Consider the following 57,671-nt stretch of genomic DNA (forward strand, 5'->3'; position numbering starts at 1 on the left):
TGTTTTTAAAAATGATTACAATCTAAAATCACTTCAAGAAGTTGAAAACTACATTAAAGAAAATAGTCATTTACCTGAAATTCCATCTGCAAAAGAGTTTGAGAAAAACGGAATTAACGTTTCTGAAATGAATATGAATTTATTGAAAAAGATAGAAGAATTAACCTTATACGCTATTGAACAGCAAAAAAAATCAGATATGCTAATGGAAGTTGTGAAGCAGCAAAGTAAAAGATTAGAAGCTCTTGAAAAAGAAAAAAAATAATCCCAAAATGAATAATCCCGGTTGTTAAACAATCGGGATTATTTATTTATATCTGAATGTAAATTCTACCAATTACCCTTCAATCCTTCTTTTAAAGCACTATTGTATTTCTCTACATCAAAACTATACAAATCTGGAGCTTTATGAGCGCCTCCTTTTCTGGATTCTTCCAGTTTGGTCAGAATATCATAACGGAGAATCTTTCTATAAAAATTACCGCGATTTAACTTCTTCCCCAAAATACCTTCATATAATTTTTGAAGTTCTGGCATAGTAAATTTTTCTGGCAGTAAATTATAACCAATAGGATGATTATTTAACTGTTCACGAAGTGTAGTAAGCGCTTTGTCAAAAATTTTTCGGTGGTCCATCATGAACTCAGGAAGATTTTCGATCGAATGCCATTGAACGGCACTCGAATATTCATCCAGTACAAGTTTTACCTGAGAATGCTCGGCTAATGCGTAATAACCAATCGAAATAAAACGCTGTTTGTTCCAAATAGTGTCATCATATTGCTCAAAAGCTTTTTCAGAACGATTTAGATTTCCAAAAGTATAAAACTGCTGCAGATAAATATTTTCAGTTCCAGTTCTGTCTTTTAAAATACGGACTGCGGCATCATCGACATTTTCGGTCTTTTTTACATAACCGCCCGGAAGTCCCCAAAGATCTTGATCTCGCATCTTAAGAATAAGAACCTGAAGTGAATTTTCATAAAAACTAAAAATAACACAGTCTATGGAAAGCGTCGGAATATATTTTTCCCACGATTCGGCTGACTGTTTTTCGAGTAATTCTTTAAAATCCATGAAAATAGAATGAAATCCAAATTTAATTCTTTTCATAGTTACAAGCCAAATGGTTTGATTTTTTTCTGGCATGAATCGCAAGAACATAGTTAGAGTGTTTCCGTTTTGTTGGTTTTTTATACTTGATTTTCAATATGCTATGTGAAAAATAACATGATTTATTTGCTGATATGAAAAATAGTATTTAATATTGCTTCATTATGAAGCAATGAGATATTTTAGAATACATAATTTCATTGTTTATCCAGACTTTAAACTATCTAATTTATGAAATCAACTTTGTCAAAAACACTGAAAGCGACACTTCTGACCACACTCGTGCTTTCAAACCTGTCTTTTAACACAAAGACGAATGGTGAAGATCCAATACTTACCATCAACGGATTTACTTTTACAGACTCAAATAAAAACGGAAAATTAGATCCGTGGGAAGATACACGGCTTTCCAACAATGAAAGAATTGAGGCAATTATCAAAGAAATGACAAATGCCGAAAAAGTAGAATTGCTAGTGGGAACTGGAATGCCTGGAATAGAAGTGCTGACAGGTCCTATTGGAGATTCGAAACAAGGATTAGTTCCGGGAGCAGCGGGAGGAACTGCCGCTTTTGAACGATTTGGAATTCCTGCAACAGTTGTGGCAGATGGTCCAGCGGGTTTACGAATTGCACCAACAAGAAAAAACGATTCTAAAACGTATTATGCAACCGCATTTCCAGTAGGAACAGCTTTGGCTTCTACATGGAATAAGGCCCTTTTGGAAGAGGTAGGAAAAGCAATGGGAAATGAAGTGAAAGAATATGGAGTAGATGTTTTATTGGCTCCTGCTTTAAACATTCACAGAAATCCATTAAACGGCAGAAATTTCGAATATTACTCTGAAGATCCTTTGATTTCTGGGAAGACAGCCGCTGCTATTGTAAACGGAATACAATCGCAGGGAGTTGGAACTTCGATTAAACATTTTGCCGTTAACAACGAAGAAACCAATCGTTTAACTATTAATGCACATGTTTCTGAAAGAGCGATTAGAGAATTATATCTGAAAGGTTTTGAAATTGCTGTTAAAGAATCACAGCCATGGACTGTAATGTCATCTTACAATAAACTAAACGGAATGTATACTTCTGCCAGTAAAGATTTGCTGACGGAAGTTTTAAGAAATGAATGGGGATATAAAGGAATTGTAATGACAGATTGGTTTGGCGGTTTTCCCGGTTTTGAATCGATACAAAAAGGATTAAGTTCTGATGTTGTACAGCAGATGAATGCCGGAAACGATCTTTTGATGCCTGGAATTCCAGTTCAGAAAAAAGCATTGCTGGAAGCTTTAAATTCAGGTAAATTATCTCAGGAAATCGTAAATACAAATGTGAGAAGAATTCTGGAATATATTTTTCGTACACCCACTTTTGCGAAGTACAAATACAGCGATAAACCTAATTTGGTTAAGAATGCCGCCATTACCAGAAAAGCAGCTGCCGAAGGAATGGTTTTGCTAAAAAATGAAAATAATGCACTACCTTTTGCAGACAAACAAAAAGAAATTGCCTTATTTGGAGTGACTTCTTATGCTTGGATTACAGGCGGAACAGGAAGCGGAAGTGTAAACAATAAACACACCGTTTCTCTTTTAGAAGGCTTGAATGCAGCGGGTTATAAATTAGACAAAGAACTAGTTAACTTATATACACCTCATGCCGAAAAAGAAGTTGTTGCCGAAAAAGAAAGAAGACAAGCAAGAGGTATTTTGGCTTTGCCAGAAAGACTTCCAGAGTTAAAAATGGGCGATGCCTTTATTGCTAAAAAAGCCGAAAGTTCTCAAATTGCATTTGTGACTTTAGGAAGAAATTCAGGAGAAGGCGGTGACCGTGTTGTAAATGACGATTTCAATATGGCCGATGAAGAAATCCAAATGCTGGATAAAATATCCAAAGCTTTTCACGCCAAAGGGAAAAAAGTAATTGTGATTTTAAATATCGGTGGTGTAATTGAAACGGCTTCATGGAAGGATAAAGTAGATGCCGTTTTATTAGCATGGCAGCCGGGTCAAGAAGGCGGACATTCGGTTGCTGATGTTGTTGCAGGGAAAATTAATCCATCTGGAAAACTGACGATGACTTTCCCAGTGAAATATACTGATACACCTTCGGCTAAAAACTTTCCGGGATTCCCTGCTGATAATCCAAAAGAAGTAACGTACGAAGAAGGCGTTTATGTTGGATACCGCTATTTCACTACTTTCAATATTAAACCTTCTTACGAATTTGGTTTCGGGAAATCCTATACAACTTTTGATTATTCAGGTGTAAAATTGAGTTCTTCAACTTTTAAAGATCAACTAACGGTTTCAGTTACCGTTAAAAATACAGGAAAAGCTGCTGGAAAAGAAGTAGTGCAGTTATATCTTTCGGCGCCTTCAAAATCAATTGACAAACCGAAAGAAGAATTAAAAGCTTTTGCAAAGACAAAAGAATTGAAACCAGGTGAGAGCCAGACATTAACTCTGACACTTTCTCCAAAAGATCTGGCTTCTTTCTTAGAAAATAAAAGTGCCTGGGTGGCCGAAGCAGGAGAATATAAAGTGCTTATTGGAGCTTCTTCCTTGGATATTAAGCAAACAGCCTCTTTTTCGGTTACCAGTGAAATTATAGCAGAAAGAGTGAAGAAAGCTTTCGAACTTGATTCGAAGTTTTCAGAACTTAGACCATAGGTTTTTGGTTAGACATGTATGGTTGAAAAGCCGTCTCGGATTTTGAGACGGTTTTTTTAGTTTTATTGTACATTTTAATTCAATCAAAAAATGAATATTTTACAGATACATTACAAATTAAGAAGATGATTTTAAATTTATTCTTGTTAAAACCTAATTTTGCAAAATAATCTTTATTGTTTTAACGAATTGTCCTTTAGTTTTTGATGTGAAAATGCGTAATATTGCTTTTTTGATTTTTATATCTTTTAATTAATGCCCATTTATAGCCAATATGATGATCATATTTTACTCAATCTTCTGAAACAAGATGATCAGTTGGCCTATACAGAAATTTTCGAAAGATACTCCAGACTTCTGGTTAATCATGCTTATAAAATACTTAGCAATAAAGACGAAGCAAACGATGTGGTTCAGGAAGTATTTCTTTCTATCTGGAACAAACGTTTTGAATTAGCAGTTACCGGATCTCTCTCTTCTTATTTATACAAAGCTGTAAAAAATAAAATCCTAAATCATATTGCCCACGAAAAAGTTGTTTCGCGTTATGCAGATTCTATTTCAAACTTCATTGAAAACGAGTATGTTTTTGCCGATTCTAAACTCAGAGAAAAAGAATTAGAAGCTATTATTGCCAAAGAAATAGCTGCATTACCCGAAAAAATGCGTGAAGTTTTTCTGTTGAGAAAAGTCGAAGAATTATCATATGATGAAATCGCACTTAAATTGAACATTACCGATAAAACAGCGAAACAACAAGTCTATAATTCTCTGAAAATTTTACGCGAAAAACTCAAATCTATAATGAGTGTTTTTGTTTGGTGAATTTTTATAAAGGTTTTTGTTAATTTTTGTAATAGAATATCATCATAACTCTCTCATTAATAAATAGAAGATAACATAGCTTCAGATTTATTAATGATATAATAATATTTTTTTTGATTTTTTTTCATCTTCATCTATGACAAAAGCCTTTTATAGCTGTCTTACTTAAAAACGGGACCAAATTAGGTATTGTAATTATGAAAGAAACTGAATTTTTAGAACTGCTTCAAAAATATCAAAACGGTACTTTATCTGATGAAGATCGTGATAAATTAGACGCTTGGTATCTTCACAAAGCTTCTAACACTAACTCACAGCTTAACGAGTATGAACTCGAAGATAGTTATCAATATTTAAAGTCCACACTGCCTTTACAGCAAGAAACAAAAGTAATTGGCCTTTGGTCTCGTGTTGCGGTTGCAGCCTCTATAGTTGTATTGCTTGGCGCAGGAATATTTTATGTTACGGCTCCAACAGAACAACCAGTTGAGGTTGTTGCAAAACCAAAAGAAATTGCTCCCGGAGGCAACAGAGGAATTCTAACACTTTCAAATGGAAAACAGATTGTGCTTTCAGATATTTCAGCAAAAGATACAATTGCCAAAGAAGGCCAAGAAAACGAAGTAACCATAAAAATGAGTGCCGATGGAGTTATTACCTATGTTGTAAATCCAAACGCGGTTGAGGAAAAAAATGGAGAAGATGCTTTCAATACACTTTCAACTCCAACTGGCGGACAATACAATATTGTTTTGGCAGATGGAACCAAAGTATTCTTAAATGCTGTTTCATCGATTAAATATCCAACCCAGTTTAATGGAGATCAAAGAATAGTCGAATTGGAAGGAGAAGCTTATTTTGAAGTGGCGAAAAATAAAAACCAGCCTTTTATAGTGAAATCTGCAGATCAGGCTATAAAAGTTCTGGGAACTCATTTTAATGTTCATGCTTATGATAATGAGCCGATTATAAAAACAACATTGTTAGAAGGAAGTGTGGCGGTTACGTATCAAAATCAAAAAACAATTTTGAAACCTGGTCAGCAGTCTAATGTAACAGCTAATTCGAATAAAATTACCGTTAGAGAAGTTGATACTGATGCAGCGATTGCTTGGAAAAACGGCCGTTTTAAATTTGATAATGCCGATTTAAAATCAGTAATGAAGCAGCTCGAACGCTGGTATGGAATTAAAGTAGAATACCGTGGTGATGTTTCTGATGTACGATTCAACGGAGGAACGTTTAGGAATAAAAATTTATCTGAAGTATTAAAAGTACTTGAGCTTAGTAATATCAAATTTAAAGTTGAAGGAAAAACAATTATTGTGTATCCCTGATTTTAGATTTACCCGAATACATTGACGCTATAAATTAAAAAACCAGAGGCAGTTGCGATGCTTCTGGTTGTTAGAAAAGTTAATAGCCAAATGTAAGTTGTCCACCTATTGTTTAACTATAACCAATGTAAATGTATGAAATTAAATTTACAACCAAAAAAACCTTACAAAAAACTCAAAAAAAAGATTCCCAGGCTTAATCTTACTTTCCAATTATTGGGATTAATGTTTTTTATGCTTTTCTGCAGTTATACAGTAAAAGCTCAAAATGTTACCATCAATTTTAAAAATGCACCACTAGAAACCGTTCTAAAAGAAGTTGCAAGACAAAGCGATTATGAAGTTTTTTATACACAGAAATTACTGAAAGATTCTAGTCCCGTAACGGTGAATGTGAAGAACTCATCTTTAAAAGAAACCCTGAATCAAATCTTTAAAAATCAAAATTTAAAATACACACTTACCAATCAAACTATAGTTGTAACGGCTGCAAAAAACGAAGATCTGGGAAACGGATTAATAGATATTCGAGGAAAGGTAGTAAATAATAAAAATGAACCTTTTCCAGGAGTAACGGTTACCATTGCAGGAACAAACAGAACTAGTATTACAGATTTTGATGGAGGATTTTCTTTTGATAAAATTTCACCAAATGCTGTTCTAGAATTATCAGGTTTAACTATTGAAAACAAATCTTTTGGTATTGGAGGAAGATCAGAGTTTACCCTTGTTGCGGAAGATAAAGTAGCTGCCATGAAAGAAGTGGTGGTAACAGGATATCAAACTATTGCAAGAAGTAATTTTACAGGTGCAATTGCTAAAGTAGATGAAAAGGTATTAAACGAAAATATTAATTCTAATTTATCGAGTGCAATAGAAGGTCGTGTTGCGGGTTTGATGTTTCAGAAAAATCCAAGCGGACTTGGGTCTGATACGCCTATTTTGAGAGGTATTGGAACTTTTTCTGATAATATTGGCTACAGTCCGCTTATTGTAATTGATGGCCTTCCAAGCGAATTAACTTTGGATGAAATTAATCCCTATGATATTGAAAGCGTTGACGTTCTTAAAGATGCTGCAGCGGCTTCTATCTATGGTTCGAGGGCTGCAAATGGGATTATCGTTTTAACTACCAAAAAAGGAAATGGTAAATTAAAAGTAACCATAAACTCAGATTTCTTTATTTCAGAAAAACCAAATTTGAGAGATATGAACTATGCCTCAACAAGCGAGCTTATCGATTTTGAGCAAGCAGTTTATAACAGAGAAAGAGCCAGATTTGCAGATACTGCAACAATGTTTAGCAATTATGGAGATATTGGAAGCAGCAGTACGAAATATTATAGTCCGCTTTACCAGTTAAACAGAAATTTGGAAGAAGGAAAAATAGATAATGCTACTTACAACACGACTCTTGCACAATGGAGAAAAAACGATTACAATAAAGATTATCGCGATAATGTTTGGCAGAATGAATTAAGACAGCGTTATAATGTTGCTTTTTCGGGTAGTACAAGCAAACAGAATACATATGTTTCGCTTAATTACGATGAATCAAAAGCTCGTATAAAATACAATAAAGGGCGTGCGTTTAACCTTTATGCAAAAAGCAGTTTTCAGGTAAACAACTGGCTGAATGCCACATTTGGAGTAAATGGAACTTATAGTAACGATGAAGCGACTGAATATGATCTTGGCAATTACGATATTCAAAAACGATACGAACGCATAACCGATGATAACGGAAATTTGGTGCAATCAACAGGTGTAGCAATTAAAGATGGCTTTACTTCTAGTAATGTTATAAATCCGGCAATGGTTGAAAAATTACAAGGTTTGACAGGTTTCAAATCTTTGAATTTTAATGTTTTAGATGCACTTCAAGATGGTATTACAGAGCAGAATTCATTAAGTTTAAGAACTTTTGCTAACATAAAAGCGAAATTGTACAAAGGTTTGAGTTTTAATACCCAATTTCAATATGAGGTAAGAAAAAACGACAGCGAACAGTATTACGACGTTAACTCTTATAGAATGCGTTATGCAATTAATGCATTGACAGGATATAACCCTACTACAAATGCCTATACCTATGTTGATGGTTTTTCAGCAGGTGGAAGGTACAAGCAAATGAGCAGCCAAGCGAGTAATTATTCTTTTAGAAATCAATTAGATTTTAATCAAGAATTTGCAGATGGTAAGCACTCTATAAATGCTTTGGCAGGTACAGAAATGCGTGAGACTTATGTTCCGAGAACAATAGAACAATTAAGATACGGTTACGATCCAGTAACGTTAACTTCTGCCGTACTTAATAACCTTGCATTAAGCCAGACTGGAGTTTCTAGTTATATTTTTGGCAGCAACCGTACACTCGCAGCTTTAGGAAGATCGCAAACGGAGATTTTACACCGTTATTTTTCTGTTTTTAGTACGGCGAGCTATACTTATTTATCAAAATATAATATCACAGGAAGTTACCGTGTTGATAAAGCTGATTTATTTGGTGTTGATCCAAAATATAAAAACCGCCCGTTATGGTCTGCAGGTTTAGGATGGAACATCAGTAACGAAGATTTCATGAAACCGCTAAAATGGGTGAGTATGCTTAAATTGAGATCTACTTATGGTATTAACGGAAACGTAGATCAAAGTACAACTCCTTACATAACTGCAACTAGAAAAAACGATAACTTGTATCAGTCTTTACAATATACAAATATCACCATGCAGCCAAATCCAATGCTGAGATGGGAAAAAACGCAAACTGCCAATTTTGGGGTAGATTATAGTTTGTTCCGTGCCAAATTAAATGGTTCCATAGACATTTATCGCAAATACAGTACTGATTTATTGGCAACCACAGATCTTGATCCTACTGTTGGTGCCTTGTCAAGAAGGATTAATGCAGGAGCGTTATTAAATAAAGGTATCGAATTTACTGTAGGTTCTGAGTGGTTTAATAATGGTGATTTACGAATTAATTCAAATTTTGTTTTTGCCTTTAACAAAACAACCGTAAAAAAAGTTACAAGAGCTGAATCTACGGCTTCTGTTTATGTTTCTTCTCCAGCTAGTTACTTTGTAGAAGGGGATTATTTTAATAGCATGTATGCGTACAAATATGGCGGAATGGTTAATGGTTATCCTTATGTTTTGGATGAAAATGGAAATCCCTCTATTACTTTTGATGCAAATGGAAATCCAATTTCAACAAGCATAAAAACAATTACAAATCCAGATGCCTTACAGAATATGGGCTCTTTAATGCCAACTTATACAGGTTCATTATCACAGCGTTTTTCTTATAAGCAATTTGATCTAAATTTCTTATTTGTATTCTCTGGAGGAAATGTAATGCGTAAAGAAACATTAGACATGAGTTCTGATAACGTAAACCTTTCTGGAATTACAGATCGTTACACCGATATTAATAGAAATGATAATACTCGTTTGTTTGTAGATTTAGACGAAAGTGTTAGAAACTATGCTGGAACTATGAGCAGCCAATGGCGATATTCTACTGCAAATGTTGTAGATGGCGATTATATTAAATTGAGAAATGTTTCTTTGGGTTATAACTTACCAAAGGCTTTCGCCAATAAAATTAAAATAGCATCGGCAAAGTTTACTTTCCAGATGAATAATATCTGGTATTGGAGCGCAGCAGGAAATCATATCGATCCAGAAGTATATTCTGCAAATAATGGTACACGTAATTTACCATTACCTAAGACTTATTTATTTGGGTTTAATCTTACTCTTTAAAAAAATGAAAAACATATATATAACACTTTTGTCGTTTGTAATGTTTGCCGTAACATCGTGCGAAGATTATACAGATGTAACACCAAAAGGAGCTCTAGTAATCGAAACTCCAGAACAATTCCTAGAATTGGTATCACTACCGGGAAGAGGTTATCCCATTACTAACTTTCAGTATTTATCAGATGATCAGTGGATGAAAGAATCAAATGTAATTGGAAGAACATCAAACATCGATATCATTAATTTTACTTTTGATGAAAATACAGATCGAGTTTCTTTAATGACTGGTTCAAGTTTTTACAATCAGGCTTATGCATATATCAACAGATGGAATACAATTATTTCTTTAGTTGATAATAGTAAAGGAGATGAAAATATAAAACGATTAGCAAAAGCAGAAGCTAAAATTTACAGAGCCTACGATCACTTTTTGTTAGTGAATACCTATGCCAAAGCGTACGATGCGCAGACTGCAGCAACAGATGGCGGAATCTGTATCATGGATAAATTTGACCTCGAAGCGCAGCCTTCAAAATCTACAGTAGCACAGGTTTACGATTTTATACAAAAAGATATTGAAGAAGCTTTGCCATATCTTCAGGAAAAACCAGCAGATGTTTACCATCCGTCACTAGCATTTGCTTATGCTTTTAAAGCCAAAGTACATTTGTTCAAACGTGAAATTGCAAGTGCGAAGGAAGCCGCAGAAAAATCATTAAGTTACAGAAATCAAATATTTGATATGGTAGCCTATAATACACAAGGCGGACCAGCATCAGTTTCTGTTCCCGCAGCAGATAATATCGAAGTATTAAGTTATATGTACATGAATGGTTACAATGAACTGAATTTTGGACAATTGTATATCATCAGTCCAGAATTGCGAAATTTATTCGGAACCAATGATGCACGTTTTAATTTATTCTTCAACTCTACCAGTACAACCAATTTAGATCAAGGATCGAATACAGCGTACTGGGGAATACAATACACCAAGTTTTTTTATCCAACAGTTGGTATGAAAACCACAGAAGTATATTTAATGCTGGCTGAATGTTATGCTAGAGAAAATAAACTTAATGAAGCTGTAGATGTTTTAAATACTTTGAGAGCAAAACGCATTTTGTCAGGAACTGTAAACTTAACGGTGCCAGCGACGAGAAAAGAAACCATGGAACTTGTGGTGAACGAGCGAAGAAAAGAACTGCTTTTTGGTTTTAATCGATTTTTTGATTTAAAAAGATTGAATACAGAAACAGAATATGCAAAAACAATTACAAGAGTATTTCCACTTGTAAACCAAACTGTTCCGCAGAAAACATACACATTACAACCCAATTCCAGATTATACATTATTCCGTTCCCCTTATCGGCACTTACCAAAAATCCAAAACTTACATTAAACACAGACGAAAAAGTTCCGTTTTAATTACAATGAAGAAACTAATTATTTTACTAATCATGCTGTCTGCCGGACAGCATGGTTTTTCTCAAAACTCCGAAAAAAAAGCCGACAGTACGAGCACACTGACAAAAGGCATGCAGGCGTATAACAAAGTAATTACTGATAAAGCCAAAAGCAAATTAGGGCTATTTACAGTTAGCCAGGTAGATGCGAAATATTACTTTCAGATTCCAGACAGCTTGTTTAATAGATATCTGCTTGTAGTAACACGTTATCTTTCAACACCCGAAGGATTTGGACGTTTTGGAGGTGAAAAAGCCAATGAGCAGACCGTTTATTTTGAAAAAGGGGTAAATAATACCGTTTATTTACGATCCTTGCAATACAAGCAAGATGTTCGTTCAGCTGATTCGATGCTTGCAAAAGCATTAGCAGGAAGTAATGAAAACCCAATTGTTGCTGCTTTTCCAATCAAAACAACACATCCAGATAATGGAAATGTGGTGATTGAAGTAACAGATGCTTTTAAAAAAGAAAATCCGGTTTTTTCTATTGGAAGTACCGAAAAAACAGAAAAGAAATTGACCTCTCTTGCTGACGATAAATCTTTTATTGAAAATGCAGATACATATCCAATTAATATCGAAATAAAAACCACGAAAACTTATACAAGTTCTATAGCAAGCAGCGGTACTATAACACTAAGATTAAATACTTCAATAGTTCTGCTTCCAAAAATACCAATGCGTAAACGTTTTTTTGATGAAAGGGTAGGATATTTTGCTAACAAATATGTTTTGTTTGATGATGATGAACAGCGTGCTCAAACCAAATATATTATTCAGCGGTATCGTTTGGAACCCAAAGATAAAGACATTAAAAAATACCTTAATGGCGAATTGGTTGAACCTAAAAAACAAATTGTTTATTATATCGATCCGGCAACACCAAAAAAATGGAGACCCTATTTAATTGCAGGAATAAACGATTGGCAGAAAGCTTTTGAAGCAGCCGGATTTAAAAACGCAATTGTAGGTAAAGAATGGCCGGAAGATGATAAAACCATGAGTTTAGAAGATGCTAGATATTCTGTTGTACGCTATTATGCTTCTGAAACTCCAAATGCCTACGGACCTCGTGTAAGTGACCCTCGAAGCGGAGAAATTATCGAAAGCCATGTAGGCTGGTATCATAATGTGATGAAATTAGTCCAGAGATGGTATATGATTCAGGCTGGTGCTTTAGATCCAAGAGCCAGAAAAATGCATTTAGATGATGAATTAATGGGACAATTAATCCGTTTTGTTTCCTCACACGAAATTGGACATACTATTGGTCTTCGTCATAATATGGGAGCGAGCAGTGCCACTCCAGTTGAAAAATTAAGAGATAAAAAATGGGTGGAAGCCAATGGGCACACAGTTTCAATAATGGATTATGCTCGTTTTAATTATGTTGCGCAGCCGGAAGATAATATTAGCCCGCAGGGAATTTATCCTAGAATTGGAATGTACGATAAATGGGCAGTGAAGTGGGGATATGGCTATTTTCCAAAAGCAAAAGATGAATTCGAAGAAGAAACTTTATTAACTAAAATGACAACCGACAGTCTAGCCATTAATCCTAAATTGTGGTTTGGAGGCGAAGGCAAAGATGAAGATCCGCGAAGTCAGACAGAAGATCTTGGAGACGATGCAGTACTTGCCAGTGATTACGGAATTAAAAACCTAAAACGAGTAGTTCCTAATCTAATAGAATGGACATATCAGCCTAACGATGCTTATGATAATTTAGCAGATATGCATAAAGCTGTTGTAAGACAGTATACCACGTATTTATATCACGTATTAAAATATGTTGGAAATAATTATGTTACAAAAAGAACAGTTGATGAAAAGGGAATAGTCTATCAGCCCATTCCAAAAGCAAAAGTAAAAGCAGCCATAGAGTATATTGGAAGACAATTGTTTGTGGCGCCGCTTTGGATGTATCCGCAGGAAATTAACCAGCTTATTGCTTTAAAGAGAGAAGATCAAATATTAGATCAGCAGAATCAAGTTCTCAATATGCTTTTAAGTTCAGGAATACTTTATAATATCAGTTTAAAATCAATGCAGTTTGAAGGCGCTTATACTGTTCCAGAATTTTTAAACGATTTGCAGCAGACAGTCTGGGTAAAATTTAGCGGCAACGAAAAACAAGACTTTTACAGAAGAAGTTTACAGCGCAGTTATATCGAAAAAATGAATTTATTATTACTGCCAAAAGAAACTGAACCAGGAAAAGCATTAAATACCGCACAGCGCAGTGATATAAGATTATATGGAAGGCAGCATATTTTAAAACTAAAAGCTGATATCACAAAGTTGATGAGTACCACAACAGGACTCAATAAAGAACATTATGAAAGCATCCTTATAGAAATAGAAAAAATCATTATCAAATTAGACAAACCTACAACATGAAAAAAATATTAATTATTGCATTCGTTTTCTTAAGTACTCTGACTTATGCGCAGTTAACATCAAAAGAAGAAGTTGCTCAGGATTTAGTAGCAAAACGAGAAAAAGAGAAAAAAGAAATCACACAAAGTTATTTGAATTTAAAAAACAGTCTTTTAGTTTCAGATAGTCTTGCTGTAGTTAAAAACGCAGAAGCATTGAAAAATTCACTAAAAAATTTCAAATTTAAAAAGCTCAACTTAGAGCAAATGAGTGAAGCAACAAAAACAAGAAAAGAAATTATAGAATTATCAAGTGCTGTCGCAGCGACCAAAAACATCAATAAACAACGTAAAATTTTCGAATCGCTTTCTGCCAAATATTGGAGCCAAGCAGCAAAATTCAAACCAGCAGATGCAGCCCTGCATTTACAGGTTTGTCCAATGACAGGCGCAACGTGGTTAAGTGATTCTAAAGAAATTAAAAATCCTTATTATCCAAAAAATATGCTGACTTGCGGAGAAGTAAAAGCAAGTTTATAAAATCAAAAATTGAATTAGTTCGTATGGATACGGTATTCTGAATAAGGAGCCGTATTTGTCGTTTAGACGCAAACATCAAAATAAATAATTGTGAAATAAAAAAAGCCTGTAAACAAAGAGTTTACAGGCTTTTTTGTGGAGTCGCCGGGAATCGAACCCGGGTCCAAACAAGCAGCTAAAGAGCTTTCTACACGCTTATTTCCTGATTGGATTTTCGTTGTTGAGCTAGGTCAGAAACAACCACCCAACACTTATCTTCTTAAATTTCGAAATCCACCCGAAGCTCATGAATATCTAGGTTTATTTTTACGGTTCCCCTTGACAGAACGCCACAAACCAAGGCTTTCTAGGAGAATCCAGCTTCCCTACCTTGTAGGGACGTGGCTAATCGTACTATAATTCAGATTATGCAGCTAAAGCGTAATTATTTTCGCCGTTTAAAAGTGTGAGATCTTATATTTACGAGCAAGGTCTCAATGCTCGGCGTGCTTACTGTTCAACTCGACTCGCTGTCAAAACCAGTCGACCCCAAAAATAAGTTTGCAAATTTAGACTTTTTGAAATTACTTTCTATTAAAATTTTTTAAAAAAAGTCATAAAGTCCAAAGTCGAGAGTCCAAAGTCAGCATTTGCAAATGTTTTTAAGGCTTTACGACCTTTAACTTTCGACTTTACGTCTATAATTTTACTCTTCGTCCTTGAAATTAAAAGGATAATCTCCAAAAATAGGAGCTAGTTTACGAACAGCATACGTGTTTCGCGTCATTTTATTAGACAGCGCTATTATCGTAACATTTTCCTTCATTAAAGTAATGTATGATGAGGTATTGCCATGCCACCAGCCATTGTGGAAATAATAATTTTGTCCGGTTTCCCAATTAATCATTCGAATTCCTAAACCATAATTCTTAGTTCCTTTACGCTCGTTGCTGTAACCTGTATAAACTTGTTTTAATAACTCAGGTTTTAAAAAATCTGGCGATTGTCTAGCCCTGTCAAATTTTAAAAGATCTCTTGCTGTCGAAAAAACGTTTTTATCTCCGTAAACATTATCCAGATAATCAAACCCAATTTCTACGCCATTACCTTTATAAGAAGGAACAATTTTCTTTCTGTCTTTATCATCATCAAAAACATAGGTGTGTGTCATTCCCAATGGTTTGAAAATCATTTCAGACATAGCTTCTTTATAACTTAGACCTGTAATTTTTTCAATAATAAGTGCCAGCATCGCATAATTGGTATTGCAATAGCTGAAACGAGTTCCGGTTTTAGATTCCAGACCAATATCTTTGGTAGCCAGAATTTCTAAAATATCTTTATTGGTTAATTGATTATGTCTGTCCCAAACCGATTTATCATGATCTGTAAAGTAAGCATAATTACGCATTCCAGTACGGTGACTTAAAAGCATTCTAATCGTGCAGTCTTCGTACGGAAACGTTTTTAAAATCGTATTTACTTTTTGATCTAGATCAATTTTACCAGCATTTACCAATTTCAAAACTGCCGTAGCCGTTAAAACCTTGCTTATAGAAGCAATCTGTACAGGTGTTTCAGGTGTTATTTTAGTACCTTCATTTTTATTCGCAAAGCCATTATAACGTTCAAAAATAATTTGTCCGTTTCGAGCAACTAAAAAACTTCCATTCATTGTATTGTTTGGCCAGTTTTTATTATAAAAGTGATTTATTCTGCCAGCTACCGAATTTTTATAGGCCTGTGAAATTTTCTTTTCAGGGCCTAATGGTTTCATTTTAGGTAAAGTATCTTCGACTGTTGGAGTATTGACTGTATCTGTTTTTTTGTCTTTGCCACATGAACTTAAAACTAGTATAGAAAAAAGTATTTGTGGTATATTTGTTTTTTTAAGGAAAATCATTTGCATCGTTCTTTAAAAACAAATATATCGAATTCAATTTTGTTGTTTTCTCAATTTTTAGGCTTTAAAATGTGTTTTTTAACATAGTTTTAACGAGTACTTTTTTTAGTGCTTTGTTTTTCAGCTAGTAACGGTTTCGAAACATTCTAAATTACATTTTTAAAACAAAATTTTAACTATATTTGTTATATTTGAAACAAATAACCTATAAAAAGTTATATTTATTAAACTAGCAAAAACCTATTTAAATGAAGTTTGGAATTATAAAAGAAAGAAAAAATCCGCCTGACAGAAGAGTTGTTTTTTCTCCTAATGAACTGACAAAATTAAAACAAACCTACCATGATGCTTCTGTAAAAGTAGAAAGTTCAGATATCAGAATATTTTCTGATGAAGAATATAAAAACATGGGAATAACCGTTTCTGAAGATGTTTCAGACTGTGATGTTTTATTTGGGGTCAAAGAAGTTCCTGTTGAGAATTTAATTCCAAATAAATCCTATTTCTTTTTTTCGCATACGATTAAAAAACAACCTCATAACCGAAAATTGCTTCAGGCAGTTTTAGAAAAAAATATCGATCTGTACGATCATGAAACCATTGTTGATGCGCACGATCATCGTTTGATTGGTTTCGGAAAATATGCAGGAATGGTTGGAGTTTACAACGGAATTCGTGCTTTCGGAATTAAATTCGAATTGTTTAAACTTCCAAAAGCAGAAACTCTTTCGGGAAAAGAAGCTTTGATCATGCATTTAAAACGCATAACAATGCCTGCTTTAAAATTTGTAGTTACTGGAACCGGAAAGGTTGGAAGCGGGGCAAAAGAGATTTTGGATGCCATAAAAGTAAAAGAAATCACAGTAGATAATTATCTGACGAAAAAATACGCACAAGCAGTTTATGTACAGCTTGATGTTTTAGAATACAACAAAAGAAAAGACGGACAGGTTCTGGATTTTAAGGATTTTGTAAATCATCCTGAAGAATATGAATCTGATTTTGAAAGATTCACAAAAGTATCTGACATCTATTTTGCAGGACATTTTTATGCGAACAACGCACCTATGATTTTAACTAAGGAAATGTTGAATGCAAAAGATTGTAAATTAAAAGTGGTAGCCGATATTTCTTGCGATGTAAACGGTCCAATTGCGTGTACAGTGAGATCTTCTACAATTGCTGAACCTTTGTATGGTTATTTCCCTTTAGAAGATAAAGAAGTTGATTTTTTCCATCCAGCGGCAGTTGCAGTAATGGCAGTAGATAATCTGCCGTGCGAAATCCCAAAAGATGCAAGTGAAGGTTTTGGTGAACAATTCATGGAACACGTAATTCCAGCTTTCTTCAACGGTGATAAAGACGGAATTCTAAAACGTGCCAAAATCACTGAAAACGGAAAACTTACCGAAAGATTTAGTTATCTACAGGATTACGTTGATAATGGAGAATTGTAAATGGTTAATTATAAATTGAAAAAAGAGCTTTCTAAATTTTAGAAAGCTCTTTTTATTTGAATTTGATGAAAATTAATAATTCATCATTAACAATTTACAATTAAACTAGACCATATCCTCAGGTTTCACCCAAGCATCAAAATCCTCAGGAGTAACATAGCCTAAACGGACAGCTTCTTCTTTAAGAGTAGTGCCATTTTTGTGAGCGGTTTGGGCGATTTCGGCAGCTTTGTAATATCCAATTTTAGTGTTTAAAGAGGTTACCAGCATTAGAGAATTGTCTACTAATTCTTTGATTCTTTTATGATTTGGTTCAATTCCTTGAGCACAATGCTCGTCAAATGAAACGCAGGCATCTCCTAATAATCTTGCCGATTGTAAAAAGTTAGCTGCCATAACTGGTTTAAAAACATTTAGTTCGTAATGTCCCTGCATTCCACCAACAGCAATTGCCATATCATTTCCAATAACTTGAGCACAAACCATTGTTAAAGCTTCGCATTGAGTCGGATTCACTTTTCCTGGCATAATTGAAGATCCTGGTTCATTTTCTGGAATGTGAATTTCACCAATTCCAGAGCGAGGACCTGAGGCTAACATTCTAATATCGTTGGCAATTTTATTTAAAGAAACGGCCAGCTGTTTTAATGCGCTGTGAGTTTCTACAATAGCATCGTGAGCGGCAAGTGCTTCAAATTTATTCTCAGCAGTTATAAAAGGATGATTTGTAAACTTTGCTATATATTCGGCTACTTTTACATCGTATCCTTTTGGAGTATTTAACCCAGTTCCTACTGCGGTTCCGCCTAAGGCGATTTCAGATAAATGCGCTAAAGTATTTTTCAAAGCTTTTAATCCGAATGCCAATTGTGCTGCATAACCCGAAATTTCTTGTCCGAGTGTCAAAGGTGTCGCATCCATTAAATGTGTACGTCCAATTTTTACAACATCTTTAAATTCAGCTGCTTTTTTAACTAGAGTAGCATGTAGTTTTTCAATTCCCGGAATTGTAGTTTCTACCACCATTTTGTAAGCAGCAATATGCATTCCGGTAGGGAAGGTGTCGTTTGAAGATTGTGATTTGTTAACGTCATCATTGGCTTTTATAAACTGTTCGCCTTCGCCAATTTTAAAACCTTTTAAAACTTGTGCGCGGTTGGCAATTACTTCATTAACATTCATATTGCTCTGTGTTCCAGAACCAGTCTGCCAAATTACTAACGGAAACTGATCGTTTAATTTCCCTTCTAAAATTTCATCACATACTGCCGCAATAGCGTCTCTTTTTTCGATTGGTAAAACACCTAAATCGTAGTTTGCATAAGCAGCGGCTTTTTTGAGATAAGCGAAACCTTCTATGATTTCTGCTGGCATCGAACCTGAATTGCCTATTTTAAAATTGTTTCTTGAACGTTCTGTCTGCGCACCCCAATATTTATCAGCAGGCACTTTTACTTCGCCCATGGTGTCTTTTTCTATTCTGTATTCCATTATATTGTTTGTAAAATGTTATTTGTAAGATGTGAAATTTTTGAATTTTTATTTGAAATTTGTTTTGAAAATGAATGCCTTAGCCCTGATGGGAGCGGCATCCTTTTTGTTCTGCCGCAGCGGAACAAAAAGATACAGCGGACAGCAGGTTTCAGCTCTTGAAAAATATACAGCTCTTTTGCATCCCTTTATTTATGCGGACTTGATGCGTGAAAAAAGCCTTATTTAAAATGAGTATAAATATACGCATAAATGTTATTTAACGAAAATTGATTTGGATTTTATTGGCGAGAAAAAAATATATACGCTACATTTGTCGTAACATTCAAAAATTCCGGAAAACATGTTTGAATTTTCACAGTACTTAGGCTTTTTACTTTTCTTAACCATACTAACTATAGGGTTTTGGTTAATGTTTTTCTTAGTTGGTTTCGTATCTTACTGGGTTACGGGTGCTAGCTGGGAAATGATCAAAGAAAAAAGAGCTAAAAAAAGACAAGAAGAACAATCTATTTAATTTTAGATTGATGTCATAAGAAAAGGACCCGTTTTTACGAGTCCTTTTTTTTGTGCCCAAAAAAACGAAATTCCAATATTGAAATTCCAAATTCCAATCCCGAAGTTTCGGGATAAATTTGAATACAAAAAATCCAAATTCCAACTTTTAAATTGGAATTTGGATTTTTTTATTTGGAATTTCCCAAAGGGTTGGAGTTTAAAAAATATTATCCAGGAAATTCTCCGCCGCCATCTCCGCCGCCTTCATTTCTAGGCTGTGCGTTTTTATCTCTTTCACCTTTTGGTTTGTTAAAACGATACGTGAATGATAAATTGAATTGACGTTTACGGAACTGCATTTCACTGTACGATTTTTGGCTTTCGCCAGTAACATCATTTTGAAGGTACGTATACGATCTCATGATTCTTGAGTTGAAAATATCGCTGATATTGAAAGCAATTGTTGCCTTGTCTTTCATAACATCTTTACTTAAAGCCGTATTCATTGAAAACTGGTCTAAGTTTTTTCCTTGAGCAGTTTTTTGTGATCCGTTGTAAGTTCCGTTTAACTGCCAGTCAATTTTGTATGGCAATGTAACTTTTGAATTGATTCTGGCAAACCAAGTGTTGGCTTGATTGTCAAGATTTTGAACTACAGTAGCTCCATTTGTATCTATATAAGTATTCTCTCCGGTCGTTTTTACATTATAAAGGTTGAAATTACTATTTAATCTCCACCATTTATACGGAGTATAGTTGAATGTAAACTCGAAACCATATTTTTGCTCTTTTCCTAAGTTAATAGGACGGCTTAAAATAACTGGAATTCCGTCTACAGTATCTCCATTTGGAGTTCTAACAAAGCTGAAAACATCTTTTGTGTTTTCGAAATAAGCAGAAGTGCTAAAAGTTACTTTTTCCCATCTTTTGATATATCCTACATCATATTTATCAGTTAATGAAGGGTCTAAATCTGGATTTCCTTGAAAAATATTAATGTTACTAGAATAGTTAAGTGCCGGATTCATGAAACGTCCTCTTGGTCTTGTTAAACGTTTGCTATAGCTGGCAGTAAAATTGCTCTGATCTGAAATTTCATAGCTCACAAAAGCACTTGGAAAAAGATTGTTGTATTTTTTGGTGTTAAATTCACTGTTGTCTAATAAGTTTACATGAATGTCTGTGTCTTCCCAGCGTAAACCAAATAAATAAGAGAATTTATTTACTTTCAAACCATATTGTGCGTAAAGCGCATTGATGTTTTCTTTGTATTGTAAAGTGTTTGATTTGTTTGGATCTTTTACATAATTTTCGTCTGTTACGTAATACTCGTTTTCTAAATCTCCAAAACTTCCTTTATAACCTGCTTCAAATTGGCTTCCCTTTCCTAGTGGTAAAACATAGTCAGTTTGAAATAAAACTTGTTTTTGTACTTGATCGTTTAGTGTTGTATTAAAACTTGGTGAAGCTGTAATGATACTGTTGCTGTCGTCTGTATTTCTTGAAATCGATAAATCGGCAGTAAGCTTATGACCTTTATCGTTGAAATTTTTGATTAAGTTCGAAGTAAATTCTACGTTTTCGCTTCCAGTATCAGCATTATTAAAACGAGAAGTTGCTCCTGTGAAAGCATGTGCAGCATCAAAATTATTGTAGTTGATTAAATCTTTATCTTCTCCTGTATTTTTTTGATAATTAATAGCGTTTGTCCAAAATGTAGTAGGAGTAATTGACCATTCAACTCCACCTCTTGCATTAAAACCATTTCTAATTCTTTTTGTATCACGGTCTTCATCTAAATACCCTTTAGGAGAACCGTCAGCATTATAATAAGATGTATTAGTCAAACCACCACCTTCGTTAGTTCTGTAGTTGTAACCTGCAGTAGTAAAGTAGTTTAATTTTTCGGTTTTGTAATTTACGTTAGCACTTAACCCATACGTTTCAGGAAGCCCTGTTGAAGCTATTAAAGTACCGTTGAAACCTTGATTTTTACCTTTTTTAAGAATTATATTGATGATTCCTGATCCACCTTCTGCATCATATCGTGCAGATGGATTTGTAATAACTTCTACTTTATCGATAGCATCAGCTGGAAGCTGACGTAAAGCTTCGGCAATATTAATCGCTTGTGAAGGTCTTCCATCAATTAAAATACGAATATTGTCGCTTCCTCTTAAACTTACGTTTCCTTCAGAATCAACAGAAACAGAAGGAACGTTGTCTAAAACGTCACTTACAGTTCCACCTTTTACCATCATGTCCTGACCAACATTGTAAACTTTTTTGTCAAGCTTAATTTCAACTGTTGATTTATCGGCACGAACGACAACTTCACTTAATTGTGCAGCATCTTCAGATAAGTTAACAACGCCAAGATTGGTGTCGTCTTGAATATTCTTTTGTTTGAATTCTGTTGATTTAAACGAAATGAATTCAACTTTTATATCGTAAGTTCCCGGTGCAACGGCAACTTCAAATTCACCTTTTGGATTGGTAATACCACCTGCAATAACTTTCGTGTCATTTGGTGCCATAATTGAAATTGTAGCATATTCAAGTGGTTGTTTGCTAACTTTTTCGAATACTTTTCCAGTAACCTTAACTTTGTTTCTTGCGGGTGGTCCTTGCTGTGCATAATTGCAAAAACTCGTGAGAATAAGCACAAGTAATACAGCGAAATTGATTTTTTTCATTTTTTTCTGGTTTCTCTTTTCTTCTTAGACGGCAAATTTACCTTTTGGTTTAAAGAGAAAGATCACAAAAAAATGTTAACAATCTATTTTAGAATCAGTCTAAAAAAGAAGCTACTTTGTCTAAATCTCTTCCAATAATGGCTTTTCCGTCTTTTACTACAATTGGTCTTTCAATTAAAATTGGATTATCAACCATAGCCTGAATGGTTTGTTCGTCAGTGAGATTTTTGTTTTTGTAGTTTTCAATCCAGATTTTTTCTTTGGTTCTCACTAATTGATTGGGATTTAAATCCAGTTTTTTTAAAAGTTCTTTCAGCTCGTCAAACGTTGGAGTGTCAGTTAAATAAGAGATTATTTCATACTCTTGTTTGTTCTCATCTAGAAATGCAAGACAGTTTCTGGATTTTCCGCAGCGTGGATTATGGTAAATTTGTATCATTTTGTTATATTTAAGGTGTGATAAAATAGATTTATCAAAAAAGCTGTTGTATTAATAGCAAAAATAGGATTTAGTATTTAAATCGGATTCTCATTTTAATAATTTTAAAAAGATATGTTTTTAGAGCAAGGAATTAAACCTGAAAATCATTTTTGGAAATATCTAATTGGTTCAGTTTTTATCATAACAGCTTCGTTTATAGGTCAGATTCCTTTTTCGGTTGCGGTTTTGTATAAAAGTTTTGTTGAAAAAACGGGTTTTCCAACAGATAACGATGCTGCATTAAAAGTATTTGAGCCTAATCTTACATTGTTTTTGGTGATGATTTCGTTTGCTTTTGCTTTTGCGGGAATTTATTTTGTTGTGAAATATGTACACCGTCAAACGCTTTTGTCAATAACCACAACAAGAAAAAAAATCGATTGGAACCGAATCTTTTTTTCGTTCTTTTTATGGTCTTTGTTTTCTGTAGTGAGCTTTTTTATAATGTATTCACAAGCTCCAAAAGAATATATATGGAATTTTAAATTAGTCCCTTTTCTGATTTTGGTGGTTATAGGAACTATTTTAATTCCCATTCAAACCAGTACCGAAGAATATGTGTTTAGAGGATATCTCATGCAGGGTTTTGCTAATTTGGCTAGAAACAGATGGTTTCCATTAATGATGACTTCGTTGATATTTGGTACTATGCATATTCTGAACCCCGAAGTTACCAAAATGGGATATGTAATTATGGTATACTATATTGGAACAGGATTGTTTTTAGGGGTAATTACACTTATGGATGAAGGAATGGAACTGGCTTTGGGTTTTCACGCCTCTAATAATCTGGTTGGAGCATTATTAGTAACCTCAGATTGGTCGGTTTTTCAAACACATTCTATATTTAAAGATATGTCTGAGCCATCGGCAGGTGCAGATGTTATTCTTCCGGTGATAATTGTATATCCTTTACTGCTTTTTATTTTTAGTAAAAAATACAATTGGTCCAATTGGAAAGAGAAGTTAACTGGAGAAATTAAAGAAACTGATATTGAAGCAAAAGAATTTTTAAATTCAAATTAATACTATTATGCCAAACTTAACTCATAAAAATGTTCATAATTACTTTAAACTAAATGGCTATCATCTCAACGCAACTGATTTATGCCGAATAGGATATAGTTATATTAAAGAAGGTGATGCTTTCGAACGTGCTATTGGAGAATTTTTTCTCGACTGGTTTGATAAAAAAGATTATGTCGAAATGACTACTTCTGGAACTACGGGACTTCCTAAATTAGTCAGACTTGAAAAGCAAGCTATGATTCAATCTGCGCTAGCGACAGGAGATTTTTTCGGATTAGAGCCTGGAAATCGTGCTTTACTTTGCCTGCCAACACAATTTATTGCAGGAAAAATGATGCTGGTACGAAGTCTGATTTTAGGATTAGAATTAGATGTAGTTTCGCCAAGTACAGAACCGCTGGCTTACAATAACAAACACTATGATTTTGCTGCTATGGTGCCACTGCAGGTTCAGAATTCTATAGAGAAACTCGGAAATATCAAAAAACTGATTATTGGCGGGGCTAAATTGGACAGTTCATTAGAAGAAAAATTACTGCCCTTAAAAAGGGAAATTTATGAGACGTATGGAATGACCGAAACCATAACTCATATTGCCGCCAAAAGAGTAGGAGAGAAAGCATTTTCGATTTTGCCAAATGTAAAAATAGAAAAAGATGAGCGTGGCTGTCTGGTTATTTATGTTGCGTCAATTTCTGATGAACCAATTGTTACCAATGATCTTGTTGATTTGGTAAATGAGAATCAATTTGTCTTTTTAGGAAGAATTGATAATATCATTAATAGCGGTGGAGTAAAACTGATTCCAGAACAAATCGAAGCTAAGCTGATTGATAAAATTCCAAATCGATTTTTTGTAACGGGTGTTCCTGATACTACTTTAGGAGAAAAACTTATTTTGGTTATTGAGGGAGAGAAATATGAGTTTTCTCCAGATTTTTTTGATGTTTTAGGAAAGTTCGAAAAACCAAAAGAAATTGTTTTTGTTCCGAAATTCAAAGAAAACGAAAACGGAAAATTGCTACGTAAATCTAGCTGGAAAGCTTAAAAATAATTGAAAATTAAAAATTAAAAATCCCAAATTCCAATAACTCAGATTGGAATTTGGGATTTTAAGTATTAGTTTTTTAAATATAAAAATATTTTATTTTTTACGTTCCATTAATGCCATATAAAATCCGTCAAAACCAGATTCTGAAGCTAGCATTTTACGGTCTTCTATAAAAGTAAATTGCTGTCCGATTTCTGTTTTTAAGAATTTCTCAACTTGCTCTTGATTTTCAGAAGGTAAAACCGAACAAGTAGCATATACTAGTTTTCCGCCTGGTTTTACAATTTTAGAATAGCTTTCTAAAACTTCACTCTGAACTTTACGGATATTGTCGATAAATTCAGGTTGTAATTTCCATTTAGAATCAGGATTTCTTTTTAAAACTCCTAATCCGCTGCAAGGTGCATCAATTAAAACACGATCAGCTTTTTCGTGTAATTTTTTGATCACTTTTGTACTGTCGATAATACGGTATTCAATATTAAAAGCGCCATTTCTTTTTGCTCTTAATTTTAACTGCTTTAGTTTGCTTTCGTACAAATCCATTGCAATTAATTGTCCTTTATTGTTCATTAAGGAAGCCATGTGCAATGTTTTTCCGCCTGCTCCTGCACAAGTATCAACAACACGCATTCCCGGCTGAACATCCAAGAAATTTGCTACTAACTGTGAATTGGCATCTTGCACTTCAAATAAACCTTGTTTAAAAGCATCTGTAAGGAAAACATTTGCTCTTTCTTTTAATACCAAAGCATCAGGTTGATCTTTTAAATATTCAGTTTCAATATTTAAATCCATCAACGTATTTCGTAGACTTTCTTTAGTTCCTTTAAGCGTATTAGTTCTTAAAATTACTTTTGCAGGCTGGTTTTGTGCTGCAATTTCTTTAGCCCAAACTTTTTCTCCAAGTTCTTTTACGCCCAATTCGTCCATCCAGTCTGGAATAGATTCTTTGATCGCTCTTGTTTTTGAAAGTTCATCAAAACGACCTTTTATTTTTCTTTCAGGAGTTCCTTCTAATTGTCTCCAATCTGGAATTGGATATCCTCTTAAAACAGCCCAAACGGCAAACATTCTCCATAGGTTATCTCTGTCATAAGGTTCTTTTACTTCGGCAATTTCTGCGTACAGACGTTTCCAGCGTACAATTTCATATATCGTTTCGGCAACAAACTTCCTGTCGGAACTTCCCCAACGTTTGTCTTTCTTTAAGGCTCTGGCTACCACTTTGTCGGCGTATTCTCCTTCATTGAAAATAGCATTCAAAGAATCAATGGTAGTATAAACTAAATTTCTGTGTAATCTCATTTCTAATATTTGAGCTGCAAAGGTACTATTAATTGATTGAAAGTTAAATTTTTAATTTGAGTTGTTGATTCAGCTTTCTTTTTTAAAAGAAAAACACTCTGATAAAAGTTTAAAAGAGTGTTTTTCTGAAATAGTTTTCTGCAAGTTTTTTATTTAAAAGTTAATAAAATGTTTTTTGCATCTGCATTTAGTTCTTCGTCACTTTCGTACTCAATGTACTTTTTAAGGATTTCAACTGTTTCCTCAAATTTATACATACTTAAACTTGTTAAAGAAGCAGCTTTGATGTCAAAATCATCTTCATAAAGCAAATTTTTTAAAGTAGATAATAATTCTAAAGAAGGATAATTAGCTGAAATCATAGCACACCAATATCTTACACTATAATAATCACTTTTTAATGTTTTGATTAAAATAGGAATTACATCTTCTTTTTGGAATTGTAAAATTACATCTTCAACTAATTGATAAACACCAAAACCATCTATATTTCCAAATGAATTTAAAAACAGGCTTATACATCTTTTGTCAGGTACTTTCAAAAAATGCCTTCTAACTTCATCGTAAGTTTGAATAAGTTTTTCTGATAAATCTTCGTCTGAAGGCATAGGTTGATGATTTTCTAAAAATTGTATTGCCAATTCTGTATTCATCTTCTATACTCTTTACTTATATCTTTTTCTGAAAAAAAATTATTTTGTTATTCTCGTTAATCCAATATTTTCTGGAGCGTGAAGCACCATTGGGAATTTTTCTATTTTTACAGAACTACTGTCTAAACCAAAGGCCCTTTCTTCAGATAAACTTAGTTTTTTAATGAAGAAATACGAGTTCATAATAATATTTTCATGCCATCTTAAATCGTTGTCATTTGATAAGAATTTCTCAGACAATACAAATTTAAAGTCACCAATAATATTGTTTTTGTTTAATGATTCGTAACGGCTGGTAATATCCACTTCGCCGCGTTTCACCATGTCGCGAATTACTTCTCTAAACATTAAATTAATTTTGGTTGGCTCTCTAAAACCTAAGTTAAAGTCGATTCTGTAAATATCGTCTTTAGCAATTTCTGTAACTTTATATTGTGTTTTATAAGGTTCAGTAAGAATGTTTACATGTACAAACCAATAAATGTCAGCTCTTTTTGGACGTTTTTGTAAAATCGAATAAATTACTTTTTCTTCCAATTCATCCACACGATTAGCATTGGTCATATATACCAAATGTGTTGCATATTTCGGTATTGATAAATCTTGGCTTAACTCCATAAGGACTTTTTTGTAATCATCAATTTTGACCACTTTCGTGTAGTTTTTGTTGATTTTCTTAGCCAAATACCAAATCGTCATTATCGAAATCAATAGAATTGCAATAATAAGGGTTACATAACCTCCTTCAGCAAATTTGGTGATATTAGCAATCAAGAAACTAAATTCAATTAAAAGATAAATGGTAATAAGCGGTACCATGAAATACAGTTTTACACGCTTCATGATTAGATAATAATTCAAAAGAATCGTTGTCATAATCATACACAGGATAATGGCAAGACCATAAGCATGCTCCATATTTCCTGATTTTTTGAAGTGAAGTACGATTCCCACACAACCAAAAAACAATAACCAGTTAATAGAAGGAATGTATAATTGTCCTTTTACTTCGGTAGGATATTTGATTTTTACTTTTGGCCAGAAATTCAAGCGCATTGCTTCATTGATTAATGTAAACGATCCGCTGATAAGTGCTTGAGAAGCAATTACTGCTGCTAAAGTCGCTACTACTATCCCGAATGGTAAAAACCAATGCGGCATAATCAGGTAAAAAGGATTTCCGTTTTCACCTCCTAATTGCTGTAAAGTGCTTCCTTGATGGTGTGTTAAATAAGCAGCCTGTCCAAAATAGTTTAATACTAAAGTCCCTTTTACAAAAATCCAGCTGATTCGGATGTTTTTTCTACCGCAGTGTCCCATATCTGAATACAATGCTTCTGCTCCGGTAGTACATAAAAAGACAAAACCAAGAACGAAGAATCCATCAGGATGAATGGACAATAAGTGATATGCGTAATACGGATTTATCGCTTTAATCACTTCTGGATACTGTAAAATCTGAATTAATCCTAATGTTCCCAGCATAGCAAACCAGATAAGCATCATTGGGGCAAAGAATTTTCCCACCAGCTTAGTTCCGAATTGTTGTATGGTAAAAAGGATGAAAAGAATGGTAATTACAATACCAATAATGGTTTCAGTTTCCATTGTTGGATAAAATGCCCTAATTCCTTCTACAGCAGATGAAATTGAGATGGGCGGCGTAATGATACCGTCTGCGAGTAATGCACTTCCTCCAATAATGGCGGGAACAATAAGCCACTGAATTTTAGTTTTCTTGACCAGGGCATATAGAGCAAAAATACCTCCTTCACCATGGTTGTCAGCGCTTAAAGTTATAAGAACATATTTTATTGTAGTTTGTAATGTCAAGGTCCAGAAAACACAAGAAATACCTCCTAATACAATATCGGCATCGATGGTATGGCTGCCAAGTATGGCTTTCATTACATATAGCGGAGAAGTACCAATATCTCCATAAATTATCCCTAATGTTATCAATAAACCCCCAATAGACAACTTACTATGTAAGTTTTTATGCGATGCGCTCATGTATATTTTTAATAAAAGACGGATGCAAATTTACTGTTTTAAAACAAATTAGCGACAATAATAATTAAAAAGATAAAAAAAAGCACAATCCCCAAATTGTGCTTTTAATTTTAAGTGTAAATTGAAATATTCTAATTATCCTCTTCTTCCGCCTCCTCTTGAATTAGATCCGTTTTCTCTCTGCTGTCCGCCGCCTCTTGATTCCTGACTTGCTCTAGGAGCTTCAGAGCGCTGAACATTTTGAGATCTTGAAGCATTTGATCTGTTTTCAGAATTTCCTCTGTTTTCTGAATAACTTCTTGGTGCTTCTGTTCTTTGTGCTGGAGCAGGTCTTGAAGTATTCATTCTGTTTTCTGAATAGCCTCTTGGTGCTTCATTGTTTTGAGCAGATGATGTTCTGCCTGTATAGCTTCTGTTTTCAGAATTTGATCTTGTAGAGTAAACGTTTGAATTGTTTCTTCCATAATCATTTCTTGAATCATTTCTTGTTTCTGCTCTGTTTTCATTTCTTACCGGAGCGTTTACACCAGAATTATCTCTATTAACAGTGCTTACACGATTGGTGTTATAAGTTCTATCAGAAGAATTTCTGTTTGAATAGTTTCTATTATCAGAAGGCGATACACTTCTATCAGAATTAGATCTGTTTGTATTGTATGTTCTATTAGATTCTCTGCTCGCAATTCTTCTTTGGTCAAGATCATATCTGTTGCTTACATTTGAGTGTCTATCTGCAAAACTGTAATTAGGTCTCATTCTCTCGTAACCGTAAGTACGTCTTGTTTCGTAGATAGCAGGTGCTCTGTAACTTCTTCTGGTATTTACGTAGTTATAAGTATTGTGTACATTAATACATACATTTATATTGCTTCTATATCTGTAAACTGGATAAGGTCTCCAAGCTGTATAATATGTTGGATAATAACCCCAATTCCATGTTGAATAGTAAGGTCTGTAATTAGTAACCCAGAATGAAGTATAAATAACCGGAACTACGCTGTAAACAGGCTCATAGATGTAATTTGCTCCATATAAATAAGAGTTACCTACAATTTGAACGTTTACTTTGTTGTAGTTGTCTCTTTCTACATCAATAGTAGCAACATCCTGATAAACATCACGATCTAAAACGGCTTGGATAATTACAACGTGTGTTCTGTCTTCTACAGATTCGATTACTCTTAAGTAATCTACTTCGTCATCTCCATTTAAGTCCAGATTGGATATTTGATATTTTGGATCGTTCAATCTTCTTTCAAAATCCTGAAGGTTGGCAGATTCCCCAAACATAGAAGCAACTGCTCTAAGATCTAAGTTATCACTTATGTCTGAGTTTTTTGCGTAAACAGTAGTTTGACTTTGTGCAGAACAAGAACCAAAAACTAATGCTACAAGCGCTATTAAAAGTAGTTTCGTTTTCATGATAAAATCATATTAAATTATTTGTATTACGAGATATCCAATTACTGTGCCACAATTTTAAAAAGCTATTTCGTGTGGTTTAAAGTGCTTGTAGTGAGTTGGTTATTTTTTGTTTAATGATTTTTAATTTTGATTATACAATAAATGGCTTTAAAAATTATTATTTCTTAAAAAAAAGAAAACATATTTGAGATGTTATAAATAATTGTATTTTAGCATTAACCAAAATCTAATTTTATATGAGAAAAATTATACTATTTTGCAGTGTTTTTGTCTTATTTGTTTCTTTTAAAACGCTTAATGGAAGTAATAAACCGATGAACAGCGGTTTTACTTCGATAAAAATAGATACCTTGTTTCAAGATAAAATCAGTATTCGTGCCATAGTAATTGATAAAAACAAAGTTTGGTATGGAGCCGATAATTCTCGTTTTGGTTATTTTGATCTTGATAAGAAAGAAAAATTTGAAGAACGTATTTATCGTGATACACTTAATTTAGAATTTAGAAGCATCGCCCAGACTTCTAAAGATATCTTTTTATTAAGCGTTTCAAATCCGGCTTTATTGTATTCTATTTCAAAAAAAGATCACAAAGCCAAATTGGTTTATAAAGAAGTAAATCCAAAAGTGTTTTACGACAGTATGCAGTTTTGGAATGATAAAGAAGGAATTGCTATTGGTGATCCAACAGAAGATACTTTTTCAGTAATTGTGACTAGAGACGGAGGGGAAACCTGGACTAAATTACTTTCGGATAAATTGCCAACTAATGCTTCTGGTGAAAGTGCTTTTGCGGCAAGTAATACAAATATCGTAATAAAAGGAAATGATACATGGTTAGTTTCGGGAGGGAAAAAAGCACGTGTTTTTTATTCTCCAGATAAAGCTAAAACATGGAAAGTAGTAGAAACTCCAATTGTACAAGGAAAAACAATGACGGGTATTTTTACAGCTGATTTCTACGATGCAAAACATGGATTTATCGCTGGTGGTGATTATGATCTTCCAAATAAAAAAACAGACAATAAAGCTTTTACTCAAGATGGGGGAAAAACTTGGGAACTAATAGGGCAGAACATGGGCTTTGGTTATGCATCATGTATACAGTACGTACCTGGAGGAAATGGAAAAGAAATTATTTGTGTAGGTTCTGAAGGAATACAATATTCTCAAAATGGCGGCGAAAACTGGATGCAGTTATCTACTGATTCTAAATTGTTTACTATCCGTTTTGTAAACAGAAATACTGCAATTGCTGCAGGATATAACAAAGTAGTCCGACTTAACTTTAAATAAAAAATAAATCCCCTAAATAATAAAGTAAGTATTATTATATAGGGGACTTATCACTGTTGTATTTTAAAAACTTAATTTTTTCCAGCCTTATCTCGATATTGTTTCAACAATTTGCGGCTGAAATCATCTTCTGATCTTTTAAGTTTTAGTATTTTCTTCGCAGGCAGCACTTTTTTAAGGCTTGTCATAAATTTATCACGTAAAACATAAAGCTCCTTATCTGTGCTTTCAATTTGTGATAATAAGACAACGGCTTCTTTTTCTGAAATAGAATTCAAATTATCATCGTCCAGTTTGCGGAGGTATGTTTTCATTTTTTCATGACGAAGTTCAAATTGCTTGTCATCGTAGGCATTGTAAATTGGCCAGAATTTCTCGGCTTCTGTTGGAGTAAGTTCCAGTTCTGTTGTTAAAAAAGAAACTTTAAGCGCTTTAATTTTTTCACGTTTTTCATCTAATTTATCTTGCGCATAAAATGAAAAAGTGGCTAAAAACAGAATTACTGTTACTATATTTTTGATTTTCATATCGTAATATTTTTGTTTTTATTCAGAAATTAAATTTTCAATGTTTGGGTTTGATGCTAAAATGTCTTCCAGAGTTTCATCTTCAAGGGCAACATTTTTGTTAAGTTTATCAATGTCCTTTGTATCTAGTTCTCTAATTAAATCGTATTGGTTTAAATTAGATTGATAAGCAAGATACGTTTCCAGAGTTGATTCGTCCAATTCTTTCGAAGCCTTATAATAATGATTTGCAGTTGGAATCATAAAAGCAATAAAAATAGCTGCCGCTGCCGCTATCGAAATAACTTTCTTGCGTTTGTAAAGCGGAATTACTTTTACTTCTTTTTCGTTTATCTGTTCTAAAACTTTTGCCGAAAGTGTGTCAAAATAATGGTCTGGAGTTTTAAATCCTGACTTTATTTTTGGTTCGTTTTCTAATTTAAATTCTTTCATAATGTCTGTAAGATTAGATTAGTTACAAAAGGTTTAATTTGATGTAACATATAATTCAATTTTTTTTACCGCATGATGATACGATGCTTTTAAAGCACCTACCGATGTTCCTAAAATTTCTGCGATTTCTTCGTATTTTAATTCTTCGAAATATTTCATTTTAAAAACCAATTGTTGCTTTTCCGGCAAAGTGACAATTGCTTTTTGAAGTTTGAGTTGGATTTCATCGCCGTCATAATGCACATCCGATCGTAGGTTTTCAATCGTTTTGTTTTGTAAATCTTCAGAAGAGATTCCTTTCAACTTTGCCTTCTGATTTAAAAAAGTCAGTGCTTCATTAGTTGCGATTCTATACATCCAGGAAAAAAGTTTACTTTCTCCTTTAAAGTTTTTCAAATACTGAAATACTTTCACAAAAGTGTTCTGCAGAACATCGTCTGCATCGTCATGATTCAAAACAATGTTTCGAACATGAGAATACAGCGGTCTTTGATAATCGGATATGAGTTTTTGAAACGCAGTATTTTGCGTTTTAGGATTCAATAATTGTTCTATAAATTCCTTCTCGTCGACCAAACTTCTTGATTTATCAAACTTTATAAGCAGTTAGATTGAAATTTATATAAAAGGTTTAATCAATCTTCAAAAAAAATTAAAATTCTGAATCTTCCTCTGCTGGCGGAGTTGCAGCTGGAGTTGTTGCAGGTTTTTGTACTGGTTTCTGAGCCGGCTTTTGTACGGCAGGTTTAGCAACAGCAGGTTTAGTACTTGGAGTTGTTTCTCCGGTTTCAGAATTGTAAACAGGTTCTTCAGTTGGTGTTACAGTTGTAGGTGCAGCTGGAACAATTTTCGGTTTAACTGGGAAATAAATTTCTGTTATTAATTTAGATGGACTTTTTACATCTAATTTACTCACAGTTAAGACTTCAAGATGCGACCAGCTTAATTCTGGCGTTATTTTTTCTTTGTTAATATAAGCAGTCGTTTTGGCAATTGCTTCGTTAGTATGAGAATAATCTCCTGTTAATGTTGTTTTTACAGCATCAAAAGCATTTAGTTTTCCTGTCAAAATATCACTTCCAGAACTAGTGGAAATCTCTTTGTTAATAGGTAAGCAAATAGAGATTTTTGCTAATCCTCTTGCAGTATCATAAGTATGGTAAATAATAAATGGTTTTCCGCTGGCACTTAATCCATTGGTTTCGCTAAAATGAATAAGTTTCGGAATAACAATTCTAGCATTTTTATTAATTTTTGAAATCTCGCTTGTAAAAGTCTGTTTGATGTATGGCGTTTCAGTTTTCTTTACCGGTCCGTCTACTTTTACAGCGTAAGTTTTGGTTTCGTAATCTAAGTTTTTGTCAATGTTTACAAGGCTTTTTTCATAAATAGTTCCAATAACCTTGTCAGATCCTCCGTTAAGTGCGGCGTATATTTTAAATAAGAAACTCATCGTTCCTTTTGCTTTCCAAGTAACTTTTGTTTTTCCTGCTAAAGTATCTTTAAATGTCCAAATTACATCGGCTTCTGTACCGTCGTATTTCATTTTTTGTTCGATACTTTCACCGTCTTTCGCTTTTATTGTTATGGCATTTCCGGTTCCTTCATCGCCTGCCCATGAAAAAGAACCGCCATTTCCAACTGTTTTATTTGGAAAAGTAAACTGCAGTGTTGAATCTTCAACTGCCCAAGATTCAAAATCTTCGTAGTTTCTAAAATCATTTACATAATTGTAAACCGTTGCTTTTGATGAATTAATTACTTTGCTTCTTTCTACAGAGAAAACTCCTTTTTGAGTAGCAACAAAAACAGTAAGAGCAACTAAACTTAATAATAGTAAAAGAAATAAATATTTTAGAATCTTCATTGGGTGCAGGTTTTGCGTAAAGTTATAAATTTTATTGCGAGTCTAAACTAATATAACTAAAAATAAAAAAATAGATTGTGTTATCTTTTTAGAAAGATTTTGATAACAAATAGAATAACAATAAAAAGAAGAAAACCAATTAATACTTTGTAATTTCCTTTGTAAAATACTTTATGAAGCTTAAGATCTCTGCGGTAAGCGAAAATCATAACGATTACAAATGCAATAAAAAAACAGACTCCGAATATTAATTGTCCCTGACTAAACATAGCTAAAAATTATTTTTGGCAAATTTAGAGAATTGTACACGAATTGTTGCTAATTTGCCATTCCATTTAATAAAATAAAAAATGAAAAAACAACTTGATGCGGTTACTGAATTTCATACTGCTTTTAAAATAGGACACAGCCGTACTCCAATAGCTGATTTGGGGGGAACAAAAAATCTGCTTCGTTATAATTTAATGAAAGAGGAAAACGAAGAATATCTTGAAGCAGTGCAAAATAATGATCTTGTCGAAATCGCCGATGCTCTTGGCGACATGATGTATATTTTATGCGGCACTATAATAGAACACGGTTTACAGGATAAAATTGAAGCTGTTTTTGATGAAATCCAGCGCAGTAATATGAGCAAACTTGGCGAAGACGGCCAGCCGATTTATCGCGAAGACGGAAAAGTAATGAAAGGTCCAAATTATTTTAAACCGGATTTTTCGAAATTGTTGTAAAAAGGATTTTTTCTAACACATAGAAACATAGTTTTTAGGGATTCAAAAAGACGTTTCACTTAAATTAATACACATAGCTGTATGTTAAGACTTTCTTTTCGGTAATGTCTGTATGCTGATACAAATTTAAAAAACAAAAACCTCGCTAAATTTTGAATCTATCGAGGTTTTATTTTATTCTGATTTTGGGTTTATTGAACCTTAACTGTCCATCCGTAAGTATCTTCAGAAAGTTTATTTTGAAGACTTGTTAGTTTTTCTTTTAAGAATGAAGCATAAGAGTTTTCAATTGGTGCCATTTCAAAATACTCATCTTTATATGAGAATCCTTTGATAACACTAATAACCGCTGCAGTTCCCGCTCCGAAGATTTCTTTCAAAGATCCGTTTTTAGCAGCTTCAACCAATTCAGAAACAATTACTGGGCGAACTTCTACATTTAATCCTTCTTTTTCTGCCATTGCGATCAAACTTTTTCTAGTAACACCATCCAAAATTCTTTCGCTTGTTGGAGCAGTTAATAAAGTATCATTAATTCTGAAGAAAACGTTCATCGTTCCTGCTTCTTCTAATTTTGTGTGTGTTGCATCATCAGTCCAGATAACTTGTTGGAAACCATCTTTGTTTGCCAAATTAGTTGGATAAAACTGAGCAGCGTAATTTCCTGCCGCTTTTGCAGCTCCAATTCCACCATTTGCAGCACGGCTATAGTGTTCTGCAATGATTACTTTTACTTCACCACCATAATAGGCTTTTGCAGGAGAAAGTAAAATCATAAATTTATATTCGTCAGATGGATTGGCGATCACTCCAGGTCCTGTAGCAATCATAAAAGGACGAATGTACATACTGGCGCCATTTCCTCTTTGAATCCATTCCTGGTCGATTTTTAATAATTCATTTAAACCTTCCATGAAAATATCTTCAGGTACTTCTGGCATTGCCATACGAACCGCAGAGTTGTTGAAACGTTTGTAATTTTCATCAGGTCTAAACAACCAAACATCATTATTTTCATCTTTATAAGCTTTCATTCCTTCAAAAATAGCTTGACCGTAATGAAAGACTTTTGAAGAAGGATCCATTAAAATGGGAGCATAAGGCTTAATGACCGGAGTCTGCCATTGTCCATTTTTGTAATCACATTCAAATAAGTGGTCTGTAAATACAGCACCAAAGCTTAAGTTTTCAAAGTCTACAGAACTTATCTTAGACGATTCAGCTTTTCTGATTTCGATTTTGCTTGTTTGAGTTGTACTCATAATTATGTAAAGTTTTTATCTAATTTGTATTCTTACAGATGAAATATATAACGTAATGATCTGGTGAAGAATAGGTTTTACTGAATGCAAAATTACGGAAAAATATATAATTTTCTTAGCGGAAAAACATTAATTCCTCCTTTTGATTGAGATTTATTTATCTTATAATAAACCTAAATTTTTGAGGAAGTTTTATAAAGAATTTATCAAAAAAGTGTCATTTTTTAAGGCTTTACGCATTAGTTTTGATTAATTTTGAGGAAGAAAACGGACTGAAAATCAGTAAAACGCCATTATTAAATTCGAAAAATCGTGAAAAGAGAAATAATTAAAACGCTAGATGGTTCAACCACAATTCATTTAGAAGAATGGAATGAAAGTTACCACTCGAAGCATGGTGCTATACAAGAAGCCAAACACGTATTTATAAAGAATGGACTTTCATTATTTGAAAATAGTCCTGTACGTATAATGGAAATTGGCTTTGGAACAGGACTAAATGCTTTTATTACTTTTTTAGAATCTGAAAATAAAAATCAGGAAATTGATTATGTTGGAGTAGAGGGATATCCAGTAAATGCTGATGAAGTTTTAGCTATGAATTACGTTGAAGAACTAGAGGCGTTGGAATTTCGTAACATTTTTCAAGAAATGCATAAATCAGAATGGGGTAAAAAAATAGAAATTAGCAGCCGTTTCTCGTTAACTAAAAGGAAACAATTTTTTGATGAAATAAACGATTTTGAAATTTTCGATTTGATTTACTTTGATGCTTTCGGATACCGGGTACAGCCGGAGCTTTGGAGTACTGAAATTTTTCAGAAAATGTACAATAGTTTAAAACCTAATGGAGTACTTGTTACTTATGCAGCCCGTGGAGTTGTGAAAAGAAGTATGATTTCTGTTGGGTTTACAGTCGAAAAATTAGCAGGTCCTCCAGGAAAACGAGAAATGTTTAGAGCCTTTAAAAGGTATAATTTAGTTGTTTAGAATGGTTCTATATTGATTTATATGTACTAAGAAAACGTATTCGTTGATAAAGTTTTTAAAAAAATAAGTTAAAAAGAAACTTTATATGTGATTAATGTTTACATTTGGTGCGAGTTTAAAAATATAGATAACCCCCAAAAATCTTATTTTATTATGTCAAAAATGATGTTTGATTACACGAAATCAATACTTGAGAGAGTAAGTTTCGATCCGGTGCTTTTCTGCAAAGAGCTAGAAAAAGCTATCAAAACACTGTTACCATACGAAATGGAACAATTGCAAGAGTGGTTATTAAGTTTTGTAATCGAAAAACCAGAATTAAAACAAAGTCTACTACTAATTAAAGTATAAAAAAAAGGAGCCGAATTGGCTCCTTTTTTTATGATTACTTTTTTTGCAGCGGACTAATGATTTGAACATTTTGAAAAACAATTGCTCCTTTTACAACTCCGGCAATTGTAGATCTAATGGCGTCAATGATTTGCATTTTTAATTCGCTCTTTGGGTAAATTAAACTTACCTCGCGAGCAGGTTTTGGTTCCTTAAAATTACGTAGTTTCAGTTTATCGGATTCTTTTAAGTCTAAGGTGTGCAAGTACGGAAGTAACGTTGTGCCCAGACCTTCGTCGGCTAACTTAATAAGGGTTTCAAAGCTTCCGCTTTGGATCTGGAAATTATTTTGGTCTGCATCTGAAACACTTTTACAAAGATTTAAAATTCCATCTCTAAAACAATGTCCGTCTTGTAAAAGCAGGATTTCATTTAAATTTAAATCAGCAACTTCAATTTCTTGTTTTTGAAAACTCGCGTGATGCTCTGGAATATATGCTACAAAAGGTTCAAAATATAGTACAATTTCTTTTATTTTTTCGTCTTCAAGCGGAGTTGCCGCAATAGCAGCATCCAAATGACCGTTTTTTAGTTTTACTATAATTTCTTCTGTATTAAGCTCTTCGATTAAAAGTTTAACTTTTGGATATTTTTTAATGAAGTTGTTCAAAAACATTGGAAGAAGTGTAGGCATGATAGTTGGAATAATTCCCAGACGGAATTCACCGCCAATAAAACCTTTTTGCTGTTCAACAATATCTTTAATACGGTCTGCTTCGTTTACAATATTCTTTGCTTGGTTAACAATCTTCTGACCTATATCAGTCAGCTGGATTGGTTTTTTGCTTCGATCAAAAATTAAAATGTTTAATTCTTCTTCAATCTTTTGAATCTGCATACTTAAAGTAGGCTGGGTTACAAAACATTTTTCGGCTGCAAGAGTAAAGTTTTTGTGCTCGGCAACAGCTAACACATATTGTAATTGAGTTATCGTCATTTTGATAGTAAATTTTGATGCAAAAATAAGAAAATATAATTTTTAATTATATAAAATTTTTCAAACTTACTTTAAATTTGTAGTAAATTAGTGTAAAAAATAAGATTATGAAAACAAATATTTTAGGGTTGCCTGTAAAAGAATCAGAATTATTAGTAAAAGAATTAAATACATTATTATCAAATTTTCAGGTTTACTATCAAAATCTGCGCGGAATTCATTGGAATATTCGCGGAAAACGTTTCTTTGATTTGCATGTAAAATTTGAAGAATTATATACAGATGCTCAATTAAAAATAGATATGATAGCCGAAAGAGTTTTAACCATAGGAGGAACGCCTTTGCATACTTTTGACGACTATATTAAAAACAACAAATTAACAGTTGGGAAAAATATTTCAAATGACGAAAAAGCAGTTCAGTTGATTGTAAATTCATTATCTGATTTGTTAAAAATCGAAAGAGAAATATTAGACAAATCTGGAGAAATCAATGATGAAGGAACAAATTCTATGATGAGTGACTTCATTTCAGAGCAGGAAAAAACGATCTGGATGATGAATGCATGGCTAGATGAAAGCTTGTAATGATTTGTTTGCTAATGTATTAAAAAGCAGAATAGTCAGTTTTGACTATTCTGCTTTTTAATTTTTGTTAAAATTGTATAAAAATTTTACTTCTTGGCTTTGATTTTATTTGTTTAACGTTATTTTTGTTTCAATGAAATTAGTAGCACGCATATTATTATTCATATTTATAGCCTTTTTGTCGACCCCAACTATTGTTCAGGCGATCAAGAAAGGCAATAATTCCTGCGTGTCTTTTAGTATTGCCGAAGAAGAAGTTCATAAAGAACTGAAATCTATAGTTCATCCTACAATTTTAGAACATGAAATTTTAATTCCGGTTTATATCGAGAAGAAAACGATCATTTCTGAAAATATCGTAAAATTAGATAACATTTCTCCGAGCATATTTGCTCCACCTCCCAATTTAGTATAATACTTCCGATTGTTTAAAAGCAGCTGTATTTAAATAAATGCAGTTAGATCTTTATGTATCAATTTTTTAGTATTGTATTATGACAAAAAAAATCAATCTTTTTGCCAACCTTAAGTCTGACTTTGCTTCAGGGTTAGTGGTTTTTTTGGTGGCTCTTCCATTGTGTTTAGGTATTGCAATGGCTTCTGGAGCGCCGTTATTTTCTGGAATTATTGCGGGTGTTGTTGGAGGTATAGTGGTAGGATATTTAAGCCAGTCACATATTAGTGTTTCTGGTCCAGCTGCCGGTTTAACGGCTATTGTTTTGACTGCTATTACTGATTTTGGCGCTTTTGATGTGTTTTTGCTGTCAGTATTCATTGCAGGAATTATTCAATTAGCATTAGGATTTTTAAAAGCCGGAAGTATATCCAATTATTTTCCAACCAACGTAATAGAAGGAATGCTGGCGGGTATTGGAATTATTATTATTCTAAAACAAATTCCGCACGCATTTGGTTACGATGCAGATTTTGAAGGAGATCAGGCTTTCATTCAAAATGATGGAAGCAACTCATTTTCATTTCTTTTTGATGTCTTAAATCATATTCATTTAGGCGCAGTTGTAGTGTCGTTACTATCACTTGCTGTACTTATTTCTTGGAATAAAATACCTTTTTTAAAGCGATTAAAATTGGTTCCGGGAGCTCTTGTAGCGGTTATTCTAGGAGTAGTTTTAAATGAAATTTTTATATCTACAGGTAGCTCATTGGCAATTGCAAAAGACCATTTGGTTTCCTTGCCTGTTCCAAAATCTTTTGATGAATTTAAATCAATTCTTGTTGCACCAAACTTCACTGCTATTACAAATCCGCAAGTTTGGGTTGTAGCTGTTACAATTGCCATTGTAGCTTCTATTGAAACACTTTTATGTATTGAAGCATCTGATAGAATGGATGTTCAAAAACGTTATACAAATACCAATGTTGAGTTAAGAGCTCAAGGTGTTGGTAATATGGTAAGTGCACTTTTAGGAGGACTTCCTATGACTTCGGTTGTGGTTCGATCTTCTGCGAATAATAATGCAGGGGCAAAATCAAAAATGTCTACCATTATTCACGGTGTGCTTTTATTAATAAGCGTCTTATCTATTCCTGCTATTTTAAACAAAATTCCGTTGGCAACACTGGCTACCGTTTTGATTTTGGTAGGATATAAATTAGCTAAACCAGCAACCTTTATGCATTTCTGGGAAAAAGGAAAATACCAGTTTATCCCTTTCATTGCAACTTTGGTCTTTGTCGTTGCGACAGATTTGCTAAAAGGTGTTGCGTTAGGAATTATCATTAGTATCATTTTCGTTTTAAGAGGAAACCTGAAAAGAGCTTACAACTTTAAAAAAGAAGAATACGAAGATGGCGATATCATTCATATCGATTTAGCTCAGGAAGTTTCTTTCCTTAATAAAGCTGCTATTAAGCAGACCTTAAATGATATTCCTGAAAATTCAAAAGTAATTATCAATGCTCATGATACAGAATATATCGCGCATGATGTTCTGGATTTAATTCGTGAATTTAAAGAAACCCGTGCTGTTGATGAAAACATCACCGTAAAACTAACAGGTTTTAAAGAAGCTTATGAATTAGAAAATACTCCTGAAAACGGTAATCATGTTACTATAGAGCATTATTACGATATTGTAAAAAGAGAAGTCGTAAGAAAAGAAGAAGTCAAAGAAGATTTTTAAAACAAATTATATCAAAAGATATTATCAGGTTTGAGAACTATCAAAATTTAAATAACTTTACAAAAATTAAAAGTCTTTTTGATATGCTTAAGCATTGATAATACAAAAAACTAAAAAAAAAATGAGAAAGTTTTATGAACAAATACTTGAGAACAACAAGAAGTGGGTCGAAGATTCGTTAGCGAAAGATCCTAATTATTTTGCTGATTTGGCAAAAGGACAATCTCCGCCTTTATTATGGATTGGTTGTTCTGACAGCCGTGTTCCTGCAAACGAAATTATCGGTGCTAAACCAGGTGAAGTTTTCGTGCACAGAAATATTGCCAACATGGTAGTGCACTCAGATATGAACATGTTAAGTGTACTGGATTATGCAGTAAATGTTTTAAAAGTAAAACACGTGATTGTATGCGGACATTACGGATGCGGTGGTGTTAAAGCGGCAATGGGGAAACAATCAGTTGGAATTATTGATAACTGGCTTCGTCACATTAAAGATGAATACCGTTTACACGACAAGTATTTGAACTCTATTGAAGACGAAACAGAGCGTTTCAACACATTCGTAGAAATCAATGCAAAAGAACAGGTTTACAATCTGGCAAAAACTTCAATCGTGCAGGGAGCTTGGAAAAACGGCCAAGATTTAATGCTTCACGGATGGGTGTACGGATTAAATTCTGGTTTCGTAACCGATTTAAATGTAACAATTAGTTCAAACGAAGAACTTGACGAAGTTTATCAGCTTGATCTTTAATATAAAAAAAAAATCGCCTCAAAAGGGCGATTTTTTTTATTCGTTTTCATCTAAATTTTCATTAAAGGCAGATGGTAACATAGTTGGAATAAACTTAATTAATATCGGCAGCAATAAACTTCCGCCCGGAAGCAGGAAAATTGTTAATGATGGTATGGTTTTACAAATATCCAAAAGTTGTTTTTTGACTTTCTTTTTTTCTTTCGGATCAAGATCTCGAGTTGTTGAATAAGCCAGTAAAACCATTAATTCCTTACTTTGAACAATTTCTTTAATCAATCTGTTTTTATTTCTTACGATTAATTTCATAACGCTGTGCGTCATCTGGTCATAAAAATGTTTTACAGGATTTGAATAATTGAAATACGGAATTTTCTGTTTATGAGTGGTAATAAATGTGTTGGTTGTACTGATGCTTTGAGTTACAAAATCATCAGAAACTCCCATTGTTGAACCCAGTGAATATAAAAAGTACGATTCTTCGTTTTCTACAACACCATCGCTCCAAAGCGCCATTCCAGCCATATCAATTAAATAATATTGCTCTAATTTGTTTTTGAAGTAATCGAGGTGCAGTGTTTCTAAAGTTTCAACCGTAACTTTTGAAAATTTCGAATAACGGATTGAAGCTTCGAAAAGTTTAATTAATAAATCGTCGTGCTGCGATTTTACAGTTTTGGTTTTTAAAGCCAAACCTACAATTCCCAACACAGTTTCTTCAATACGTTTTAGATATTTTTCCGGAATTTCTCCGTGCTCCAAATATTTTCTAAAGGCCAAAACATCAATAAACAAAAGCGCATTGGTTACCAAATGCGAAAAGTTTTTACTGATGATACTGTCATTTGTTTGAACTCTTTCGTCAATTATGGTTTCTAGCGATAAAGAAGGCGTATCTTTTGGGAGTAACATTTTAAACAAATTAAACCCTTCAGGATTCATCTGTTTGTAGAATTTTAAAACTTCATTGATAAAGTTTCTAGGCTCGGAATTCCTTTTTTGTAAACAAAATACATGGTAAAGTGTATTTAATAAAGCTACTTTAGAGATTTCAGTTTTAAACCAGCCTTTTATAGCGATAGGAACTTGTGAATCAATTGCAATAATATGGCCGTATATAAAGCCGGTTTCCCTCACTTTATAGTAGAACGAATCTGTAGTCTCAAAAGGGATTGCCTCTGAAAACTTCTGCTCACTAAAAAATTTATCTATCCAGCCGTGTGCTGATGGGTTAATCATTGCATTACATTTATAACTGCAAAGCTATATCTTTTTCTTGTTACAGAATATATTAAAATAAAATAACCACTAGATTTTTGTGAAAAATAGTGGTTATTATAATTTTTTCTTATTTAATGATTCCTGCACAAGCTACTCGTCCTCCAGCATTTCCAGTCGGTTGAGTTGTAAAATCATCTGTTCCTTGGTGTACGATTAAACCTTTTCCGATTACGTTTTTAGTAGCGTCGTCGCAACCAATACACCATTCGTCAGTAGTAAAAGTGATTGTTCCGTTACCTTTTGCATCAGCTGTAAAGTTTCCAATATCACCTTTATGATATTCTCCAACTCCCCATTTTCCGTGTTTTTTGAAAGTTGGGTTCCAGTGTCCGCCTGCAGAACTTCCATCTGCCGAGCTGCAATCTGCTTTTTCGTGAATGTGTATGGCGTGAACTCCCGGCTCTAAACCGCTTACTTTAGCAGTAAAAGTTACTTGGCCGTTTTTTTCAGTAAAAGTCGCTGTTCCGGCTACTTTACTATTACTTTTTGGTTCTAATGCTACAGTTAGTGTTTTAGCATCATTTGATTTTGTATTTGTTTTACAACCAATAATTAAGGCTGAAATTATAGCGAATGATACGATTATTTTTTTCATATGAATGGGCAATTAAATTAAAGATTAAGTAAATTTAACATAAAATAACGGAATTGATTAACTCTAAAAGTTAAAAAAAAGTCAAACTATACGTTATAATTTAAGATCGATTGAGTTCAAAACCGGAAAATATTGTTTAAATTCGTAATTGATTTAACGAATAATTTCTGAAAATATCAATCTCCAATTCACTCATATTTAATTCTTAAGGTTATGATGAAAAAGATTTTTTCCTTCATTTTTATAAGTGTGATAGCAATTTCCTGTAATTGTACTAAAAACAAAAAAAGTAATATTTCGCAATTAGAAGGAAGCTGGGAGCTTAATTATATCACCGGTCCAAAAATTGCTTTTGATGGTTTGTACCCAAATAAAAAACCAAGTATTAATTTCGATTTGAAAGAAAATCGAGTTTCTGGAAATAACAGCTGTAATACATATTCAGGGAAATTCCTTTTGGATGGAAACAAAATTGATTTTACACAGCCTATGATGTCTACCAAAATGATGTGTTTAGACGGGCAGGGAGAGAACATTTATATGAATACACTTCAAAAAGTCACTTCATATGATATTACAGATGACGGCAAAACGCTGAATTTTATTTCGGGAGATATTGCAGTAATGAGATTTACAAGAAAATAATAATCGAATGAAAACGAAGATATACATTGTAATGCTTATAAGTATTTTGAGTTTTTCGGTTTACGGACAGGAAAAAACAAAAAAAGAACTTAAAGCTGAAAAGGAGCTGAAAAAACAAAAAGAAATCGAAGCCCTAATTGATGCTAAGAATTTTGTTTTTGAAGCACAAAAATTGACACCGCAGGGTGGAAGGTTGATTAATTTAGATTACGGAGTGTATTTTTTGAAATTTAATGAAGAAAAAACAACTTGTGATCTTCCTTTTTTCGGACGTGGATTTAATGTTGGTTATGGAAGTGATGGTGGAATTAAATTTGAAGGCAAACCTGAGAATCTTAAAATTGAAAAGAAAAAGAAGAGTTTTATATTGAAAACAACTGTAAAAGGAAAAGATGACGTTTATGATTTAATGTTCACGATTTTTTTTGATGGCGGGACTTCACTTTCAGTAAACAGCAACAACAGATCACCAATTTTTTATGATGGAGAAATAAGCGCTCCCAAAACAGATAAAAAGTAGAATTGATTTTTTTGTTTTGAATAAGGCTTAAAAATAGTGTAATGAGTTAACAATCAGAATGCATAATTATTTAGAAACAAAATTTAAAAATCGAAACTATGAAAAAAGTAAGTCTTATTTTTATGATGGCTTTTGCCATGTTTTCATCTTATGCACAGTCTTCCTTTAAAGAAGATGTAGATGTTTTACAAAGTGTTTACGGAAAATCTAAAAGTGATTTGGTAAAGCAGTATATGAATTTGTCTGATGCACAATCTGCTGCTTTTACAAAAGTGTATGATGATTACGAAACAAAGAGAAAAGCCCTCGGACAAACCAAATTTCAACTTATAAACGATTACGCGGCGAATTATGAAACTTTGACTAATGCTAAAGCCGACGAGCTGGCTAAAGGAACTTTAAAAAACCATATTGGGTATGAAAAACTATATTGCAAAACGTATTCAAAAGCTAAAAAAGCAATTGGAGCTATTAATGCAGCAAAATTCATTCAGCTTGAAGTATATCTGCAGACTATAATCAGAGCAGAGATTTTAGAATCTATTCCGTTTATTGGAGAATTGGATAAAACTAAAATTCAATAACTTTTATATAAAAAGAAAAACGGCAGTCGCTCCAAGAGCTACTGCCGTTTTTTTTATTTAGTGCTGTATTTATTTAGCTGTTTTTACTTCATAGATGGCATTTACCATTCCGTCTCTAAAAGTGTCTAAAGTCAATTCCCAAAACATAATACCGCCAAGTTTTTTAGCTTTTGCATATTCAGTTTTAGCTTTAATAGATTTAAGATCGTCAGAAGTTGCAAATGTTTTAGTTTGTGCATTATACCAGTATGGTGCTTTTGCTTTGTCATCCCAGAAATATTTCCATCCGTTTGCTTCTGTATAAGTAGAGGCAAAGTTTTTAAAATCAACACCTTGAATATGTTCTCCCGCTTGATATAATCCATTGTTGATGTTTTCTACATTTTTCCAAGTTCTAGAATAAAATGCACCTCCTATGATTAATTTTTCAGCAGGAACTCCTTGATTTAATAAATAAGTAACCGCACGGTCTGTAGATTCTTCTTTTGGGTTTGTGCTGTATAAAGGCGTGTGGTGTCCAGTAACGGTAGAATATCCGTTTACTAAATCGTAACTCATAATATTGATGCGATTTACCAAAGGAGCTACTGCATGCCAGTCAATTGATTCGTCTAGATATTTTTGAAAACCTCCGGCAGCAAAACTTAGTTCGTATTTTTTTCCTAAAGTAGAACGTAAAATTTTGATTAATTCAGTAAAATTAGGTTTGTCAACCGGTTGGTATAAATGTCCAGGAAGACCTTCGATGGCAGGATATTCCCAATCTAAATCTAAACCGTCAACTTTAAAATAATCGCTTACTTCTTTTACTGATTTAGCAAATTTTAATCTTCCTTCGGCTGTAGAAAATGCTTGAGAGCAAGGTTCGCAGCCTCCCCATCCGCCAAGGGAAAGTACAATTTTTAACTGCGGATTTTTAGATTTAAGTGAAACTAAATGTTTGATAGTAATAGAGTCCTTTGCTGAATCAACGTTTAATTTTCCATCTTTTAAATGACAAAAACTAAAGATAATTTGATTCAATTTATTGACTTCGTACTCATCGATAAGTTTCGAATCACCTGTATAATAAGCTATAATGTCTATTTTTTTGTTTTTCTGTGCGTGGATGTTTGTGGCAAAAATGCACAAGAAGATAAAGGCGAATAAATTGATTTGTTTCATTGTTTATTGTTTTTTGGAGTTTTAAAGCGTTAAAGATAAAACATTAGAATTGAATGTTTGCTATGAATCTAGTAACATAAAATCAATTTTAATAAAGATTTGTGAAATGAATGCTGCTTATGAATGATATAAGTTCATTTTTTAGACTCAGTAAAATGAGATAAAATAGGCTTATAATACTTATACCGTTTACGTTAAGTTGTGTGAAAAAAATAAACCCGCACAGTTTCGGACAAGTGCGGGTTTAAACAAATTAAAAGCTAAAAACTATCGTGATATTAGAAGCAGTAAGTGTTTTCTGCTACTAATTTATCTGCAATTTTATCTCTCAACGCTACTACGTTTGGAAGATTAGTATATTTTGTGAAACGTTTAAGTCCCATTAACATCATACGTTGTTCGTCTCCTTCAGAGAATGACGCAATTCCTTCTTTTCCTCTTAAGTTTACGATGTCTACGGCTTTGTACAAGTATAATTTTGCCATTGCAATTTGCTCTTGTACTTTATCTTCGCCTTGAGATTTTGCTAATTTTTCTGTTCTCAAGATCGTACTTTCAGCCATGTAGATTTCGATTAAGATATCAGCCGCTGCCATTAATAACTGTTGGTGAGAATCTAATTCTGGACCGTATTTTTGAACAGCGCTTCCAGCAACCATTAAGAAAACTTTCTTCAAGTTGGCTATAATTGTTTTTTCTTCAGAGAATAATTCAGAGAAATCTGGAGTATCAAAAGATGGAATTCCCATTAATTCTTCTTGAACTTTCATTGCTGGTCCAAGTAAATCAACGTGTCCTTTCATTGCTTTTTTGATCAACATTCCTACAGAAAGCATTCTGTTGATTTCGTTTGTACCTTCGTAGATACGCGCGATACGAGCATCTCTCCAAGCACTTTCCATCGGAGTATCTTCAGAGAATCCCATTCCACCAAAAACTTGGATTCCTTCGTCAGAACAGTTTTGAACGTCCTCAGAAACCGCTACTTTCAAGATAGAACACTCGATAGCGTATTCTTCAACACCTTTTAATTCTGCTTCTTGGTGAGAAGTTCCTTCTGCTTCACGAGCTGCGATTCTGTCTTCGATGTCTTTTGCAGCACGGTAAGAAGCACTTTCTCCAGCGTAAGCATTAGTTGCCATTTCAGCCAATTTAGAACGAATTGCTCCAAAAGATGAAATAGAAGTATTGAACTGAATTCTTTCATTAGCATATTTTACAGCTCCAGAAGTCACTCTTCTTTGTGCATCAAGACAAGCAGCTGCCAATTTAATACGTCCAACATTTAAAGCATTCATTGCGATTTTGAAACCGTTTCCTCTTTCAGATAACATGTTTTCAACCGGAACTTTTGTTTCGTTGAAGAAAACCTGACGAGTAGAAGAAGCACGGATTCCTAATTTATGCTCTTCTTCATTCATAGAAATTCCGTTTGAAGGATCGTTTTCTACGATGAAACCTGTAATATTTTTATCATCCCCAATACGAGCAAAAACGATGAACAAGCTGCAGAAACCTGCATTCGAAATCCACATTTTTTGACCTGTAATAGAGTAGTATTTTCCATCTTCAGATAAAACTGCTTTTGTTTTTCCTGAGTTAGCATCAGATCCTGCGCCTGGCTCTGTTAAACAGTAAGCACCAAACCATTCTCCAGAAGCTAATTTCGGAACGTATTTTTTCTTTTGTTCCTCAGTTCCGTAAAGTGTAATTGGCATAGTTCCAATTCCAGTATGAGCTCCAAAAGCTGTAGAGAACGAACCTGTTGCTCCAGAAATGTAATCGCAAACTAACATTGTAGAAACGAATCCCATTCCTAATCCGCCGTATTCTTCTGGAACCGCAACTCCTAAAAGTCCCAATTCACCAGCTTTACGCATAGAAGCTTCCGTATACGCGTAATCTTTCTTTTCAAAACGATCTTTATGCGCCCATAATTCTTTGTCTACGAACTCTTTTACAGAGTCACGCATCATTAACTGCTCTTCTGAGAAATCTTCTGGTGTAAAGATATCCTCGCATTTTGTTTCTTTAACTAGGAATTGACCTCCTCTTGTTTTGTCGCTCATGACTTTTTTTGTTTTTTAGATTTGATAAGATGAAAAGAAGCAAGAAGCAAGAGGAAAGATTTAATCTAACTTGCTTATGAAACCTGATGTCATCCTTTGAAATTCAATTATTTTGTTTTCTAATTTTTCTGTTTTTTCTTTTGTTACATAGTCGTTTTGATAAGCTATTAACAATTGTGTCTGTAATTCAAATGATGAGCCTAGACTAATATTCAGATAATGCTGAAAATGTCTATTCCCTCTGTTAGAACCTTCTGCAATATTAGAAGGCATTGAAACAGAACATCGATTCATTTGGCTTACCAAACTATAAGTTTCAGATTTTGGAAAAGTGGAAGTTAGTCTGTAGATATCATTTGTAATTTCCATAGCTAAAATCCAAATCTTCAAATTCTTAAAATTGTGTTTCATGTTTTTTGAGGCAAGATAAGAAGAAAAATTAAAAGTAAGTTTTTTACTACTTTTTAAAAAATCCATTTCAGACTAACTTTTCATCCCAAACAGAAAGTCTTTCCTCTTGCTTCTTTCCTCTAAAGAGTCTTATAAAACTTCGTAAATCCCCGCACTTCCTTGCCCAGTACCTACGCACATAGAAACAATTCCGTATTTATTACCTCTGCGTTTCATCTCATCAAATAACTGAACCGAAAGTTTAGCGCCAGTACAACCTAGAGGATGTCCTAAAGAAATTGCTCCACCGTTTACGTTTACGATATCTGGGTTTAAGCCTAATTCACGAGTTACAGCTAAAGCTTGAGAAGCAAAAGCCTCGTTTAATTCGATTAATTCGATATCGTTTAATGTTAATCCTGCTTGTTTTAAGGTTTTCGGAATCGCTTTTACTGGTCCGATACCCATGATTCTTGGCTCAACACCAGAAGAAGCAAAGTTTACCAAACGAGCAATTGGCTCAAGGTTTAATTCTTTTACCATGTCTTCGCTCATGATTAAAACGAATGCAGCACCGTCACTCATTTGAGAAGAGTTACCAGCAGTTACACTTCCGTCAGCAGCAAAAACGGGTCTTAAGCCTGCTAAAGCTTCTTTAGAAGTTCCAGCTCTTGGTCCTTCATCTTTATTGACTACGTAAGATTTAGTTTCTTTTTTACCATTTTCGTTAATGAAAGTCTGCTCAACCGTAATTGGAACGATTTGTTTGTCAAATTTTCCTTCTGCTTGCGCTTTCAAAGCTTTCATATGAGAATTGTAAGCAAACTCATCCTGATCTTCTCTGGAAACATTGTATTGTTTAGCAACAGCTTCGGCAGTGAGACCCATTCCCCAGTAATAATCTTCGTGACCTGCAGCAGCAACTTTATAATCCGGAGTTGGTTTGTAACCTCCCATCGGAATATAACTCATACTTTCTGCACCACCAGCAATGATACAATCTGCCATTCCTGATTGGATTTTAGCTGTTGCCATTCCGATAGTTTCTAATCCAGATGCACAGTAACGGTTTACCGTAACACCAGGCACGTCTTCTACTTTTAATCCCATTAAAGAGATCAAACGACCAACGTTAAGTCCTTGTTCTGCTTCTGGCATTGCATTTCCAACCATAACGTCGTCAATGCGTTTTTTGTCAAAATCAGGCAGTTCATTCATCATAAACTGAATGGTTTCTGCAGCCAATTCATCAGGTCTTTTAAATCTAAAAACACCTTTTGGAGCTTTTCCAACTGCTGTTCTATATGCTTTTACTATATATGCTGTTTTCATTTGTTTTTGTTTTTTAAGATTGGTAGAAGAAAGATGCAAGAAGCAAGATTTCAAAACAGAGTTTTGTCTTTTCTCTTGCTTCTTGCTTCTTTTTATCTATTTGTCTAGTTACGAAGTGGTTTTCCTTTAGTCAACATGTATTGAATTCTCTCTAAAGTTTTACGCTCTGTACATAAACTCAAGAAAGCTTCACGTTCGATATCTAATAAATATTGTTCAGATACTAAAGTTGCTTCAGATAAATCACCACCAGCCATTACATAAGCCAGTTTGTTAGCGATTTTCTTGTCGTGTTCAGAAATGTATTTTCCAGCTTCCATTTGATCCGTTCCCACTAAGAACATCCCTAAAGCTTGTTTTCCTAAAACTTTAATATCATTTCTTCTGATTGGCTGTGTGTAACCCGCTTCTGCCATTAACAAAGCATGTTTCTTAGCTTCCGCAATCTGACGATCTTTATTTACTACGATGATATCTTTACCATGTTGTAAAAGTCCAGTATCAAAAGCTTCATAACCAGAAGTTGAAACTTTTGCCATCGCGATTGTTAAGAAATACTCTTGCAGAACGTTCAATTCCACATCATTTTTACGGAATAAATCTGAAGCTCTTAAAGTCAATTCTTTAGAACCACCACCGCCAGGAATAACTCCAACACCAAATTCAACTAATCCCATGTACGTTTCTGCAGCAGCAACCACTTTATCAGCATGTAAGCTCATTTCGCATCCACCACCAAAAGTCATTCCGTGAGGCGCAACGATTACTGGAATTGAAGAGTAACGAACACGCATCATAGTGTCTTGAAACAATTTGATAGCCATATTCAATTCGTCATATTCCTGTTCAACTGCCATCATGAAAATCATTCCGATATTAGCTCCAACAGAGAAATTCGCAGCTTGATTTCCAATAACTAAACCTTGGTGTTCTTTTTCAGCTAATTCAATTGCTTTATTGATTGCTGAAAGAACATCACCGCCAATAGTATTCATTTTAGATTGGAATTCTAAGTTTAAGATTCCATCTCCTAAATCTTGGATAATTGCTCCGCTGTTGCTCCAAACTTTTTTGCTTTCGCGAATGTTGTTTAGAATAATGAAAGAATCTTGTCCAGGAACTTTTACCTGAGATTTTGTTGGAAGGTTATAGAAATAAGTAGCACCTTCTTTAACAGTATAAAAACTGTCGCTTCCAGAAGCCAGCATTTCATTTACCCATGCAGCAGGTTCTAAACCTTCTGCTTTCATGATTTCGATTCCTTTTGCAACGCCAATGGCATCCCAGATTTCGAATGGACCATTTTCCCATCCAAAACCAGCTTTCATAGCGTCGTCTATTTTGTATAATTCGTCTGAGATTTCAGGAATTCTGTTTGAAACATAAGCAAACATTCCAGCGAAACTCTTACGGTAGAATTCTCCTGCTTTGTCTGTTCCTTTTACTAAAACTTTAAAACGATTAATAGGTTTATCAATAGTTTTAGTTAATTCTAAAGTCGCGAAATTTGCTTTTTTTGCAGCGCGGTATTCTAATGTGTCTAAGTCAAGAGAAAGAATATCTTTATCTACTTTTTTGTAGAAACCTTGTCCAGTTTTGCTTCCTAACCAATTATTTTCCATCATTTTGTTGATGAAATCAGGAAGTTTAAATAATTCGTGCTGTTCGTCAGTTGGGCAGTTTTCGTAAATACCGTTGGCAACGTGTACCAAAGTATCTAAACCAACAACGTCAACTGTACGGAAAGTAGCCGATTTTGGACGGCCAATAACTGGTCCTGTCAATTTATCCACTTCTTCAATTGTTAGTCCCATTTCTTTAACCAAATGGAATAAACTCTGAATTCCGTAAATACCAATTCTGTTTCCAATAAATGCTGGAGTATCTTTAGCAACAACCGAAGTTTTTCCTAAGAATTTAGAACCGTATTCGTTTAAGAAATCCAATACTTCATTTGAAGTTTTTGGACCAGGAATAATTTCAAATAATTTTAAGTAACGCGCAGGGTTAAAAAAGTGCGTTCCGCAGAAGTGCTGTTGGAAATCTTCGCTTCTTCCTTCGCTCATAAAGTGAATTGGAATACCAGAAGTATTCGAAGTAACCAAAGTTCCCGGTTTGCGGAATTTATCGATTTGTTCGAATACTAATTTCTTAACGTCCAAACGCTCTACTACCACCTCGATAATCCAGTCAACATTAGCAATTTTTGCCATATCGTCTGTCGTATTTCCAGTAGTAATTCGGCTTGCAAATTTCTGACTGTAAATAGGAGAGGGTTTCGATTTTAATGAGTTCGCCAAATGGTCATTTACCACACGGTTGCGAACGGCTTTGCTTTCAAGCGTTAATCCTTTTTTAGCTTCAGCTTCTGTCAACTCGCGAGGAACGATGTCAAGCAGTAAAACTTCAACACCAATATTGGCAAAATGACAAGCTATACCCGAACCCATAATTCCGGATCCAATTACAGCAACTTTTTTAATTGTGCGTTTCATACTTTGTTATTTGTTTGTAGGAGCAAATGAATCGTTGATTATTCGTTTGCTGTGTTTTCTGTTTGATTAAATATGTTTTTGTCCTGAATTAATTCGTTGATAATTTCCGAAACTTCGATAAAATGTTTCAGCTTTTCGTCTGATACATGCTTTCTAACGGTTTCATTAAACTTCAGAACTGTATTTTTAGATAATTCTCTTTTTTCTTTTCCAAATTCGGTTAGGTAGATTAAAACACCTCTTCCGTCGCTTGGGTTTTTTTTACGAACAATCAAACCTTTGTCTTCCATAGATTTTAAAGTTCTGGTTAAGCTTGTGGCTTCCATTCCCATTCTTGGCCCTAAAGCGGTCGATGGAGTTCCTTCTTCCTTGTCAATACTTAACAGAGCAAATCCGGTTGCCATTGTAGCATCGTATTTTGCCGCCTCTTCATTATACATTCTTGAAACAGCCTGCCATGTTGCTCTCAAAATATAATCTATCGTTTTGTCTTTCATAGGTAACTATATCGATTTCAAATATAAAGAAAAAATACTATGCATGCATATTATTTTTTCATAAATTTTTGGTTAGTTAATTATTTTCCCTGATTTACTGGGTTTTGCGGTTATTTTATTTTGAAATATACTATTCTTTTCTTAGATTTTAACAATTTTAATGCTGTAAAAATCCTTTTTTAGTTTTTAAAACGCATTTAATTCTGTATTCTGTAAAAAATTATGTATTTATTTCAGTTGGTTCTTCTGAATCATAGCGAGAAATAGCGTCCTGAAGTATCTTTTTCATACGATTTCTCAGACCTTCTGGCCTTAAAATCTCCAAACAGCTTCCGAAACCTAATAGTAGACGTTCCATTTCATAATTTGGTATTACATATATATGTATAATAACACTTCCGTCTTCATTTTGCTTAATTATGCGCTGAGAAGTATGTAAAGGTTTAGTAAGCACATAAGGCGCATTCGAAGCATCGACCCATAATTCAATACGTCTAGCTTTTAAACCCGAATTGACCGTAACGCCAATTACATCTTTATAATAAATGTCAGCATCAAAATCTTCTTCTATATAAGGAAGGTTAAAATCGTAATCTATAGAAACGATTCTGTCCAAAGCTAAATTGGTAATGGGCTGTGATGCTTTTTTTTTCCCAATCAAAAACCAGCGATTGTTGAATTCCTTTAATATAAAAGGATGAAAATGGAATTTCGTTTCTTCTCTCGATTTAAAAGATTTATAAGTAATAATCAGAACCATTTTTTTGATAATCGCCTGATAAATTTCGTCCAGATAATGAAGTCCTTTTAATTTTTCGTTTTTATCCAAATAAATAACGGGTTTGGTATGCGATTTTTCGGCGTAGATTTTATCTTCTAATCGTTGTAAAATATCCGATACATCGTTAAAAAGAGAGAAATCTTTGAACTGCTTCAACATGGAAACGGTTTCGGTTAAAACATTCATGTCGGTTTCCGTCAGCGGAATATCCGTTATCGAAAAATCTTCGTCTTCATATTTATAATACTTTTTATCGTAAACTACAATTGGAGCATTGTATCCCAATTTTTCGCTTCGCATCATCTGAATATCCATTTGAATGGTTCGTTTACTAATTGGAATTTTGCGTCCCTCATATTCTTCTAAGGCCTGAGAACAACATTCGATTAAATCTTCAAGTGTCCATTGTCTGTACTTATTTTGCAGACATTTGTCGATTGTTTTATAGCGGATTAAGGCGTTTTTGTTTTGTGACATACTGTGTGTGTTTCCTCGCAAAGTCGCGAAGTCGCAAAGGTTTTTTAATTCAATGATTATTAAGATTTGTTCCACGCAGATTAAAAATGATTTAGGCAGATTCAGCAGATTATTTGAAAAAATAAAAATCTTTTTAGATCTGCTCTAATCTGTAGAATCCGCGTGAAACAAAAAAAACTTTGCGACTTCGCGACTTTGCGAGAATTATTTTTTTCTTTCTAAATAACTTATTTCTTTTTCAATATTTCGTCTCGCTTTCTCTTCATATAAACCTCTGAATTCCTCCGTTTGAAAAATAAATTCATATTCGAGAAAATGTTTCAATGCTTTTGCACGCCCAGGTTTATAGAGAAAATCAGGATAAATGCGGTATTCTTTTCGTATTTGTTCAAAATAGATTTTATAATCTTCCCAGTCTTTGGCAAGGATTTTCAAATCGAAATCAATTAACCAATTAATATCTTCATTTGAATTATGTGCATGAAGCTGTGTTGCACAGATGGCATTAAAAACGAATTGTTTATTTAAATGGTGTTTTTCATTTAAAATCGACAAAGCAAATTCAGCACTTTTTAATTCATTATCTTTTTTTGAAGCCGAGTACACAACATCATGATAAAAAATAGCAAATAATATTTCGTCTGGATTTTGAAGTCGATCACGATATATTTCAAAACTCTCAATCATTTCTTTTAAATGTGTCAGATTATGATAATGTCTTGATTTCTTGGAATATGCTTTTTCTAAATCAAGCCAGTTTTGCTGAATTTCATTTTCTGAAAAGCCAATGTTTAGAAGTAAATCGGTGTAGATTTTTTTTAAAATCATATTAATAGGTGTTTGAATAGAGCTTCGGAGAAACGAAATATTTATAACCAATTTATAAGACCAAATCGTAAAGCTCCAGCGGAGCGACACTTTATGAAAAATATTTCACCCCGCTAGGGCTCTTTGCTAACAATCATAAAATAGCTATAAATATGCCGTCCCGCTGGGACTTATAAGCTGTTGCCAAATAAATGTTTTACTCAAATTTAAAATTCTTTTTTTACTGCGCAAAATAATTGCGTAGTGGTTTTAAAATCTTTGTCCTGTAAAAATGAAACAATTATGAAGACGATTAAAATTTTCTGTAAAGAATGCGAAATTGAATTGACAAATGAGTTAATTGAGTCACATTCAATTTGGGAATATGATCTAGATATAATGCCAGAAAATCATTTTTTTATTCGAACTCAAGAATCATCTTTCAAAAAATCAATTATTGTTCCAATAGATAATTATAATTTAAAAGATCATCATGATACAATTAGATTTCAGGGTTGTTGTGGAAGTTCAGGATTAGATGGTATGAATAAATTATGTATAAATGGACATGAAGTTGCAACTGAATTTTCAGATTGTTGGACAGATTGTTGTATTGAGTTTAATAATGATAAAGTGATAATTAAAGAAAAGGTGAATGATCATTATGAAGAATTAAAATTATAATATTTCTAACTACGCAAAATAATTGCGCACTAGTTTAGAAATCTTTGTTCAAGAAATAAAAACAAACGTTCATAGAAATAAAAAATTGAAAAAAGCAGGTCAAGTTTAAGTTACTTCTAGAAACCTTTCAACGATTTATACTTATACCATTACCGCTTCATTCAATTTTCAGGAAGCAGTAGCTCAGTTGGATAGAGCATTGGAATATTAGTTTTGGAATTATCTTAAAGGTCAATTAAAACTTACTTCAATTGGGATCCAAAGGTCGTGGGTTCGAATCCCATCTGCTTCACTATTAATGGTCAATTGAAACTTACTTCTTAGGTTCGATTCCTAACTCCCTCATTGGGAGTTTCCGGTTATAAGTTTTAAAATTATCATTAATAAAAAACGAGGGTCAAAATTAGCTTACTTCTCGGGGATAACCCACCAAACAGTTAATTTGAAAACAGCTAATTCATTACACTCCAATTTAAGGTCAAGTGCTTCTTATTTCAAAATCTTTTAGGTAGAACTCAGAAGCACAATTATCTAAATTTTAAAAATTAAAAAAAATGAAAACAAAAGAATTATTAAAAATCAGTTTACGTCAGAACGCTATTTTCATTCCATCAGAAATGATCGTGAATGATAACCAAAATTTATCAGGAACAACATCAGTTTTTGCAGCCAATGTTACAAAATTAGGATATACTTTTTCTGAAACGTTACTGCGCGCTTTAAATAATGTCAGCCCTAATTATAAAATCGAGGTTTTAGAAGTGCTGAGAGAAGTTTTAGGAACAGATAAAAACTGGACGCCATTGGTGAAAGAATGGAATGTGCCAACAAATGAATCTGTTATCGATCAGATCATTACTTTTTTCGGAAATGTTTTCCAAACAAAAAACGGAACGACTTTACAATGCGGACATACAATTCCAGATAACACTTTTCCATTAGAAAGATATAACGGTTGTCCTTTCTGCGGTACTCCGTTTGAATTTGGTAAACTGGAAAACACAGGTCAAGGAAGTAAATTAAAAGTCCTTGAATTATGGAATGAAAAAGATTTAGAGGATTTTTATATCTCGTTATTGCAGTCAAAAACAGCTTTAGACGCTACTCAGGTAGATAGTTTAAAAATGGCGATGAAATATTTGTCTTTGCCAAAAACTGAAATTGCCATGAAGGAAACTTTAATGCTGGTGATCGATCTTTTGATTGAAAATGGTAATGAAGATTTGGGTTCTCAGTTTTTGAAAACGCCAACCGATATCTTACGTTATTTATGGTATAAAAATACTGGAATGCTGCAGATTATCGAACCAAAAACGATTATCAAAAGAGTTGCTAAAAAC

51 protein-coding genes, 1 tRNA gene and 1 other RNA gene (2 of these 53 only partly in view) are annotated in these 57,671 nt (G+C 33.6%); 27 read left to right on the forward strand and 26 right to left on the reverse strand.

The features are described from left to right. A protein-coding gene (locus tag P2W75_RS18610; RefSeq protein ID WP_276381623.1) for a tail fiber protein crosses the window boundary here: on the forward strand, window positions 1-265 show its 3' portion. It extends 569 nt beyond the left edge of the window; only the last 265 of its 834 coding nucleotides appear in the window; its start codon lies beyond the left edge, outside the window; the stop codon is at window positions 263-265. Between the two features lie 65 nt (window positions 266-330). Here P2W75_RS18610 and P2W75_RS18615 read toward each other — a convergent pair whose 3' ends face one another. Continuing rightward, window positions 331-1,113 carry an NUDIX domain-containing protein gene (locus P2W75_RS18615; RefSeq protein ID WP_373921649.1) on the reverse strand — a complete coding sequence of 261 codons (783 nt, stop codon included), beginning with the start codon at window positions 1,111-1,113 and terminating at the stop codon, window positions 331-333. A 231-nt stretch (window positions 1,114-1,344) separates the two neighbouring features. Between P2W75_RS18615 and P2W75_RS18620 the strand changes: the two genes are divergently transcribed. The 7 genes from P2W75_RS18620 to P2W75_RS18650 all read left to right on the forward strand — a co-directional run bounded on the left by P2W75_RS18620 (window position 1,345) and on the right by P2W75_RS18650 (window position 14,107). Next, window positions 1,345-3,789, forward strand: coding sequence for a glycoside hydrolase family 3 protein (locus P2W75_RS18620; protein ID WP_276381624.1), 2,445 nt, complete (start codon window positions 1,345-1,347; stop codon window positions 3,787-3,789). Window positions 3,790-4,044: 255 nt separating this feature from the next. Next, window positions 4,045-4,614, forward strand: a complete 570-nt coding sequence (locus P2W75_RS18625; RefSeq protein WP_276381625.1) for an RNA polymerase sigma factor — start codon at window positions 4,045-4,047, stop codon at window positions 4,612-4,614. 197 nt (window positions 4,615-4,811) lie between these two features. Continuing rightward, window positions 4,812-5,951: a FecR family protein gene (locus tag P2W75_RS18630; RefSeq protein ID WP_276381626.1), complete on the forward strand. Its 1,140-nt coding sequence runs from the start codon at window positions 4,812-4,814 to the stop codon at window positions 5,949-5,951. 135 nt (window positions 5,952-6,086) lie between these two features. Next, window positions 6,087-9,719: a SusC/RagA family TonB-linked outer membrane protein gene (locus P2W75_RS18635; protein ID WP_276381627.1), complete on the forward strand. Its 3,633-nt coding sequence runs from the start codon at window positions 6,087-6,089 to the stop codon at window positions 9,717-9,719. Between the two features lie 4 nt (window positions 9,720-9,723). Continuing rightward, a complete protein-coding gene (locus P2W75_RS18640) occupies window positions 9,724-11,148 on the forward strand; it encodes a RagB/SusD family nutrient uptake outer membrane protein (protein WP_276381628.1) in 1,425 nt (474 codons plus the stop codon). A 5-nt stretch (window positions 11,149-11,153) separates the two neighbouring features. Next, the gene (locus P2W75_RS18645; protein ID WP_276381629.1) at window positions 11,154-13,589 is read left to right on the forward strand and encodes a zinc-dependent metalloprotease; all 2,436 of its coding nucleotides are present in this window, start codon (window positions 11,154-11,156) and stop codon (window positions 13,587-13,589) included. Next, window positions 13,586-14,107, forward strand: coding sequence for a DUF3347 domain-containing protein (locus P2W75_RS18650; protein ID WP_276381630.1), 522 nt, complete (start codon window positions 13,586-13,588; stop codon window positions 14,105-14,107). Before P2W75_RS18645 ends, P2W75_RS18650 begins: the two co-directional genes overlap by 4 nt. Window positions 14,108-14,240: 133 nt before the next feature. Here P2W75_RS18650 and ssrA read toward each other — a convergent pair. Continuing rightward, window positions 14,241-14,637: a transfer-messenger RNA gene (ssrA, locus tag P2W75_RS18655) on the reverse strand. A 155-nt stretch (window positions 14,638-14,792) separates the two neighbouring features. Then, on the reverse strand, window positions 14,793-15,995 hold the full coding sequence (locus P2W75_RS18660; RefSeq protein ID WP_276381631.1) for a serine hydrolase: 1,203 nt from the start codon (window positions 15,993-15,995) through the stop codon (window positions 14,793-14,795). A 242-nt stretch (window positions 15,996-16,237) separates the two neighbouring features. Between P2W75_RS18660 and P2W75_RS18665 the strand changes: the two genes are divergently transcribed. Next, window positions 16,238-17,446 (forward strand): NAD(P)-dependent oxidoreductase, encoded by a 1,209-nt coding sequence (locus P2W75_RS18665; protein ID WP_276381632.1) that lies wholly within the window; start codon window positions 16,238-16,240, stop codon window positions 17,444-17,446. Between the two features lie 105 nt (window positions 17,447-17,551). Here P2W75_RS18665 and fumC read toward each other — a convergent pair whose 3' ends face one another. Then, window positions 17,552-18,937, reverse strand: coding sequence for a class II fumarate hydratase (fumC, locus tag P2W75_RS18670; protein WP_276381633.1), 1,386 nt, complete (start codon window positions 18,935-18,937; stop codon window positions 17,552-17,554). 70 nt (window positions 18,938-19,007) lie between these two features. Between fumC and P2W75_RS18675 the strand changes: the two genes are divergently transcribed. Then, window positions 19,008-19,166 (forward strand): hypothetical protein, encoded by a 159-nt coding sequence (locus P2W75_RS18675; RefSeq protein WP_276381634.1) that lies wholly within the window; start codon window positions 19,008-19,010, stop codon window positions 19,164-19,166. A 114-nt stretch (window positions 19,167-19,280) separates the two neighbouring features. After that, window positions 19,281-19,454 carry a hypothetical protein gene (locus tag P2W75_RS18680; protein WP_044048118.1) on the forward strand — a complete coding sequence of 58 codons (174 nt, stop codon included), beginning with the start codon at window positions 19,281-19,283 and terminating at the stop codon, window positions 19,452-19,454. Between the two features lie 208 nt (window positions 19,455-19,662). Here P2W75_RS18680 and P2W75_RS18685 read toward each other — a convergent pair whose 3' ends face one another. Then, window positions 19,663-22,131: an outer membrane beta-barrel family protein gene (locus P2W75_RS18685; protein WP_276381635.1), complete on the reverse strand. Its 2,469-nt coding sequence runs from the start codon at window positions 22,129-22,131 to the stop codon at window positions 19,663-19,665. A 94-nt stretch (window positions 22,132-22,225) separates the two neighbouring features. After that, on the reverse strand, window positions 22,226-22,570 hold the full coding sequence (arsC, locus tag P2W75_RS18690; RefSeq protein ID WP_207295214.1) for an arsenate reductase (glutaredoxin): 345 nt from the start codon (window positions 22,568-22,570) through the stop codon (window positions 22,226-22,228). Window positions 22,571-22,684: 114 nt separating this feature from the next. On the opposite strand from arsC, the gene P2W75_RS18695 reads away from it, so the two are divergent. Next, window positions 22,685-23,638: a CPBP family intramembrane glutamic endopeptidase gene (locus P2W75_RS18695; RefSeq protein ID WP_207295215.1), complete on the forward strand. Its 954-nt coding sequence runs from the start codon at window positions 22,685-22,687 to the stop codon at window positions 23,636-23,638. Window positions 23,639-23,645: 7 nt separating this feature from the next. After that, complete coding sequence (locus P2W75_RS18700; protein WP_276381636.1) at window positions 23,646-24,689, forward strand: AMP-binding protein; 1,044 nt, start codon at window positions 23,646-23,648, stop codon at window positions 24,687-24,689. Window positions 24,690-24,785: 96 nt separating this feature from the next. Here the strand turns inward: P2W75_RS18700 and P2W75_RS18705 are convergent, their stop codons facing one another. From P2W75_RS18705 to P2W75_RS18720, 4 genes are all read right to left on the reverse strand, one after another. After that, complete coding sequence (locus P2W75_RS18705; RefSeq protein ID WP_207295217.1) at window positions 24,786-26,000, reverse strand: RsmB/NOP family class I SAM-dependent RNA methyltransferase; 1,215 nt, start codon at window positions 25,998-26,000, stop codon at window positions 24,786-24,788. A gap of 149 nt (window positions 26,001-26,149) precedes the next feature. Beyond that, window positions 26,150-26,653, reverse strand: a complete 504-nt coding sequence (locus tag P2W75_RS18710; RefSeq protein WP_276381637.1) for a HEAT repeat domain-containing protein — start codon at window positions 26,651-26,653, stop codon at window positions 26,150-26,152. Window positions 26,654-26,692: 39 nt separating this feature from the next. After that, entirely contained in the window at window positions 26,693-28,666 is a 1,974-nt protein-coding gene (locus P2W75_RS18715) for a KUP/HAK/KT family potassium transporter (protein WP_276381638.1), read from the reverse strand. Between the two features lie 135 nt (window positions 28,667-28,801). Further along, window positions 28,802-30,088, reverse strand: coding sequence for a hypothetical protein (locus P2W75_RS18720; protein WP_276381639.1), 1,287 nt, complete (start codon window positions 30,086-30,088; stop codon window positions 28,802-28,804). 239 nt (window positions 30,089-30,327) lie between these two features. Between P2W75_RS18720 and P2W75_RS18725 the strand changes: the two genes are divergently transcribed. Continuing rightward, window positions 30,328-31,386 (forward strand): oxidoreductase, encoded by a 1,059-nt coding sequence (locus tag P2W75_RS18725; RefSeq protein WP_207295220.1) that lies wholly within the window; start codon window positions 30,328-30,330, stop codon window positions 31,384-31,386. Between the two features lie 71 nt (window positions 31,387-31,457). On the opposite strand, the gene P2W75_RS18730 is transcribed toward P2W75_RS18725, so the two are convergent. The 4 genes from P2W75_RS18730 to P2W75_RS18745 form a co-directional block, all read right to left on the reverse strand. Continuing rightward, window positions 31,458-31,913 (reverse strand): sensor of ECF-type sigma factor, encoded by a 456-nt coding sequence (locus P2W75_RS18730; RefSeq protein WP_207295221.1) that lies wholly within the window; start codon window positions 31,911-31,913, stop codon window positions 31,458-31,460. A gap of 18 nt (window positions 31,914-31,931) precedes the next feature. Then, entirely contained in the window at window positions 31,932-32,345 is a 414-nt protein-coding gene (locus tag P2W75_RS18735) for a hypothetical protein (RefSeq protein WP_207295222.1), read from the reverse strand. Between the two features lie 33 nt (window positions 32,346-32,378). Beyond that, the gene (locus P2W75_RS18740; RefSeq protein WP_276381640.1) at window positions 32,379-32,921 is read right to left on the reverse strand and encodes an RNA polymerase sigma factor; all 543 of its coding nucleotides are present in this window, start codon (window positions 32,919-32,921) and stop codon (window positions 32,379-32,381) included. Window positions 32,922-32,997: 76 nt separating this feature from the next. After that, entirely contained in the window at window positions 32,998-34,212 is a 1,215-nt protein-coding gene (locus P2W75_RS18745) for a transcriptional regulator (RefSeq protein ID WP_276381641.1), read from the reverse strand. Window positions 34,213-34,562: 350 nt separating this feature from the next. On the opposite strand from P2W75_RS18745, the gene P2W75_RS18755 reads away from it, so the two are divergent. Next, the gene (locus tag P2W75_RS18755) at window positions 34,563-34,943 is read left to right on the forward strand and encodes a nucleoside triphosphate pyrophosphohydrolase family protein (RefSeq protein WP_276381642.1); all 381 of its coding nucleotides are present in this window, start codon (window positions 34,563-34,565) and stop codon (window positions 34,941-34,943) included. A 191-nt stretch (window positions 34,944-35,134) separates the two neighbouring features. On the opposite strand, the gene P2W75_RS18760 is transcribed toward P2W75_RS18755, so the two are convergent. Further along, window positions 35,135-36,205, reverse strand: a complete 1,071-nt coding sequence (locus P2W75_RS18760; protein WP_276381643.1) for a branched-chain amino acid aminotransferase — start codon at window positions 36,203-36,205, stop codon at window positions 35,135-35,137. A 312-nt stretch (window positions 36,206-36,517) separates the two neighbouring features. On the opposite strand from P2W75_RS18760, the gene mnmD reads away from it, so the two are divergent. Both mnmD and P2W75_RS18770 read left to right on the forward strand, forming a co-directional pair. Further along, the gene (gene mnmD / locus P2W75_RS18765; RefSeq protein ID WP_276381644.1) at window positions 36,518-37,195 is read left to right on the forward strand and encodes a tRNA (5-methylaminomethyl-2-thiouridine)(34)-methyltransferase MnmD; all 678 of its coding nucleotides are present in this window, start codon (window positions 36,518-36,520) and stop codon (window positions 37,193-37,195) included. Window positions 37,196-37,348: 153 nt separating this feature from the next. Next, the gene (locus P2W75_RS18770) at window positions 37,349-37,546 is read left to right on the forward strand and encodes a hypothetical protein (protein ID WP_026730370.1); all 198 of its coding nucleotides are present in this window, start codon (window positions 37,349-37,351) and stop codon (window positions 37,544-37,546) included. A 34-nt stretch (window positions 37,547-37,580) separates the two neighbouring features. Here P2W75_RS18770 and P2W75_RS18775 read toward each other — a convergent pair whose 3' ends face one another. Beyond that, window positions 37,581-38,522, reverse strand: a complete 942-nt coding sequence (locus P2W75_RS18775; protein WP_276381645.1) for a LysR substrate-binding domain-containing protein — start codon at window positions 38,520-38,522, stop codon at window positions 37,581-37,583. Window positions 38,523-38,629: 107 nt separating this feature from the next. Here P2W75_RS18775 and P2W75_RS18780 point away from each other — a divergent pair, with 107 nt between their 5' ends. The 4 genes from P2W75_RS18780 to can all read left to right on the forward strand — a co-directional run bounded on the left by P2W75_RS18780 (window position 38,630) and on the right by can (window position 42,010). Continuing rightward, the gene (locus tag P2W75_RS18780) at window positions 38,630-39,109 is read left to right on the forward strand and encodes a Dps family protein (RefSeq protein WP_207295230.1); all 480 of its coding nucleotides are present in this window, start codon (window positions 38,630-38,632) and stop codon (window positions 39,107-39,109) included. Window positions 39,110-39,242: 133 nt separating this feature from the next. Beyond that, complete coding sequence (locus P2W75_RS18785; protein ID WP_239023091.1) at window positions 39,243-39,524, forward strand: hypothetical protein; 282 nt, start codon at window positions 39,243-39,245, stop codon at window positions 39,522-39,524. A gap of 79 nt (window positions 39,525-39,603) precedes the next feature. Then, entirely contained in the window at window positions 39,604-41,253 is a 1,650-nt protein-coding gene (locus P2W75_RS18790) for a SulP family inorganic anion transporter (protein WP_276381646.1), read from the forward strand. Window positions 41,254-41,374: 121 nt separating this feature from the next. Beyond that, complete coding sequence (gene can / locus P2W75_RS18795; RefSeq protein ID WP_276381647.1) at window positions 41,375-42,010, forward strand: carbonate dehydratase; 636 nt, start codon at window positions 41,375-41,377, stop codon at window positions 42,008-42,010. 36 nt (window positions 42,011-42,046) lie between these two features. Here the strand turns inward: can and P2W75_RS18800 are convergent, their stop codons facing one another. Both P2W75_RS18800 and P2W75_RS18805 read right to left on the reverse strand, forming a co-directional pair. Beyond that, window positions 42,047-43,249, reverse strand: coding sequence for an LETM1-related biofilm-associated protein (locus P2W75_RS18800; protein WP_276381648.1), 1,203 nt, complete (start codon window positions 43,247-43,249; stop codon window positions 42,047-42,049). A gap of 109 nt (window positions 43,250-43,358) precedes the next feature. Then, window positions 43,359-43,886: a superoxide dismutase family protein gene (locus tag P2W75_RS18805; RefSeq protein ID WP_276381649.1), complete on the reverse strand. Its 528-nt coding sequence runs from the start codon at window positions 43,884-43,886 to the stop codon at window positions 43,359-43,361. Between the two features lie 213 nt (window positions 43,887-44,099). On the opposite strand from P2W75_RS18805, the gene P2W75_RS18810 reads away from it, so the two are divergent. The 3 genes from P2W75_RS18810 (at window position 44,100) to P2W75_RS18820 (ending at window position 45,635) form a co-directional block, all read left to right on the forward strand. Beyond that, window positions 44,100-44,531, forward strand: coding sequence for an META domain-containing protein (locus P2W75_RS18810; protein WP_276381650.1), 432 nt, complete (start codon window positions 44,100-44,102; stop codon window positions 44,529-44,531). Window positions 44,532-44,538: 7 nt separating this feature from the next. Then, window positions 44,539-45,051, forward strand: coding sequence for a DUF4251 domain-containing protein (locus P2W75_RS18815; protein WP_207295237.1), 513 nt, complete (start codon window positions 44,539-44,541; stop codon window positions 45,049-45,051). Between the two features lie 98 nt (window positions 45,052-45,149). Beyond that, window positions 45,150-45,635: a hypothetical protein gene (locus P2W75_RS18820; RefSeq protein ID WP_276381651.1), complete on the forward strand. Its 486-nt coding sequence runs from the start codon at window positions 45,150-45,152 to the stop codon at window positions 45,633-45,635. Between the two features lie 69 nt (window positions 45,636-45,704). Here P2W75_RS18820 and P2W75_RS18825 read toward each other — a convergent pair whose 3' ends face one another. The 8 genes from P2W75_RS18825 to P2W75_RS18860 all read right to left on the reverse strand — a co-directional run bounded on the left by P2W75_RS18825 (window position 45,705) and on the right by P2W75_RS18860 (window position 55,668). Continuing rightward, entirely contained in the window at window positions 45,705-46,799 is a 1,095-nt protein-coding gene (locus P2W75_RS18825; RefSeq protein WP_276381652.1) for a glycoside hydrolase family 18 protein, read from the reverse strand. A gap of 278 nt (window positions 46,800-47,077) precedes the next feature. After that, window positions 47,078-48,868 (reverse strand): acyl-CoA dehydrogenase family protein, encoded by a 1,791-nt coding sequence (locus tag P2W75_RS18830; RefSeq protein ID WP_276381653.1) that lies wholly within the window; start codon window positions 48,866-48,868, stop codon window positions 47,078-47,080. 60 nt (window positions 48,869-48,928) lie between these two features. Next, on the reverse strand, window positions 48,929-49,279 hold the full coding sequence (locus tag P2W75_RS18835; protein WP_276381863.1) for a four helix bundle protein: 351 nt from the start codon (window positions 49,277-49,279) through the stop codon (window positions 48,929-48,931). Window positions 49,280-49,408: 129 nt separating this feature from the next. Continuing rightward, window positions 49,409-50,590 (reverse strand): acetyl-CoA C-acyltransferase, encoded by a 1,182-nt coding sequence (locus tag P2W75_RS18840; RefSeq protein ID WP_276381654.1) that lies wholly within the window; start codon window positions 50,588-50,590, stop codon window positions 49,409-49,411. A 104-nt stretch (window positions 50,591-50,694) separates the two neighbouring features. After that, window positions 50,695-53,085: a 3-hydroxyacyl-CoA dehydrogenase/enoyl-CoA hydratase family protein gene (locus P2W75_RS18845; RefSeq protein WP_276381655.1), complete on the reverse strand. Its 2,391-nt coding sequence runs from the start codon at window positions 53,083-53,085 to the stop codon at window positions 50,695-50,697. Window positions 53,086-53,123: 38 nt separating this feature from the next. Next, window positions 53,124-53,582 carry a MarR family winged helix-turn-helix transcriptional regulator gene (locus P2W75_RS18850; RefSeq protein WP_207295244.1) on the reverse strand — a complete coding sequence of 153 codons (459 nt, stop codon included), beginning with the start codon at window positions 53,580-53,582 and terminating at the stop codon, window positions 53,124-53,126. A 220-nt stretch (window positions 53,583-53,802) separates the two neighbouring features. After that, window positions 53,803-54,840, reverse strand: coding sequence for a YafY family protein (locus P2W75_RS18855; protein WP_276381656.1), 1,038 nt, complete (start codon window positions 54,838-54,840; stop codon window positions 53,803-53,805). Between the two features lie 204 nt (window positions 54,841-55,044). Then, window positions 55,045-55,668 carry a hypothetical protein gene (locus P2W75_RS18860; protein ID WP_276381657.1) on the reverse strand — a complete coding sequence of 208 codons (624 nt, stop codon included), beginning with the start codon at window positions 55,666-55,668 and terminating at the stop codon, window positions 55,045-55,047. Window positions 55,669-55,950: 282 nt separating this feature from the next. On the opposite strand from P2W75_RS18860, the gene P2W75_RS18865 reads away from it, so the two are divergent. The 3 genes from P2W75_RS18865 to P2W75_RS18875 form a co-directional block, all read left to right on the forward strand. After that, window positions 55,951-56,331, forward strand: coding sequence for a hypothetical protein (locus P2W75_RS18865; RefSeq protein ID WP_276381658.1), 381 nt, complete (start codon window positions 55,951-55,953; stop codon window positions 56,329-56,331). A 172-nt stretch (window positions 56,332-56,503) separates the two neighbouring features. Next, a tRNA-OTHER gene (locus P2W75_RS18870) sits at window positions 56,504-56,623 on the forward strand. Between the two features lie 262 nt (window positions 56,624-56,885). Further along, window positions 56,886-57,671, forward strand: partial view of a hypothetical protein gene (locus tag P2W75_RS18875; RefSeq protein ID WP_276381659.1) — the beginning only. Its footprint extends 1,455 nt past the window's final position; only the first 786 of its 2,241 coding nucleotides appear in the window; its start codon is at window positions 56,886-56,888; its stop codon lies beyond the right edge, outside the window.

Source organism: Flavobacterium sp. H4147 (assembly GCF_029360735.1).
GTDB lineage: Bacteria > Bacteroidota > Bacteroidia > Flavobacteriales > Flavobacteriaceae > Flavobacterium > Flavobacterium endoglycinae.

Excerpts from the sequence above, each read along its gene's own strand:
- P2W75_RS18825 (WP_276381652.1), bottom strand. The coding sequence starts at position 46,799 with ATGAAACAAATCAATTTATTCGCCTTTATCTTCTTGTGCATTTTTGCC.
- P2W75_RS18680 (WP_044048118.1), top strand. The coding sequence starts at position 19,281 with ATGTTTGAATTTTCACAGTACTTAGGCTTTTTACTTTTCTTAACCATA.
- P2W75_RS18650 (WP_276381630.1), top strand. The coding sequence starts at position 13,586 with ATGAAAAAAATATTAATTATTGCATTCGTTTTCTTAAGTACTCTGACT.
- P2W75_RS18815 (WP_207295237.1), top strand. The coding sequence starts at position 44,539 with ATGAAAACGAAGATATACATTGTAATGCTTATAAGTATTTTGAGTTTT.
- P2W75_RS18775 (WP_276381645.1), bottom strand. The coding sequence starts at position 38,522 with ATGACGATAACTCAATTACAATATGTGTTAGCTGTTGCCGAGCACAAA.
- P2W75_RS18635 (WP_276381627.1), top strand. The coding sequence starts at position 6,087 with ATGAAATTAAATTTACAACCAAAAAAACCTTACAAAAAACTCAAAAAA.
- fumC (WP_276381633.1), bottom strand. The coding sequence starts at position 18,937 with ATGGAATACAGAATAGAAAAAGACACCATGGGCGAAGTAAAAGTGCCT.
- P2W75_RS18685 (WP_276381635.1), bottom strand. The coding sequence starts at position 22,131 with ATGAAAAAAATCAATTTCGCTGTATTACTTGTGCTTATTCTCACGAGT.
- P2W75_RS18725 (WP_207295220.1), top strand. The coding sequence starts at position 30,328 with ATGAGAAAAATTATACTATTTTGCAGTGTTTTTGTCTTATTTGTTTCT.
- P2W75_RS18865 (WP_276381658.1), top strand. The coding sequence starts at position 55,951 with ATGAAGACGATTAAAATTTTCTGTAAAGAATGCGAAATTGAATTGACA.
- P2W75_RS18820 (WP_276381651.1), top strand. The coding sequence starts at position 45,150 with ATGAAAAAAGTAAGTCTTATTTTTATGATGGCTTTTGCCATGTTTTCA.
- P2W75_RS18845 (WP_276381655.1), bottom strand. The coding sequence starts at position 53,085 with ATGAAACGCACAATTAAAAAAGTTGCTGTAATTGGATCCGGAATTATG.
- P2W75_RS18770 (WP_026730370.1), top strand. The coding sequence starts at position 37,349 with ATGTCAAAAATGATGTTTGATTACACGAAATCAATACTTGAGAGAGTA.
- P2W75_RS18855 (WP_276381656.1), bottom strand. The coding sequence starts at position 54,840 with ATGTCACAAAACAAAAACGCCTTAATCCGCTATAAAACAATCGACAAA.
- P2W75_RS18715 (WP_276381638.1), bottom strand. The coding sequence starts at position 28,666 with ATGAGCGCATCGCATAAAAACTTACATAGTAAGTTGTCTATTGGGGGT.
- P2W75_RS18700 (WP_276381636.1), top strand. The coding sequence starts at position 23,646 with ATGCCAAACTTAACTCATAAAAATGTTCATAATTACTTTAAACTAAAT.
- P2W75_RS18625 (WP_276381625.1), top strand. The coding sequence starts at position 4,045 with ATGCCCATTTATAGCCAATATGATGATCATATTTTACTCAATCTTCTG.
- P2W75_RS18640 (WP_276381628.1), top strand. The coding sequence starts at position 9,724 with ATGAAAAACATATATATAACACTTTTGTCGTTTGTAATGTTTGCCGTA.
- P2W75_RS18805 (WP_276381649.1), bottom strand. The coding sequence starts at position 43,886 with ATGAAAAAAATAATCGTATCATTCGCTATAATTTCAGCCTTAATTATT.
- P2W75_RS18665 (WP_276381632.1), top strand. The coding sequence starts at position 16,238 with ATGAAGTTTGGAATTATAAAAGAAAGAAAAAATCCGCCTGACAGAAGA.
- P2W75_RS18710 (WP_276381637.1), bottom strand. The coding sequence starts at position 26,653 with ATGAATACAGAATTGGCAATACAATTTTTAGAAAATCATCAACCTATG.
- P2W75_RS18705 (WP_207295217.1), bottom strand. The coding sequence starts at position 26,000 with ATGAGATTACACAGAAATTTAGTTTATACTACCATTGATTCTTTGAAT.
- can (WP_276381647.1), top strand. The coding sequence starts at position 41,375 with ATGAGAAAGTTTTATGAACAAATACTTGAGAACAACAAGAAGTGGGTC.
- P2W75_RS18840 (WP_276381654.1), bottom strand. The coding sequence starts at position 50,590 with ATGAAAACAGCATATATAGTAAAAGCATATAGAACAGCAGTTGGAAAA.
- P2W75_RS18615 (WP_373921649.1), bottom strand. The coding sequence starts at position 1,113 with ATGAAAAGAATTAAATTTGGATTTCATTCTATTTTCATGGATTTTAAA.
- P2W75_RS18660 (WP_276381631.1), bottom strand. The coding sequence starts at position 15,995 with ATGCAAATGATTTTCCTTAAAAAAACAAATATACCACAAATACTTTTT.
- P2W75_RS18620 (WP_276381624.1), top strand. The coding sequence starts at position 1,345 with ATGAAATCAACTTTGTCAAAAACACTGAAAGCGACACTTCTGACCACA.
- P2W75_RS18780 (WP_207295230.1), top strand. The coding sequence starts at position 38,630 with ATGAAAACAAATATTTTAGGGTTGCCTGTAAAAGAATCAGAATTATTA.
- P2W75_RS18760 (WP_276381643.1), bottom strand. The coding sequence starts at position 36,205 with ATGAGTACAACTCAAACAAGCAAAATCGAAATCAGAAAAGCTGAATCG.
- P2W75_RS18785 (WP_239023091.1), top strand. The coding sequence starts at position 39,243 with ATGAAATTAGTAGCACGCATATTATTATTCATATTTATAGCCTTTTTG.
- P2W75_RS18735 (WP_207295222.1), bottom strand. The coding sequence starts at position 32,345 with ATGAAAGAATTTAAATTAGAAAACGAACCAAAAATAAAGTCAGGATTT.
- P2W75_RS18645 (WP_276381629.1), top strand. The coding sequence starts at position 11,154 with ATGAAGAAACTAATTATTTTACTAATCATGCTGTCTGCCGGACAGCAT.
- arsC (WP_207295214.1), bottom strand. The coding sequence starts at position 22,570 with ATGATACAAATTTACCATAATCCACGCTGCGGAAAATCCAGAAACTGT.
- P2W75_RS18850 (WP_207295244.1), bottom strand. The coding sequence starts at position 53,582 with ATGAAAGACAAAACGATAGATTATATTTTGAGAGCAACATGGCAGGCT.
- P2W75_RS18730 (WP_207295221.1), bottom strand. The coding sequence starts at position 31,913 with ATGAAAATCAAAAATATAGTAACAGTAATTCTGTTTTTAGCCACTTTT.
- P2W75_RS18675 (WP_276381634.1), top strand. The coding sequence starts at position 19,008 with ATGAATGCCTTAGCCCTGATGGGAGCGGCATCCTTTTTGTTCTGCCGC.
- P2W75_RS18835 (WP_276381863.1), bottom strand. The coding sequence starts at position 49,279 with ATGAAACACAATTTTAAGAATTTGAAGATTTGGATTTTAGCTATGGAA.
- P2W75_RS18630 (WP_276381626.1), top strand. The coding sequence starts at position 4,812 with ATGAAAGAAACTGAATTTTTAGAACTGCTTCAAAAATATCAAAACGGT.
- P2W75_RS18755 (WP_276381642.1), top strand. The coding sequence starts at position 34,563 with ATGAAAAAACAACTTGATGCGGTTACTGAATTTCATACTGCTTTTAAA.
- P2W75_RS18860 (WP_276381657.1), bottom strand. The coding sequence starts at position 55,668 with ATGATTTTAAAAAAAATCTACACCGATTTACTTCTAAACATTGGCTTT.
- P2W75_RS18800 (WP_276381648.1), bottom strand. The coding sequence starts at position 43,249 with ATGATTAACCCATCAGCACACGGCTGGATAGATAAATTTTTTAGTGAG.
- P2W75_RS18745 (WP_276381641.1), bottom strand. The coding sequence starts at position 34,212 with ATGAAGATTCTAAAATATTTATTTCTTTTACTATTATTAAGTTTAGTT.
- P2W75_RS18720 (WP_276381639.1), bottom strand. The coding sequence starts at position 30,088 with ATGAAAACGAAACTACTTTTAATAGCGCTTGTAGCATTAGTTTTTGGT.
- P2W75_RS18790 (WP_276381646.1), top strand. The coding sequence starts at position 39,604 with ATGACAAAAAAAATCAATCTTTTTGCCAACCTTAAGTCTGACTTTGCT.
- P2W75_RS18830 (WP_276381653.1), bottom strand. The coding sequence starts at position 48,868 with ATGAGCGACAAAACAAGAGGAGGTCAATTCCTAGTTAAAGAAACAAAA.
- P2W75_RS18695 (WP_207295215.1), top strand. The coding sequence starts at position 22,685 with ATGTTTTTAGAGCAAGGAATTAAACCTGAAAATCATTTTTGGAAATAT.
- P2W75_RS18810 (WP_276381650.1), top strand. The coding sequence starts at position 44,100 with ATGATGAAAAAGATTTTTTCCTTCATTTTTATAAGTGTGATAGCAATT.